Source organism: Exiguobacterium sp. s145 (assembly GCF_018618835.1).
GTDB classification, from domain to species: domain Bacteria; phylum Bacillota; class Bacilli; order Exiguobacteriales; family Exiguobacteriaceae; genus Exiguobacterium_A; species Exiguobacterium_A artemiae.
The window spans coordinates 1-57,671 of sequence record NZ_JACSMV010000005.1 but is presented as its reverse complement, the minus strand read 5'-3'; the positions used below and the strand labels follow the sequence as shown (position 1 = coordinate 57,671).

Annotated in this window: 52 protein-coding genes (1 of these 52 running past the window's edge); 37 read left to right on the top strand and 15 right to left on the bottom strand. The window is 46.5% G+C overall.

Translation table 11 applies throughout. The features are described 5' to 3' along the window. From KNQ07_RS06715 to KNQ07_RS06705, 3 genes are all read left to right on the top strand, one after another. Window positions 1–1,363: the 3' portion of a sensor histidine kinase gene (locus KNQ07_RS06715; RefSeq protein WP_214765633.1), read on the top strand. Its footprint begins 11 nt before the window's first position; the window shows 1,363 of its 1,374 coding nt (coding positions 12–1,374); the start codon falls outside the window, past its left edge; the stop codon is at window positions 1,361–1,363. Window positions 1,364–1,482: 119 nt separating this feature from the next. Next, window positions 1,483–1,968 carry a competence protein ComK gene (locus tag KNQ07_RS06710; RefSeq protein WP_012369630.1) on the top strand — a complete coding sequence of 162 codons (486 nt, stop codon included), beginning with the start codon at window positions 1,483–1,485 and terminating at the stop codon, window positions 1,966–1,968. A 103-nt stretch (window positions 1,969–2,071) separates the two neighbouring features. After that, window positions 2,072–2,482, top strand: coding sequence for a hypothetical protein (locus KNQ07_RS06705; protein WP_214765630.1), 411 nt, complete (start codon window positions 2,072–2,074; stop codon window positions 2,480–2,482). Between the two features lie 100 nt (window positions 2,483–2,582). On the opposite strand, the gene KNQ07_RS06700 is transcribed toward KNQ07_RS06705, so the two are convergent. Both KNQ07_RS06700 and KNQ07_RS06695 read right to left on the bottom strand, forming a co-directional pair. Further along, window positions 2,583–2,924: a hypothetical protein gene (locus tag KNQ07_RS06700; RefSeq protein WP_012369632.1), complete on the bottom strand. Its 342-nt coding sequence runs from the start codon at window positions 2,922–2,924 to the stop codon at window positions 2,583–2,585. Window positions 2,925–2,983: 59 nt separating this feature from the next. After that, window positions 2,984–3,364 (bottom strand): truncated hemoglobin, encoded by a 381-nt coding sequence (locus KNQ07_RS06695; RefSeq protein WP_214765627.1) that lies wholly within the window; start codon window positions 3,362–3,364, stop codon window positions 2,984–2,986. A gap of 339 nt (window positions 3,365–3,703) precedes the next feature. On the opposite strand from KNQ07_RS06695, the gene addB reads away from it, so the two are divergent. From addB to KNQ07_RS06650, 9 genes are all read left to right on the top strand, one after another. Next, complete coding sequence (addB, locus tag KNQ07_RS06690; protein ID WP_214765624.1) at window positions 3,704–7,135, top strand: helicase-exonuclease AddAB subunit AddB; 3,432 nt, start codon at window positions 3,704–3,706, stop codon at window positions 7,133–7,135. Next, window positions 7,132–10,683: a helicase-exonuclease AddAB subunit AddA gene (gene addA, locus KNQ07_RS06685; RefSeq protein WP_214765621.1), complete on the top strand. Its 3,552-nt coding sequence runs from the start codon at window positions 7,132–7,134 to the stop codon at window positions 10,681–10,683. The genes addB and addA overlap by 4 nt, the downstream gene beginning before the upstream one ends. Before the next feature lie 147 nt (window positions 10,684–10,830). Continuing rightward, the gene (locus KNQ07_RS06680; protein WP_012369636.1) at window positions 10,831–11,208 is read left to right on the top strand and encodes a response regulator; all 378 of its coding nucleotides are present in this window, start codon (window positions 10,831–10,833) and stop codon (window positions 11,206–11,208) included. Continuing rightward, the gene (locus KNQ07_RS06675; protein ID WP_214765618.1) at window positions 11,189–13,753 is read left to right on the top strand and encodes an ATP-binding protein; all 2,565 of its coding nucleotides are present in this window, start codon (window positions 11,189–11,191) and stop codon (window positions 13,751–13,753) included. The genes KNQ07_RS06680 and KNQ07_RS06675 overlap by 20 nt, the downstream gene beginning before the upstream one ends. Before the next feature lie 62 nt (window positions 13,754–13,815). After that, the gene (locus KNQ07_RS06670) at window positions 13,816–14,196 is read left to right on the top strand and encodes a DUF1516 family protein (RefSeq protein ID WP_012369638.1); all 381 of its coding nucleotides are present in this window, start codon (window positions 13,816–13,818) and stop codon (window positions 14,194–14,196) included. Between the two features lie 151 nt (window positions 14,197–14,347). Next, window positions 14,348–15,346: a class I SAM-dependent methyltransferase gene (locus KNQ07_RS06665; protein ID WP_012369639.1), complete on the top strand. Its 999-nt coding sequence runs from the start codon at window positions 14,348–14,350 to the stop codon at window positions 15,344–15,346. A 105-nt stretch (window positions 15,347–15,451) separates the two neighbouring features. Then, a complete protein-coding gene (locus KNQ07_RS06660) occupies window positions 15,452–16,942 on the top strand; it encodes a phytoene desaturase family protein (RefSeq protein WP_214765615.1) in 1,491 nt (496 codons plus the stop codon). Beyond that, complete coding sequence (locus KNQ07_RS06655) at window positions 16,939–18,411, top strand: phytoene desaturase family protein (RefSeq protein WP_012369641.1); 1,473 nt, start codon at window positions 16,939–16,941, stop codon at window positions 18,409–18,411. The genes KNQ07_RS06660 and KNQ07_RS06655 overlap by 4 nt, the downstream gene beginning before the upstream one ends. Beyond that, entirely contained in the window at window positions 18,377–19,204 is an 828-nt protein-coding gene (locus tag KNQ07_RS06650; RefSeq protein WP_012369642.1) for a phytoene/squalene synthase family protein, read from the top strand. Before KNQ07_RS06655 ends, KNQ07_RS06650 begins: the two co-directional genes overlap by 35 nt. Window positions 19,205–19,637: 433 nt before the next feature. Here the strand turns inward: KNQ07_RS06650 and KNQ07_RS06645 are convergent, their stop codons facing one another. The 9 genes from KNQ07_RS06645 to KNQ07_RS06605 form a co-directional block, all read right to left on the bottom strand. Further along, window positions 19,638–21,110 (bottom strand): phytoene desaturase family protein, encoded by a 1,473-nt coding sequence (locus KNQ07_RS06645; RefSeq protein ID WP_214765612.1) that lies wholly within the window; start codon window positions 21,108–21,110, stop codon window positions 19,638–19,640. A 15-nt stretch (window positions 21,111–21,125) separates the two neighbouring features. Next, the gene (locus tag KNQ07_RS06640) at window positions 21,126–22,202 is read right to left on the bottom strand and encodes a glycosyltransferase family 2 protein (RefSeq protein WP_214765609.1); all 1,077 of its coding nucleotides are present in this window, start codon (window positions 22,200–22,202) and stop codon (window positions 21,126–21,128) included. After that, window positions 22,199–22,906 (bottom strand): lysophospholipid acyltransferase family protein, encoded by a 708-nt coding sequence (locus KNQ07_RS06635; protein ID WP_261966307.1) that lies wholly within the window; start codon window positions 22,904–22,906, stop codon window positions 22,199–22,201. The genes KNQ07_RS06640 and KNQ07_RS06635 overlap by 4 nt, the downstream gene beginning before the upstream one ends. Beyond that, window positions 22,866–23,624 carry a carotenoid biosynthesis protein gene (locus KNQ07_RS06630; protein ID WP_251139494.1) on the bottom strand — a complete coding sequence of 253 codons (759 nt, stop codon included), beginning with the start codon at window positions 23,622–23,624 and terminating at the stop codon, window positions 22,866–22,868. The genes KNQ07_RS06635 and KNQ07_RS06630 overlap by 41 nt, the downstream gene beginning before the upstream one ends. A 208-nt stretch (window positions 23,625–23,832) precedes the next feature. After that, window positions 23,833–24,924: an IS200/IS605 family element RNA-guided endonuclease TnpB gene (tnpB, locus tag KNQ07_RS06625; protein WP_214765603.1), complete on the bottom strand. Its 1,092-nt coding sequence runs from the start codon at window positions 24,922–24,924 to the stop codon at window positions 23,833–23,835. Window positions 24,925–24,929: 5 nt separating this feature from the next. Beyond that, the gene (tnpA, locus tag KNQ07_RS06620) at window positions 24,930–25,328 is read right to left on the bottom strand and encodes an IS200/IS605 family transposase (RefSeq protein ID WP_012369648.1); all 399 of its coding nucleotides are present in this window, start codon (window positions 25,326–25,328) and stop codon (window positions 24,930–24,932) included. Window positions 25,329–25,498: 170 nt separating this feature from the next. Next, window positions 25,499–26,245 (bottom strand): CDP-diacylglycerol--serine O-phosphatidyltransferase, encoded by a 747-nt coding sequence (pssA, locus tag KNQ07_RS06615; protein ID WP_012369649.1) that lies wholly within the window; start codon window positions 26,243–26,245, stop codon window positions 25,499–25,501. 21 nt (window positions 26,246–26,266) lie between these two features. Beyond that, complete coding sequence (gene ybaK / locus KNQ07_RS06610; protein ID WP_214765600.1) at window positions 26,267–26,734, bottom strand: Cys-tRNA(Pro) deacylase; 468 nt, start codon at window positions 26,732–26,734, stop codon at window positions 26,267–26,269. Continuing rightward, the gene (locus tag KNQ07_RS06605) at window positions 26,694–28,076 is read right to left on the bottom strand and encodes an MATE family efflux transporter (protein ID WP_214765597.1); all 1,383 of its coding nucleotides are present in this window, start codon (window positions 28,074–28,076) and stop codon (window positions 26,694–26,696) included. Before KNQ07_RS06605 ends, ybaK begins: the two co-directional genes overlap by 41 nt. Before the next feature lie 197 nt (window positions 28,077–28,273). On the opposite strand from KNQ07_RS06605, the gene KNQ07_RS06600 reads away from it, so the two are divergent. Next, window positions 28,274–29,047: an enoyl-CoA hydratase/isomerase family protein gene (locus KNQ07_RS06600; RefSeq protein ID WP_214765594.1), complete on the top strand. Its 774-nt coding sequence runs from the start codon at window positions 28,274–28,276 to the stop codon at window positions 29,045–29,047. Window positions 29,048–29,106: 59 nt separating this feature from the next. Here the strand turns inward: KNQ07_RS06600 and KNQ07_RS06595 are convergent, their stop codons facing one another. Both KNQ07_RS06595 and KNQ07_RS06590 read right to left on the bottom strand, forming a co-directional pair. Then, complete coding sequence (locus KNQ07_RS06595) at window positions 29,107–30,258, bottom strand: cation:proton antiporter (protein WP_214765591.1); 1,152 nt, start codon at window positions 30,256–30,258, stop codon at window positions 29,107–29,109. A gap of 116 nt (window positions 30,259–30,374) precedes the next feature. Next, window positions 30,375–32,162, bottom strand: a complete 1,788-nt coding sequence (locus KNQ07_RS06590; RefSeq protein WP_214765589.1) for a glycoside hydrolase family 13 protein — start codon at window positions 32,160–32,162, stop codon at window positions 30,375–30,377. Window positions 32,163–32,620: 458 nt separating this feature from the next. Here KNQ07_RS06590 and KNQ07_RS06585 point away from each other — a divergent pair, with 458 nt between their 5' ends. The 7 genes from KNQ07_RS06585 (at window position 32,621) to KNQ07_RS06555 (ending at window position 42,418) form a co-directional block, all read left to right on the top strand. Further along, window positions 32,621–33,880, top strand: coding sequence for an extracellular solute-binding protein (locus KNQ07_RS06585; protein WP_261966309.1), 1,260 nt, complete (start codon window positions 32,621–32,623; stop codon window positions 33,878–33,880). Window positions 33,881–33,995: 115 nt separating this feature from the next. Next, window positions 33,996–35,348: a carbohydrate ABC transporter permease gene (locus KNQ07_RS06580; RefSeq protein ID WP_214765583.1), complete on the top strand. Its 1,353-nt coding sequence runs from the start codon at window positions 33,996–33,998 to the stop codon at window positions 35,346–35,348. Further along, window positions 35,348–36,181 carry a sugar ABC transporter permease gene (locus tag KNQ07_RS06575; RefSeq protein ID WP_012369657.1) on the top strand — a complete coding sequence of 278 codons (834 nt, stop codon included), beginning with the start codon at window positions 35,348–35,350 and terminating at the stop codon, window positions 36,179–36,181. Before KNQ07_RS06580 ends, KNQ07_RS06575 begins: the two co-directional genes overlap by 1 nt. Window positions 36,182–36,204: 23 nt before the next feature. Beyond that, on the top strand, window positions 36,205–37,734 hold the full coding sequence (locus KNQ07_RS06570) for an alpha-amylase family glycosyl hydrolase (RefSeq protein WP_214765581.1): 1,530 nt from the start codon (window positions 36,205–36,207) through the stop codon (window positions 37,732–37,734). A 34-nt stretch (window positions 37,735–37,768) separates the two neighbouring features. Further along, on the top strand, window positions 37,769–38,797 hold the full coding sequence (locus KNQ07_RS06565; protein ID WP_214765579.1) for a LacI family DNA-binding transcriptional regulator: 1,029 nt from the start codon (window positions 37,769–37,771) through the stop codon (window positions 38,795–38,797). 246 nt (window positions 38,798–39,043) lie between these two features. Next, entirely contained in the window at window positions 39,044–41,344 is a 2,301-nt protein-coding gene (locus tag KNQ07_RS06560) for a glycoside hydrolase family 65 protein (protein WP_214765576.1), read from the top strand. A 222-nt stretch (window positions 41,345–41,566) separates the two neighbouring features. Continuing rightward, window positions 41,567–42,418, top strand: a complete 852-nt coding sequence (locus KNQ07_RS06555; protein ID WP_012369661.1) for a YitT family protein — start codon at window positions 41,567–41,569, stop codon at window positions 42,416–42,418. Between the two features lie 62 nt (window positions 42,419–42,480). Here the strand turns inward: KNQ07_RS06555 and KNQ07_RS06550 are convergent, their stop codons facing one another. After that, window positions 42,481–43,290 carry a Cof-type HAD-IIB family hydrolase gene (locus tag KNQ07_RS06550; RefSeq protein WP_214765573.1) on the bottom strand — a complete coding sequence of 270 codons (810 nt, stop codon included), beginning with the start codon at window positions 43,288–43,290 and terminating at the stop codon, window positions 42,481–42,483. 193 nt (window positions 43,291–43,483) lie between these two features. Here KNQ07_RS06550 and KNQ07_RS06545 point away from each other — a divergent pair, with 193 nt between their 5' ends. The 15 genes from KNQ07_RS06545 to KNQ07_RS06475 all read left to right on the top strand — a co-directional run bounded on the left by KNQ07_RS06545 (window position 43,484) and on the right by KNQ07_RS06475 (window position 55,790). Beyond that, complete coding sequence (locus tag KNQ07_RS06545) at window positions 43,484–43,678, top strand: YjzD family protein (protein WP_012369663.1); 195 nt, start codon at window positions 43,484–43,486, stop codon at window positions 43,676–43,678. 63 nt (window positions 43,679–43,741) lie between these two features. After that, window positions 43,742–44,875, top strand: coding sequence for a beta-aspartyl-peptidase (gene iadA, locus KNQ07_RS06540; RefSeq protein WP_214765570.1), 1,134 nt, complete (start codon window positions 43,742–43,744; stop codon window positions 44,873–44,875). Between the two features lie 12 nt (window positions 44,876–44,887). Then, window positions 44,888–45,379 (top strand): thioredoxin family protein, encoded by a 492-nt coding sequence (locus KNQ07_RS06535; protein ID WP_012369665.1) that lies wholly within the window; start codon window positions 44,888–44,890, stop codon window positions 45,377–45,379. Further along, complete coding sequence (locus KNQ07_RS06530; RefSeq protein WP_214765567.1) at window positions 45,372–46,151, top strand: phosphatidylserine decarboxylase; 780 nt, start codon at window positions 45,372–45,374, stop codon at window positions 46,149–46,151. The genes KNQ07_RS06535 and KNQ07_RS06530 overlap by 8 nt, the downstream gene beginning before the upstream one ends. A 56-nt stretch (window positions 46,152–46,207) precedes the next feature. Then, window positions 46,208–47,557 (top strand): ArsB/NhaD family transporter, encoded by a 1,350-nt coding sequence (locus tag KNQ07_RS06525; protein ID WP_214765564.1) that lies wholly within the window; start codon window positions 46,208–46,210, stop codon window positions 47,555–47,557. A 151-nt stretch (window positions 47,558–47,708) separates the two neighbouring features. Then, window positions 47,709–48,293, top strand: coding sequence for a YqeG family HAD IIIA-type phosphatase (locus KNQ07_RS06520; RefSeq protein WP_026829034.1), 585 nt, complete (start codon window positions 47,709–47,711; stop codon window positions 48,291–48,293). Between the two features lie 140 nt (window positions 48,294–48,433). Beyond that, window positions 48,434–49,540 (top strand): ribosome biogenesis GTPase YqeH, encoded by a 1,107-nt coding sequence (gene yqeH / locus KNQ07_RS06515; RefSeq protein ID WP_026829033.1) that lies wholly within the window; start codon window positions 48,434–48,436, stop codon window positions 49,538–49,540. Beyond that, on the top strand, window positions 49,540–50,325 hold the full coding sequence (aroE, locus tag KNQ07_RS06510; RefSeq protein ID WP_214765561.1) for a shikimate dehydrogenase: 786 nt from the start codon (window positions 49,540–49,542) through the stop codon (window positions 50,323–50,325). The genes yqeH and aroE overlap by 1 nt, the downstream gene beginning before the upstream one ends. A 1-nt stretch (window position 50,326) precedes the next feature. Then, the gene (gene yhbY, locus KNQ07_RS06505) at window positions 50,327–50,620 is read left to right on the top strand and encodes a ribosome assembly RNA-binding protein YhbY (protein WP_012369671.1); all 294 of its coding nucleotides are present in this window, start codon (window positions 50,327–50,329) and stop codon (window positions 50,618–50,620) included. Then, on the top strand, window positions 50,617–51,186 hold the full coding sequence (nadD, locus tag KNQ07_RS06500) for a nicotinate-nucleotide adenylyltransferase (protein ID WP_114596449.1): 570 nt from the start codon (window positions 50,617–50,619) through the stop codon (window positions 51,184–51,186). The genes yhbY and nadD overlap by 4 nt, the downstream gene beginning before the upstream one ends. Beyond that, window positions 51,176–51,751 carry a bis(5'-nucleosyl)-tetraphosphatase (symmetrical) YqeK gene (yqeK, locus tag KNQ07_RS06495; RefSeq protein ID WP_214765558.1) on the top strand — a complete coding sequence of 192 codons (576 nt, stop codon included), beginning with the start codon at window positions 51,176–51,178 and terminating at the stop codon, window positions 51,749–51,751. The genes nadD and yqeK overlap by 11 nt, the downstream gene beginning before the upstream one ends. After that, window positions 51,748–52,095 carry a ribosome silencing factor gene (rsfS, locus tag KNQ07_RS06490; protein WP_012369674.1) on the top strand — a complete coding sequence of 116 codons (348 nt, stop codon included), beginning with the start codon at window positions 51,748–51,750 and terminating at the stop codon, window positions 52,093–52,095. Before yqeK ends, rsfS begins: the two co-directional genes overlap by 4 nt. Beyond that, on the top strand, window positions 52,095–52,823 hold the full coding sequence (locus tag KNQ07_RS06485) for a class I SAM-dependent DNA methyltransferase (protein ID WP_214765555.1): 729 nt from the start codon (window positions 52,095–52,097) through the stop codon (window positions 52,821–52,823). The genes rsfS and KNQ07_RS06485 overlap by 1 nt, the downstream gene beginning before the upstream one ends. 190 nt (window positions 52,824–53,013) lie before the next feature. Beyond that, on the top strand, window positions 53,014–53,631 hold the full coding sequence (locus KNQ07_RS06480; RefSeq protein WP_214765552.1) for a helix-hairpin-helix domain-containing protein: 618 nt from the start codon (window positions 53,014–53,016) through the stop codon (window positions 53,629–53,631). After that, complete coding sequence (locus KNQ07_RS06475) at window positions 53,631–55,790, top strand: DNA internalization-related competence protein ComEC/Rec2 (protein WP_012369677.1); 2,160 nt, start codon at window positions 53,631–53,633, stop codon at window positions 55,788–55,790. Before KNQ07_RS06480 ends, KNQ07_RS06475 begins: the two co-directional genes overlap by 1 nt. Before the next feature lie 35 nt (window positions 55,791–55,825). Here KNQ07_RS06475 and KNQ07_RS06470 read toward each other — a convergent pair whose 3' ends face one another. After that, complete coding sequence (locus KNQ07_RS06470) at window positions 55,826–55,987, bottom strand: YqzM family protein (protein ID WP_012369678.1); 162 nt, start codon at window positions 55,985–55,987, stop codon at window positions 55,826–55,828. Window positions 55,988–56,089: 102 nt separating this feature from the next. Between KNQ07_RS06470 and holA the strand changes: the two genes are divergently transcribed. Both holA and KNQ07_RS06460 read left to right on the top strand, forming a co-directional pair. Beyond that, window positions 56,090–57,091: a DNA polymerase III subunit delta gene (gene holA, locus KNQ07_RS06465; protein WP_214765549.1), complete on the top strand. Its 1,002-nt coding sequence runs from the start codon at window positions 56,090–56,092 to the stop codon at window positions 57,089–57,091. A 12-nt stretch (window positions 57,092–57,103) separates the two neighbouring features. Beyond that, window positions 57,104–57,535 (top strand): GNAT family N-acetyltransferase, encoded by a 432-nt coding sequence (locus KNQ07_RS06460; RefSeq protein ID WP_214765546.1) that lies wholly within the window; start codon window positions 57,104–57,106, stop codon window positions 57,533–57,535. The last annotated feature ends 136 nt before the right edge of the window (window positions 57,536–57,671 follow it).

Sequence of the window (57,671 nt, the reverse complement as noted above, 5' to 3'; positions counted from 1 at the left end):
GAGTCTGGGTTTTCAAATCTGGGCGATGTTCCTGCTCGTCATTGCAACACTCTCCATTGTCATATTAATCGTCATGCGCTCATCGATTGGTAATTTCATTGATGAGCAAGTTTATGCGACGTTAGAAAACAGTGAAGTCTTTTTCTCGGAAGATGCCTCTGTCATCGAGATGTTACAAGACAATCCGATCGAATTCGATCGACGGAAACAGGAATCACGCTCTGTCAATGTCTTATTGTTATCGAAAAATGGAAAGTTGTATTATGGCGGGGCACCGCAACAGCTGGTCAATCAAATGTATCGTGATGCGATTGACCAGGAAAAAGAAATGCAAAAATATACGACCCGTCTGGATAAAGAGGATGTCTACTACAGCATCTTAAAGATGGAGATTAAAGGTGAGACCTATTACCGTGTTTCGTACGTCTGGGATGCGTATCGCCAGGAACTGATCACCCAGTTATTTTCGAAAATCGGTTGGGTGGTCGCGATTGTCAGCATCCTGACCTTGTTCATCGCCTTTTGGCTTGCCAGACGGTTGACCCATCCTTTAATCGAGATTGAGCGGGCAGTCGGCAAGATAGCGGCACAGAAGTGGGATACGCCTCTTCCTCTTGATCGCGGGGATGAAATTGGACGATTGGCCCGTTCAGTCGACGCGATGCGAATGGATTTGGAAAAACAGGATAAAGCGCAAAAATCCCTGCTCCAAAATATCTCACATGATTTGAAAACACCAATCATGGTCATTCGCAGTTACGCCCAGTCGATTTCGGACGGAATTTATCCGGACGGTGATTTGACAGGTTCTGTTTCCGTCATCGAAGAGGAAGCGGAACGCTTGGAGAAAAAAGTCGCGGCCTTGTTGTATGTAACGAAACTGGATTACTTTGAACTGGATCGTTCAACATGGGACCATGTCGACCTGGACCGGATGGTTCACTTGCTTCAAAAGCGGTTTGTCGGGACAAAAGCGTTAACGTGGAAGATCACCGGGGAAGCGGGCATCGTGTTAGGGGAAGGGGAACAATTGCGTGTAGCACTGGAAAATGTGCTGGATAATGCGATTCGTTATGCGGAGTCCACCATTGAAATTCGCCTTTCCGGCACCCGGCAGACGGCTACTGTCGAAATTCTGAATGACGGTCCGCCGTTAGAGGCGTCTTCTCCGCTGTTCCATCAATTTTCACGTGGAAAAGAAGGCAAGTTTGGCCTTGGATTATATATCGTCAAACGGATTGTCGAACGGCATGAAGGAGAAGTGACGATTGAAAATCTCATTACGGGAAATGAACAAAATAAAGTTTGTGTGAAATTTAATTTTCCACGACATTTTCAGGAAGAATCATCCGGAAAAAAATAAGATCTTAAAAAACGAGATAGTCATATCTCGTTTTTTATTTTGGGAAATAATGAGAATGTCCAAACGAAGTCATGTGGAATTTGATATAACGATACTAATACAAGAAGGGAGAAATCAGGATGCGACATAAAATTACAGAAGAAACATTGGCCCTCGTACCGAAATATGGCCCATACGGGGAACCGCAAACCTTACTTATTCAAGAACAGTCGGAAGTCGTATTAGAAGGCCATCCGATTAAGTTGATTGAAGAATCCTGTTTATATTTTGGTTCATCGATGCGTGGAAGAATCGAAGCGGCTCGACATATCCTGGGACCGAATCGAAAGACACCGGTTTTGATTGATTGGAAGGCGCAAACGATTTTCTTCCCGACGACCGCAAAAGAGAAGGCGGAATGTATTTGGATCAATTTTAAACAGATGAAGACTGTTCAAAAAAAGGGGAATACTGTTCAAGTGGAGTTTCAAACAGGACAACGAATCGATACCGATGCCTCAGCCTACAGTATCGAACGACAACGGATCAAAACGTTGGAACTAGCGTATGAAATGCAACGGAGATTTCAGGAAGAACGACCGATGACGTTTAATAAAGCACGATAAGTGGAACATTCTAACAGGAATCACTACTTAACACAGCGAATAAACAGTAAGGTGCGAGAGAGAGAATTAAAGGGAGGTGAAGCGGTCGAAAGACCGCTGCACAATGAATGAATCATATGAATGGTTAAACCGACGAAAATTACAACCCGGATTTGGTGTAAACGGTGGACGTCGCTTCATCAGTTCACGTATTGTCCGACCGGAAAATACACCGGGGAAACGGATCAAAGGCATTAAACGTGCCCGTCAGCTTGTCGTCGACGAGTCAGGAAATCGACGCTGGGTGACGAAACGAATCGTCGTAACAGATGCTGCAAAACACATGACAATCAATCGTCGTGCTTCGGTTGCCCAAAAAGAAGTGACGGAATCTCGTTTGGAGCAAGTAAAACAAAAATTAACGTCGAAAAAAGTTCTTTTACCTGTTTTAGCAGCAACAGGACTGGCCGTTGCCGGCGGAGTGCTCGCTTATGTCATGCGCCGTAAAAAACGAAATACAAAAGAACAACTATAATCTCAAGCAGACGACGTATTGTCTGCCTACAGCAAAAGCCGTGCTCTCCCCATGAATACATGAGGGTGGCACGGCTTTTATATGAAGAAGACTGCAGGTCTTACAAGAAACGTTTGCGAATCGATGTCGCAAGCGCCTTCTCAGAGATTTCTTCCAGTTCTGTTTGGTTTGTCGGATCGAAACTGTCATTGTAGAATCGGCCGACAAACTCAACCCGGTCATAATCCAGTTCTTTGAAAATCAAATGTTTATGATCGTCGTAGAAGACAACCCGGTAATAATCAGAGCCACGTTCGAGCGTCACGAGTGCCCGGATGTGTTCTAAGCGTTTTTGTTCGTCTGACTTTTCTTCTTCGACAGGCTCTTCTGTCGCTTTGGCTGCTTCAGCCTGTTCGAGTGCGCTTTTTACTAATTCACTCTTTTTATCTTGTTCTTCAGTCATGGTTATCGCCTCCAATTTTTATTTTACCTTGAAATGTACCGATGAGAAAGAAAAATCCCTTATCCGTTCTGATGAGCATCACAAATCCGCAGAACATTGAAGGCACCGATTCGTAAGCGTTCGATTAAACGTGTCGCGGCTTCTGAATCAGAAATGGTCTCTTCGATGGTCATCGTCATCAGTTCAATCCACCGGATGGCATGCACTTCTTTGATGGGCAAAAGACGATGAATCATGGCAAGATTCATTCGTTCATCATACGCATCATATTGTTTCGGACCACCTGTCAGTTGAATCAAGAATCGTGTTTGAGCCTGTTCAACGTGCCGGCGGTCGGAGGGGAATAAAGGACGAAGAAGATGATCTGTATAGACACGCTCATAAAAACGTGCGACGAGTTGTTCGATTGCTTGTTTTTGACCAAGGTCTTCATAAAGCATGTCTGTCCCTCTTTCTTTTCAGTCTGATGAAGACAACCATTATCTCAGTCTTTACCCGCTTTTTGCAACTCCACACGAACCACTTGATAAATGATTTAAACTGAATAGAAAGAGCACAAAAAGAAAAAATGTAATCTTGATTTAAAACGGACGTTTGTTCGTATTTATGAGATAATGATACATATGATAACGTCTAGGAGGAGAGGTCCGGTCTGTTATTTTCAGCACTCATTTCATATGAGAGGACAAAAGCGGCATAAAGCTCCCCGATATTATTTAAAGGAGGTGAAGGTCGGCCCACCTGATGTTACAACCACAGGTGTCCGCTGATCTGACACAATGAATTACATGCATTTAGGTCGTGCCGGTACAGGCAAGACCACAACATTAATTGAACAGGTAATTGACCAGTTAGCTGAGCAACCGCTTGGTCCATCCATCTATTTCATCGTACCGGATCAGATGTCCTTTGAGATGGAACGGCGTATTGCGACGGATCCTCGGCTGTCCGGTCTTGTCCGGATGGAAGTCATGAGTTTACGCCGGTTTGCCTTCCACATGATCCGGGATTACGGAAACCAGGTGATTCCGTTTTTAGATGAAACGGGGACACAACTACTATTACGCCAAGTTGTTGAAGAGGCGGAAGAAGAGTTGAAAATCTTTAAACGGACGAAAAATATGCCCGGCTTTTACAAAGGATTAGACGAATTGATTACCTCGTTTAAACGTTCTTTAGTAAATCCGGATATGCTACGTCAAATCAGTGGAGCGTCACCGGAACGCTCACCGAAATTAAATGATTTAGCCCTGATTTATGAACGTTTTACTGAACGAATCTCAGATAAGGCCCTTCATGCTGACGATTATTTTACGACCTTGATCGAGCTGTTACCAAAAGCTGATTTAAGCGATGTTTCTGTATTCGTGGACGGTTTTTATGAATTTTCGTTACAGGAACAGCAAGTTTTGCTCCGATTGATGGAATTGACGAAAGATATGCACCTGAGTTTTACACTCGATGTCGAAGACGTTTATACGAAACAGTCTGAGTTTGGAGTTTCACAACGCTGTTACATGCAGTTGATTGAACAGATGAAAGAGCGGCAGATTGCGCATGAAGACATTTATTATGGACAGACCGTTAAATTTCAGAGCACAGGCTTGCGGATGCTCGAACAAGCACTTCTGTCGCCCGGCTACCCGCCAACGGATGAAGAGGTGACGGGAGTGACGGTTTCTGCTGCCGTCAATCGTCAAGTCGAGACGGAAGCCGCCGTCAGAAAAGCCATTCAACTCGTGCGTCATGACGGATATCGTTTCAAGGATATCGCTTTTCTTGTCCGTCACCTGGAGCCATACGCCGATCACTTGGAACGCGCTTTTCAACTGTATGATATTCCGTACTTTTTGGATCAACGGGAATCGATGGTGCATCACCCGATCGTCGAATTAGTCCATGCCGTCCTCGAAATCGTGATGACGGGTTACCGGGAAGAATCTGTTTTTCGTCTGCTGAAAACAGAACTGATTCCACTTCCGGCAGAAGATCCGCGGTTAGCACTTGATCGCCTGGAAACATTTGTGTTGGAGCGCGGAATCAAGGGTTCGATGTGGAAAAAACCATGGCAACTGAAGCGCCGTTTAGCCGATGAAATCAGTTTGACGGATGCTGAATTACAAGAGGAACTCGAGCTGAACGAATGGCGTCAATTTCTGGTCGAGGCGATCGAACCGCTTGAAAAGCGATTCAAGGCCTCTAAGACCATGAGTGAATATACACGCGCTTTGTACCGTTTCCTGGAAGAACATCATATGACCGACCGGTTGACGGTGTGGAAGCAACAAGCGCTTGAAGTCAACGAACTCAGTCAGGCACGTGAACATGATCAAGTGTATGAAGCGGTACTGCATCTCTTTGAACAGCTGGAAGCTGCGGCACCTGAAGCTACGTTGACAACGGAACTGTTTGTCCAAATGGTCGAGACCGGGCTTGAAAGTCTCCGCTTCTCACTAGTTCCCCCTTCGCTCGATCAAGTGATTGCAACGGATTACGTCCGGGGGCGTTTACAACAGGTCAAAGTGGTCTTTTTACTCGGTGCCAATGACGGATTGATTCCACTTGTGGAAGACCAGTCTAAACTATTGTCAGAAGGCGATCATGACTTCCTGCATGATCAGGGCATTCCGGTAGGCAAAGCATCCTTGGATGTATTTGACGACGAATTGTATTACCTCTATCAAGGGGTGACGGCACCAAGTGAATCTTTGCATATCAGTTATGCACTTGTGGATGAGGACGGAAAGGCGCTTCAGCCGGCATCAATCGTTAAGCAGATCAAACATCAACTGCTGCAGGATCGTCCGGTAAAAACATACTTTGCAGAAGCAGGGGATCATGCGCCGGATGATCAGCTTCAGTTCGTGACGAGTCCGGAACGGGCGGCAGCAGCAGCGGCAATCGAATTGAGACGGCTTCAACGTCGTTATCCGATTCAACCGTCCTGGTTTGATGTGTATAATCGGTTGCTTGAGAACGGACGGGGCCGCGAACGGATGGCCCTGTTCTCCAATGCCTTGTTTTATCAAAACCAGGCAGAACCGTTGCCGGAGGATCTGGCACGTAATCTGTACGGTGACACGATCAAAGCCAGTGTCTCCCGCTTTGAGACCTACAATGCCTGTTCCTATAAACATTTTGCCCGGTATGGACTACGGTTAAAAGAACGGAAATTATATAAATTCGAAGCACCGGACATCGGCAACCTGTTCCACGGAGCCCTCAATGATTTATCGATGAACATCAAAGCCTCGGGGAAACGTTGGCGTGAACTGGATGACCAATCGTGCAGCAATCTCGCGAAAGAAGCTGTCGAGAAAGTGACGCCGGAAATTCAAAATGCGATTTTGATGAGTTCGAACCGTTTTGGTTACATCAAGAAAAAATTAACGGATGTCGTCGAGCAGACAGCCAAAATGCTTGTTAAACAGGCGGAACGTTCCGAGTTCGAACCTGATTTGTTTGAAATCAGTTTTGGGAACGCCATGTTCCCGCCGCTTCGATTTACCTTACCGGACGGCACCGAAATTGAATTTACAGGCCGAATTGACCGCGTGGATCAGGCGACGATCGGCGATCAATTATACGTTCGGGTCGTCGATTATAAATCGAGTGCCAAAGAGCTGGATTTTGCCGAAATCTATTATGGACTGGCGATTCAAATGCTGTTGTATCTAAAAACGGTTGTCGAACAGTCGGAAGTTCTATTTAATCAGCAGGCCAAACCAGCCGGAGCTCTCTACTTCCACGTCAAAAATCCAATGATGCGCGGAGATTTATCGGCGGACGAAATCGAACGGAACCGATTATTGCTCGAGTCGTACCAAATGCAAGGGGTTATCGTTGAAAATGATGAAGTATTACGAGCGATGGATCAGATTGCGTATGATGAACGTAAAAAATCGCCGCTCGTCAAAGTAACATTCACCAAAACCGGTCTTCATAAGTCACATACGAAAGGTGTCGTCAAAGAGGAAGAATTGACGGCGTTAATGGATCATGCCTGGGATGAGTTGAAGACGAGCAGTCAATCGATGTATGCAGGAGACATTGCGATTGATCCGTTTGATTACCAGGAGCGGACGCCTTGTACATTCTGCGAGTATCGTTCCGTCTGCCAGTTTGATCAGTCTCTCGGAAACGACTACCGGCAATTAAATCCGTTGTCGGAAAAAGAAGTCTTGGAACGGTTGAAGGAGGAGACGGAATGAGTGTGCAGTGGACGGATGAACAGCAACGGGCAATCGATGCGAGAGGCGGGCATATTTTAGTATCCGCCGCCGCCGGTTCCGGAAAAACAGCAGTATTAGTAGAACGGTTGACGCAACGTGTCATCAATCAGGAGGATCCATTGACAGCGGACCGAATTCTGGTCGCGACGTTTACGAACGCGGCAGCAAAAGAGATGAAGACGCGTGTCATCGAAGCCATCGAAGCGAAAATCAAAGTGGCCCCGGATGATCTTTATTTAAAGAAACAACGGCAAATGATGAATCGTGCTCAAATTACGACCATTCATTCTTTTTGTTTATCGATTTTACGTGAAAACTATTACAGGATTGGTCTTGATCCGGCGTTTCGAATTGCCGAGGAAGCAGAGTTGTTGTTGTTGCAGGATGACGTGTTGGAGGAAGTGTTTGAGAGCTTCTATGCTTCGGCAGATCCGGCATTTTATGAACTGATCGATAGCTATACGTCGGATCGGGACGATCAGGCGATGTTGACACTTATTTCGAATTTATACCGCTTTTCTCGATCACTTCCAGACCCGGAAGCGTTTTATGACCATTTGATCGCTCAGTACGATCAACCGATCGATCCGGATGAATCCAGTCTGTTGACACGGTTATTTGAACTGGAATGGGAACGGGTCGCCCCGGTCATCAATCGGTATATGGAATTATCATATCGCCTGCGACAGTCCGGATACGATGAGATGGCAGATCTGTTAGTGCAGGATGTCGCCCCGGTCCGGCGGATTAATCCGGAACAGGATCGTTGGACTACCGTCGCCCTGGCTTTTCAAGCTGTCGAGTTCGGCCGTTGGAAAGGAGTCCGTGGAGACGAAGAAATGAAAAAATTCCAGACCGAGCGGACGCGTCTCGTCAGTGACCTCAAAAAAATGCGGGATCTGTTTGTTGAGAAAGACGGGGTCGATTATCTGGAAGATTTACGTTCGCAATTGGGACATGTCGAGATGATTGTTACGCTTGTCCGCAGTTTCTCGGCAGCTTATCTCGAAGCGAAGCAACAGCGGGGAATCGTAGATTTTTCTGATCTTGAACATTTTGCATTAGCCATCTTGGAAGAAAACGGCGAGCCGACGGATGTCGCCCGTCTTCTTCAAGAACGTTTCATCGAAGTGTTAGTCGATGAGTATCAGGATACAAACGAAGTACAGGAACGAATCCTGCGACTTGTCTCCAAATCAGATGAAGCCACCGGGAATCTGTTTATGGTTGGCGACGTCAAACAATCGATTTATAAATTCCGTCATGCCGAACCGGGATTATTTTTGAATAAGTTTAAACGATTCCAACAAACCGAAGTCGGGACACGCATTGATTTGACGAAAAATTTCCGGAGCCGTTTGGAAGTCTTGGATGGAACCAATCATATTTTCCGTCAAGTCATGGACGAAGCCGTCGGAGAAATTGATTATGATGAAGCGGCTTACTTGCGGTTAGGGAATCTTGGGTATGTTGATTCGACTCAAGTTGATCCCGAACTACTGTTAGTCGATCAGACCGATACAAACAAAGAGGAACTCGAAGCGCAAGTCATAGCGACACGGATCATCGAGATGGTAAACGATGAGAATCCGTATCTCGTCTTTGATGCGAAACAAAAACGATTCCGGAAGTGCGAATACCGTGATATCGTCGTCCTCGTCCGATCGAGGGGAAAACGGGTTCAGGCACTCGTCGACGTTTTTGAACAATACGAACTGCCGGTTTATGCGGATACAACGGGCGGCTATTTCCAAGCAACTGAGATTCAAATCATGATGTCGCTGCTCAAGACAATCGATAATCCGTTGCAAGACATCCCGTTCGCGAGTGTCTTGCGGTCACCGATTTTCGGTTTGACGGATCGGGATCTAGGTCGAATTCGTGCTAAATCAAAAGACGGGTCGTTTTACGAAGCCGCTATACTTGTGGCGAAAGAACAGACACCGCTCGGTTTGCGTGTCGATGAAGCGCTTAATCAACTGCACCACTGGCGGACGGAAGCACGCGGAAAGTCGCTCGCAAGTCTGATCCGTTCCTTGTTTGATCAGACTGGCTACTTCGAATACGTCGGTTGTCTGAACGGCGGACGGAGCCGACAGGCGAATTTAAATGCTTTGTATGAACGCGCCCATCAGTACGAAGCGTCCGGTTATCGGGGATTATACCGTTTCTTGCGTCTGATTCATCGTTTAGTCGAACGCGGGGAAGATTTTTCGGAAGCCCGGTCGTTAGGTGAGGACGAAGATGTCGTCCGGATCATGACGATCCATCAATCGAAAGGACTGGAGTTCCCGGTAACGATTGTCAGCCAGTTAGGCAAGCAGTTTAATAAACAAGATCAAATTCAGGCAATCCAGCTCCACAAGACGTATGGTATTGCCCTTGATGCCATTGATCCTGTCAAACGACTGCGTTCCGGTACGCTTCTCAAAGAAGTCATCCGCCGGGAAATGGACCGGGAAATGAAGGCGGAAGAGATGCGTGTTCTCTACGTCGCAATGACACGGGCGAAGGAAAAGCTGATTCTTGTCGGAGCGATTAAAGGTCTGGAAGATCAATTGATCAAATGGCAGGATCAGCCGCTCGATGAACTGTTGTTGCCGGAAATGGATCGGCGGAATGCCAAGGCATATGCGGACTGGGTGGCACCAGCCGTCCTGCGCAATTTCCTGTTGAGCGAAGAGGAACCGCGCTGGTCATTTCGGGTCATCGCGCTCGATGAGATTGCCCCGTATCAAGAACTGACGAAGATGGTCGAACAACTGGAACACGTCCGTGTTCTTGAAAAAATTGATCATGCCGGTGACGAGACGCTGAATACTCAAATTGAAGCGGCTTTTGCGTATCAGTATCCGTATCAGGTCGCAACGGACACTGCGGCGAAACAAACTGTGACAGAGTTGAAGCGGACAGAACAATTAGAACGGGCGGCCTTCGAATCGACGCATCGCCAGTCGACGTATTACCGGACTCCGCAATTTTTAGGTCCCGTATTGACCGGGGCAGAACGTGGAACGGTTCTGCATTTAGCCATGCAGCTTTACGAATCCGGTCGTCCATTTGAGGAACAGATTCTCGACTGGGAACAGGCGGAACGTATTTCGGGTTTAGAGGCACAGACAATGCGGGAAGCTATTCCTGAACTAACGACGTTCCTTGCCTCTGATACCGGACAGTTATTTGAGCAACGTCTTCTGGCAGGGGAAGTTTACCGGGAACTCCCCTTCACCTATAAGATTGATTCCGCCAGATTCCGGTCCGATTGGCACGGTCCGAGTGACCAAGCCGTCATGCAAGGGATTGTCGACTGCCTGATTCGAGACGGAGACACATATATTCTGCTGGATTATAAATCGGACCAGGTCTTTGAAACGACCGACAATCAAAATCAAGCTGAAGTGTTGCGGACACGTTATGCGACCCAGTTAAATTTATATCAAGAGGCACTGGAAGCCATCCTGCACATCCGGATCAGCCGGAAACTGATTTATGCGTTTGCTCTTCATGAAGTGATTGAAATTTACTGATGATCTTTCGTCTGAAGAATCGATTCTGTCACATATTCAGTGAGCAGAACCGATTCGTCAGACGATTTTCATTTCTAAATATGAAAGAACTGTGTAAAATGAAAAGGTATGTAAAAGAATAACCGGATACCATAGGAGGTTTTATAGATGGCACGGATTTTATTAGCGGAAGATGAAGATGTATTACGTATGCTGGTGCTCGATACGTTAGAAGACGAAGGGTATACGATTGACGAAGCGACAGATGGTGATGAAGCGTATCAGAAAATCATGAGTCAGCATTACGATCTTGTCTTACTGGATTATATGATGCCTGGAATGACCGGAATCGAAGTCATCGAAAAAGTACGACGTCATCCAGATAAACAAAATTTAAAAATCATGATGTTGACAGCAAAAAGTCAACAATCTGACCGGGAACGGGCGGAAGAAATCGGAGCCAATTATTTCTTCTCGAAACCATTCAGTCCACTCGAATTGATTGATGTCGTAGGAGGAATATTGAGTGATCATCCAGTGGATTAATCGAAAAATCGGACGCCAGTTAATGGCTTCCTTTTATATCGTGTTAACGACACTTATGATTTCTTCGCTGATTGTCTATACTTATACGGATACAAAATTGCAGGAAACCCGATTGAAACTGGAAGACATCAGAGAGCGCAGCGCCCGTGCGGGTGCACTATGGGAAGAATGGCAGGATTTGCAGTTCAACATGCGGGGTTATGCGCTGATTGGTGATCAGGATATTTACCAGAAGATGATCAACCAACGCAAAACGATCGATGAGCAGACACGTTGGTTTGAAGAAAATGCGATTTATCAGCAAGGAAAAGATTATGCGCGTTCTTCACGTGAACTCTATGCTTATTACTTCGAAGCGATTTTGCCGTTGATTCAATCGTATGTGGAAGCGAAGTCATCCGGAACAGTCACGGAATCCTTTTTGGAAGGGAAGACATTAACATCGTTGCCGCTCGGTAAAGAATTGCTGGCAAATGGACAAATCAAATTAGACGCTTCCGGAAACATTGATGTGTTATCGGAAATCAACAAAAGCGAGTTGGCGCTTGGCGGGTATCGCGACTTCCTCGAAGACTGGTCGGAAAAAACGAGCCGTCAGTTGGAACAGGAAATTCAGACGACCCAACTAATTTGGCTGTCGAACATCATCGTATTAGTCGGGGTCTTGATTTTCTTCGTCTATCCGTTCATCCGGAAAATTACGGCAGAACTGTTGTCACTCGTTAAAAACAGCCAGCGTCTAGCCGGCGGCGAAGATATCAAACATGTCAAAGTATCCGGACGGAAAGATGAAATCGGAATTCTAGCTTTGTCATTTAATCAAATGGCAAGTTCCATCTCAGATAATAAACAGCATCTCTTGGCTAAAAATGAAGAACTGCAGGCGCAACAGGAAGAATTGCAGGCACAGCAGGAAGAACTGCAGGCGCAACAACAGGAACTTGAGGAAGCGCTTGAGTTAACGATGCGGAATGAACAACATCTGCAATATCGCAATGATTTGACGGAAACGTTGGCAGCTCGGGAAGCCTTGACAGCATATCCGGAAATTATTGAAAAGCTGATTGCCATTACGGATTCCGAAATCGGAGCCCTTGTGTTTGTCGATGAAGGATCTGCGTATTCGATCGTAACGCACGGGATGACGGAAGAACTGTCAGAACGATTGCTCGGAAGTGATCTGTCTTTGTTGAAACGTGCGGAGTCATTAAAAAAAGCCGTTCATTCCTCGAAGCAAGTCGCGAGCGATCATCCGTTGCCGTATCCGTACTATATGTATGAGACGGCAGTTCCGATTTTTGATCCGGCATCGGAAGAAGCCATTGCATTCATTTATCTTGTCCGTTACCGGGATCAGTTTACGAATGAACAGATGCGCGATATCATGTCGTTTTCACGCCAGTTGTCTCTTTCCTTGTTGCGAATGCGATTATTTGATGAGATGAACCGTGAAAAAACAAAAACCGAACGCATTTTGGATTCAATCCGCGAAGCGGTCATCTATATTGAACCGGGAAAAGACGAAGTGTTCGTCAATCGTCCGCTGTACGATCTATTTCCGGAGCTTCAATATGGCGCGGCCAAAAACGAAACGCTGCAAGGATGCCTTAATACGATTCGTGCGGTTGTCGATGAACCTGAAATCTTTGCCCGGTACATGGAAGGTATTTTACGAGGGGAAGTTCCGAAGGACAGTCTGCAATTTTCGATCCATCAGCAAGTCGTATTCATTCAATTTTATGTGGAAACGATTGAAGTGGAAGGGATCCGGAAAGGGACGATGCTTGTCTTGCGTGATGTGACGAAGGAAACCGAGATGGACCGTCTGAAATCGGAATTGGTTTCGACCGTTTCGCATGAACTGCGGACACCGTTATCCTCGATCTACGGTTTTACGGAACTGATGTTGAATCGGAAGATGGATCTTTCGAAACAAGATAAGTATTTAAAAACCATTCACTCGGAAACGGAACGTTTATCGAATCTCGTCAATGATTTTTTGGATGTCCAACGGATGGAAGCGAGAATTCAATCCTATCAAAAAGGACTACTGAATCTACAACCGCTTTTAGAAGAAACGACGCAATTCTACGCGGCATCGACAACGAATCATACGATCACGTTCCGTTCCCTGACCGATGCTTGTCCTCTGATTGAAGCGGATGAGGAAAAAATGAAGCAACTGATGAATAATCTGTTGAACAATGCTGTCAAGTACTCTCCGTTCGGGGGTAACATCGAAGTCGTGTTGGAAGCGGACCATCATCATGTCCAGTTTGCAGTACGGGATGAAGGAATCGGGATTCCGAAGTCTGCCTTGGCGAAGCTATTCGATAAATTTTACCGGGTCGATAATTCGGACAGCCGGAAAATTGGCGGAACCGGTCTTGGTCTTGCTATCTGTAAAGAAATCGTCGAAGGACATGATGGAGAGATTACAGTCGAGTCGGTCGAAAAGCAGGGAAGCACGTTTACTGTCAAGCTGCCGCAGAGTGTCCAGGAATACATGGTGGTTCCTGACGGACTTGATATGTCGGAAAAATAATACTATGTCTGAAGTGAAAAATCAGATACGATGAATGAAGAATGAACAAAGGGGGAAATCAAATGCCGATTACTGCATTTGTACACACACACGTTTTATTATGGATTTTACTGCTTGTTACATTTTTTGTTGCGTTCTCGATGTATAAGAACGGAAAAAGTGCTGCGAAAGGCGTTCACATGGCATTCCGTCTCTTATTGCTCTTGACGTTTGGGACGGGTCTTTATCTCTACATCACGATCATGGGACAGTCTGCTAATCCGGATGGCTTGTACCATGCGAAAATCACAGCCGGTCTGCTTGTCCTGATTTTTGGAGAACTGACACTTGTTCGTCTTAAAAAAGGGAAATCCTATTCCGGTTTCCTGCTTGGATTTGCGGTACTCGTCCTCGTAACGATTTTCCTTGGATATTCGTTACCGTACGGTATGCAATTTTTTTAATCCGACCCAGGTCAATCATCAATCAGACAATCCGTTTGGTCGGATTACACACACGTTACTCGTCATAAAGAGGAACGTGTGTTTTTTTGTGTTTACAAACTGTTGTTATTTGGGAAAAGGGATATATTACGCAGTCGAGAGGGGAACGCTTGTGGCACAGTTGAAAGAATGGACGAAAGTTTTCCGGGCAAGAAAGTGGATGAAACGAGCTGAACCTGTTTTACCTTTATGGCATGGTTACATCGGGTATAAATACGGTCTCTTTGATGTATTAGGATCAGGGGCGACGCAAGCTGAGGCTCAGGTTCGTCTCAAGCAACCATTGACGACAGAAGCCTTATCCCGTTGGTTTGAAGTCGGATTGGCGGTAGGACATCTGAAAAAGAAAGACTTACGATATACAGCGACCCGTCACGTATTGCCGGAATTATCTAAAACAGATGAAAGAAGTATCGGTTTTATGTTATCCGAATTGATGGAACTGCATCTGCCTGCGTTGTTCTCTTATCCACAATTTTTGGAACATGGCCAGCAGAAAAAGTTCGATGGGGAAGAACACGGCGATATTGTGGCAGAAACATCCGCATTAGTGGAGACCGTTGCGTTTCCTGCCGTCCGTCATATCATCCGCAGTCAAAACGTGACATCATTGCTAGACATCGGCTGTGCTTACGGCGGTTACTTACGTAAAATTCACGAAGCTTTGCCTGAACTGCGACTGGCAGGAATTGATATTGAGGAATCGGTCATCGCGGAAGCGAAACGGCGGGATACGACCGGTGAAATCGACTTTACTGTCGGTGACATTAAAACTTTTGATGTCAAAGAAACATATGACGGCGTCATGATGAATAACATCTTGTATTATTTCCCGAAGGAAGAACGTCTTCGTCTTCTCGAGGGGGTCCGGCGTTTCGTTAAGGATGACGGGACGGTCATTTTAGTCACGCCATTACGTGGCAGTGAACACGGTGCGCCATTCTCTGCCGCATTCAATGCGTTCATGACGTTACATGAAAATCTTTATCCGTTGCCGGGTAAAGAAGAACTAACAGAACAACTTCATGCTGCAGGTTTTAAAAATGTGTCGATTTCACCATTTTTAAAAGAAGGAGCCTGGTATATTGTGACTGCAAACGCCACTTCCTAAGGGAAGCTTGGCGTTTTTACAGTTTTAGGGCAGTTCAAATTTGTGAGGAGTAGTATGTGATTAGTATAATAGTTAAAACGAGTAGAGAAAAAGGGAGAGATTCGTGTGAAGCAGCGTGTAGCCGTTATTGGAGCAGGACCTGGAGGGCTCGCTTGTGCGATGTTGCTTGCAGGCAGAGGAATAGATGTCACCGTATATGAAAAACAACCGATTGTCGGGGGGCGAACTTCTCGCGTGCAGGTCGGGGATTACCAGTTTGACCGGGGTCCTACCTTTTTAAATATGCCGCATATCCTAGAAAACTTATTTACAAGTATCGATTTGGATATGAAGGATTATTTGGACTTAAAAGCACTTGATCCCATGTACACACTGTATTTCAACGGCGGGAAAGATCATTTTACGATGACAACGGATCGTGATCGGATGAAACAGACGATTGAGCAACATTTCCCAGGAAACGGGGAAGGATATGATCGTTTCATGGCAGAACAAGCCTTGAAGCTGGCAAAACTGATGCCGATTTTGCAGACGAAACACGATAAATTAACGGACTATCTGTCTCCACGCGTCATCACGGCGCTCCCGCGTCTATCTCTCGGGCGTTCGTTATACGATGTCCTGTCCGATTATTTTACGAGTGAAGAATTAAAGTACGCTTTTACTTTCCAAGCGAAGTATTTAGGGATGTCAGCATGGGAATGTCCGGGCGGTTTTTCTATCCTGTCCTATATGGAACATGCATATGGTGTCCATCATCCGATCGGCGGAATGAATCAAATTCCGGAAGCGATGAAACGGGCAGTGGAAGAGCTCGGGGGGACGGTCCATCTCAATACAGGAATCAGTCAATTGATTTTAGATGGAACAACTGCGACCGGCGTCATTCTCGAGTCTGGTGAACATGTTTTATACGATGATGTTGTCGTCGGAGCAGATTTTGCCCATGCGATGAATCATCTTGTTCCCGAAGGTGTCCTGAAAAAATGGTCGCGTCCGAAAATTGAGCGGAAGAAGTTTTCTTGTTCGACCTTTATGCTGTACTTAGGTGTCAATAAATCATTTGATGCTCCGCACCATACGATTTATTTTGCCGATGATTATGAAAAAAATGTCCGTGAGATGACCCAGACATTGGAATTATCCGATGATTTTTCATTTTATGTCCAAAATCCATCAATCATCGACAGTACATTGGCACCTGAAGGGAAATCATCGTTGTACGTGTTAGTACCGGTTCCGAATAATTACTCTGAACTCGACTGGGCGATTGAAGGACCGAAATTACGCCGTCGTGTCCTCGATGCCTTGGAACATCGTTCGCCTTATACAGGTGTCGAAGCAGCGATTGAAGTGGAAGAGATGTTCACACCGGATGATTGGGAAGCGATGGGAGTACACCAGGGAGCAACTTTTAATTTGGGACATCAGTTAACACAAATGATGTATTTTAGACCGCATAACCGGTTTGAAGAATTGGAGCATGTCTATCTGGTTGGAGGCGGAACGCATCCTGGAAGCGGCCTTCCGACCATCTTTGAATCAGCTCGGATCACGGCGGACTTATTGACAAGTGAAGTGGGTGTCGGAAAATGAAAATTGGATTTGTCGGAGCAGGTGTCGGAACACTCCACGCCGCTTTATTACTAACGAAACGATATCCGGAAGTCGAAATCACGATTTTTGAAAAAGAGTCACGTGCAGGCGGTCGACTCGCCTCCGTTGATTTCGAGACAGGCGGAAGAATTGATCAGGGGCCGACGATTGTCTTGATGCCCGGAAAACTGCAGGAACAATTAAGAGAAGCGGGGCTTGAAGGTGTTGAGTTGGAACGGATTGATCCTTTATACGACCTTCATTTCGACGACGGAACGATTGTGACAAAACAGGCGGATGTAGTTGATCAAACGATTGCGATTGAACGTCAATTCGGAGAAGGTCGCGGGTTCCAAGAATTTATGCAACAAAAAGCAAAGGATTATGACGTCAGCGTATCGAAATTTTTAGAGCGGACATATTCACGTAAACGGGATTTGTTGCACCCGGATATGTTAGCGCCCTTAGTGAAGATGCATGCGATGGAAACGGCACATGATCACTTAAAACGTTTCTTTAAAAGTAAACACCTGCGAATGGCTTACAGTTTTCCGACCTTTTACATCGGGGGTAACCCTTACACGACGCCTTCCATCTATGGATTGATTCCTTACCGGGAACAGGAAGAGGGTGTCTGGTACGTTAAAGGCGGATACTTCTCTTTAGCCGAGCGGATGTATGAAGCGTTAGTTGAGCGGGGCGTTACGTTTAAGTTCAATCAACCGGTCGACCGCGTCTTGATCCAGCAAGGTCAGACGAAGGGACTTGTCGCTGCAGGACAGGAGTACGTATATGATACGGTTGTCCTGAACGGAGAGTTTCCATTGATGGAATATTTGGTTGAAGGCAAGCAACCGAAAAAGTATGTGCCGTCCGGCGGAACATTACTACTGTACTTTAAGATTGACGGAAAAGTTGATTTACCTGTCCATCGTTTTTTAATGCCAAGTGATTTAAAACCGTTGATGACGTCCATCTTCAAGAAAAATGAGTTGCCGGAAAATCCTGCCGTATATTTATTTAATCCGAGTAAGATTGATGACGCATTGACGGCATCCGGTACTAGTGTCGTCTATGCGTTGGTTCCGTCACCACGTGGATTTGATCAGGCTAACTATGAAGCGCACGGATTTATTGATCAGATTTTAGACAAAATTGAGCAACATCTTCCTGGATTCCAAAGTCAAGTTACCGAAATGAAAATACGTACACCTCAAGATGCTCAAGATTTTGGATTGTATGAAGGCGGAAGTTTTGGCATCGCACCGACGATTCGCCAATCGGCTGCTTTAAAAACACAAGCTAAACCTTATGCTGATATTGAACGGTTGTATGCAGTAGGCGCATCTGTCCATCCGTGTGGAGGCGTTCCGATCGTTATGATGGGAGCGACATTACTTGTCAATCGAATGGAACAAGAGATGAGGTGGAAAAATGGATACAGTGACGAACGCATATCTAGTATGTGAACAAACGATTCAAGGTGGATCAAAAACCTTTTATAAAGCCTTCTCTTTACTGCCGAAGCAAGATCGGATGGCAGTCTACGCCATCTATACGTTTTGTCGTCATCTCGATGATACGGTGGATGAATCAGCGACACCAAAAGAAAGCTTAGCGGAATTCCTGGAAGAGTTTCGTTTATTCCGGTCGGGTAACTCGATCAATAAACCCTTATGGATTGCACTCGCAGATGTCTTTAAACGGTATGAGATGGATGAGACGCCGTTTTTAGAACTGGCAGAAGGTATGCGGTGGGACATCGAAAAAAATCGGTACCACTCGCTGGAAGAGACGGAGAAATATAGTTATTATGTCGCGAGTACGGTTGGCTTGATGCTGTTGCCGATTCTTGCACCGAAACAAAATGATTTACGGGAGTCCGCCATTCAACTCGGAATCGCGATGCAATTAACCAACATTCTTCGGGATGTCGGAGAAGATGCAAAGCGGGGACGTATCTATTTACCGAAAGATTGGATGGACCAGTATGGTGTGACAACGGAATCGTTGTTGGCGGGAACTCCTTCCGGCGACTTTGCCGGATTGTGGGAAGCATTGGCATTAAGAGCCGAGCATTTATACGATGCAGCAACGCCTTCGTTTGACCGCTATCCGAAAGAAAGCCGTCGTGCACTGAAAGTGGCGGCTTTACTGTACCGGGGAATCCTCGACGCAGCACGTGACAATCAATACGATGTGTTCACGAAACGTGCTTATGTCAGCCGATGGCAAAAGATGAAGTTGCTCGCTACGATTTGACGAAAAACTCCATAAAAAAAAGACCTCGGCGGGGACCAAGGTCTTTTTTTTATGGAGTTTAGACCGGGGAGTCTAAACTAAAATCTGTTTGTACAAAATCAGATACAGAGTTCCAACAAGACAGGTCGCGATCCACGGGGATGGATCTGATGATGATTGAGCTGTCCGTAAACGAATCGGGATGAGACGATCTAAGGGGGAACGTCGTAAGTCATGCCGAACCGTTTACAGTGGTGTATCGATTGAACAAGTGGGTCTTGAACAAATGATTCAGACGAAACAGATATGTTAAGTTCCTAAACGCGTTTGACTCGGGGAAGTCACCATGCGCTTGATTGAGGATGTGGGGTCAATCACTACCTCTTGAACTCGAAGTAATCGTATCAAATCTAAGTTGTCCGTACAAGTAATTGATATGCAATTCACATAACGTTCACAGGGTGGCAGCGACTGCAGACACGATTCGTTCGCTTGCCAGTTTTCCTGAAAGCGTCACCATTGGACTACCGCCACCGGGATGCGTCGATCCGCCGGCAAAAAACAAATTGTGAACATTCTTTGAACGGTTACTTGGACGCATGAAAGCTCCCCGTGTACCATTCGAAGAAAGACCATACAGCGAACCATGATACGCTGAAAATTTCTGTTCAATATCCTGTGGTGTGATCCGTTGTTCGAATAAAACGTCAGACGTAATATCGATTCCGAACTGTTGAAGGCGTTGATCGATGATTTTATCGTACGTGTCAAAATCAACGGCAGATCCTTTGTGGGTAGCCGGAGCATTGACAAGGACAAACAGGTTGTCACCGGCTTCTCCCATTTCCGGTGCCGTGACCGAGGAATTCGAGATGTAGATGGTCGGCTCTTCTGCATAGCGATGTTGATTAAATAACGCTTCGAATTCGGCTTCATAGTCGGAAGAGAAAAAGACGTTATGATGGGCAAGTCCGGCAATACGGCGTCCGAGTCCGATGCACCGGACATAAGCAGAAATCGACGGCTCCATTTGCGCAGGAGTCGGATTTTTGAAGTCAGGCCGGACCGTTTCTGAAATCAACCGTGGATATTGGGTAAGCAGGTCACCATTTAACACGATGAAATCAACAGACAGGTAATCGACATGATTGAGTTCGATCTCCGTTGCCAACTGATTGGTCACTTCAATCTGTGTCACTTCGTCACCTAGCCGAAACGTCACACCGAGTTCACGGGCGCGACGGGCAAATCCTTCGGCAATGGCGGTATTTCCGCCACGTGTGAAATAAACACCGTCATTCAGCTCGAGATGGGCAATTAAACCGAATGTTGCCGGCGCTTGAAACGGGCTGCTTCCGATGTAAGTCGCATACCGATCGAGTGCTTGGATCAGCTGGGGATCTTTAAAATATTTTTTGTGTAGCCCGTGAAGTGTCTTAAAGGGATGGATCTTCGTCATGTCACGCAATAAGGAAAAATTAAAATAAGAGTCGATATTGATGAAAAATTGTTGTTTGGCGATATTGTACAGTTCCCGGACTTCATCTTGATAACCCGTAATATCATTTTTGGCAAGTTGTCCCTTCGTGAAACGGTCAACTTCAGTCCGCATCGCTTCACGGCCGCTGGCAAATGTCAATGAACGACCGTCCGGAAAATGATTGACCGTATGACGCGTCAATTTTTCAAAAGTAAAATAGTCATCAGGATCTGCTCCCGATTCCAAAATGACGGATTGAAAGATTTCAGGCATTGTGATCGTATTGGGACCGAAATCAAAACGGTGTCCCTCTGATGTGATAGGCATCATCTTTCCACCAATGTGTTCATTACGTTCAATGACGGTGACTTTAAATCCTTTTGAAGCAAGTGAGATGGCGGCACTCAAACCGCCGAGTCCCGCTCCGATGACTGCGATATGTTTCATAACAATGAAACCTCCTTAAGAATATGTCCGACCCTTCCAACTGATTTCCCTTTTCTTCAGTCTTCGAATCATCGCTGTCGCGAGTAATACGACATAAAGAATGGACGCAACAGGATGCCAAAACCAAGCACGAGAAATCATGGCCTTCCGATCGATGCGGTAACGGGCAATCATCATCAAAAGAAAGGCTCCGAGCGTCCAAAAGGACGGGAAAAAGAAGACAAGCGGTAAAGCGGCCGCTTGGATCAAGTAAAACAGCAGGAAATAGCTGCCGGCGATATAGGAATCATTCATACCGCGAAAGACGTTTTTCAGGAAACCTTGCCAGACGTCACGGTTGGTCGCATACATGTCACAGCTGACATAAGGAGCCACGTCGACGAGCGTTGTCGTAAAGCCGTTTTGTTTGAACGTCCGGCAGAGTTCCAAATCGTCGACGAGCGCCATTTGAATCGCCTGATGTCCGCCGACTTGTTCATAAGCATGCCGTTCAACAAGGACGACCATCCCGTTTGCTGCTGCAAAGGCGGGATGCTTGACCTTCCGGAAAGCAATCGGAAGGTGTTGGGCGATCAAGACATGTTGCATCGGAATGAGACACTTTCCGAGAAAAGTCGGAACAGGGAACGACGGAAAGCCTGATAAGAAGACCGCCTGTTCTTTTTGAAGCGTTGCGTAGAGCCGGGGAACCGTGTCTGCTGCCAGTGTGATGTCAGCGTCTAAGAACAATAGGTATTCTTCATGAGTCGCCTGTGCCAATTGATGACAGGCATGGACTTTCCCGGCCCATCCGGATGGTAGGTCGAGACCGTCGATGATCGTGAACTGATTTTCATCACTGACCAGCCGGACTAACAGATCGCGGGTCCGGTCAGTCGAGCGGTCTTCGTATAAATAGACGTGCATATTCGGATGAAGCGCTTGTCGGAGGGAATGAATCAGTTTCTCGACATTCCGTTCTTCGTTCCGTAGCGGAATACAGATTGCAAGACTCGGCGGAAGAACAGGTTCGCTTAGTTTCGGTAAAAACGACAGATTAATGAACGTGTAGAGACAAACAAGTGCTGCAACGGCAAACAGTACGATGATCATGAACGGATCGCCCGTAACCACTGTTCCGTCTTCACAGGAAGCGGCTCCTTTCTTGTAGTCAATACACGGTACGATTCAACGCGTTCTTCAACGGCATCCGTCCGGACATCGTCGTACAGCCGGGTCATCGCATCCGTCAGATAACGCAACTGTTCCGAAGCACGCGCAGCAGGCAGTTCAATGGTCCGGGTGCGGATGTAGACGTCCGGCTGTTGTTCGTGACCAAATGAATAATAAAACGAAAACAGGGAAATCGACCGGGCTGTTTTGGCAAGATGTGTCGCCCCGCTGCTGAGTTGGAGCGGACGCTCTTCTTGATGCCGTTCCTCCCCTTGAGGGAACATCCAGACACTGCTTCCGTCTGCCAACCGCTCTTTTGCATACTGCAGACTTTGCTTGATTTCTCCAAATGAACTCCGATCGATCGAGAATCCTCCAAGACGGGTGAAAAAAGGAAACCGTTCCAGTCCATGCTGATCAATCATGACGTAAGGGTCGTGACGCAGGACTGTTTGATCCAAATGAAATAAAATCATGCCATCCCACCATGAGCCGTGCGTCGCGAGCATCAAGCCGGGTGTCGGTAAATCATCTGCCCGGTACAGGACACGGTGAAACTGCTTTCGGATTAAGCGTTCTTTTACGTAGAAATGAAAAGTGTGTTCAGCCCATTTGCTTTTGTTTGCTTTTTGCAAAACGCACACCTCCTTGTGTGAGCCAATAGGTAATACCAGCGAGAAGACTGATCAGTGTCACACCGTAAAGTCCTGCGACACCTGCTGTCAGACCGAACAGCGCATGAAGCATCAGAAAAAGATACTGGTTGTTCCGTTCAAGAGCTGTGATGGTAGACTGTTGTTCAAACCGGGCGATCAGGAGCGAGAAAAAGAGTGCCGTTCCATACCAGCCAAAAAAGTTTTGTGTCGGAATGTCATAATAGAAACCGCCGTCCTGCCAGAGCCAATAGGATTTGACGTTGGCAGCCACCGGGTCGATGGCCATATCCAGCCAGACTGCAAACAACGGGACTAAAATGACCGTGTTGAAACGAATCGGGAATCGTCGTGAGAAAGCAAGGCTGGCTCCCATGACAGACAACCAGGCAGCACCGATCGTGATCGGTACACCAAACAGCAGGACGCCAAAATCGGCCTCATAGGCATATGTACCGAACGGCCAGCCGGTATGGACACCGATCGATTCGATGATGATGGACCCGAAGAAAATGACGGGAATAATGTAACGTCCTTTCGGTACGACATCCCACAGGTAAAGCGCGGCATATAAACCCGATGCAAATAAAAAAACAGCGTTTGCCCATTCCAGCCAAGGCGGAAGTAAGGAAAAACCGACTAAAATCAGTCCGATAAAAAACCAGACGGTAAAGAATAACCAGAGTTTCTTTTGAAACCGATCCATCATGAGTACGTCCTCCATCTCTTTTTATTCTGATATTAGTATACCCGTAGCAAAGGGCGTCGAGCCAGAATGGAGGTGGAATTTACGGTAGTGAACTACTCACCACTTATTTGCTTCGCAAATTGAAGGGGGAGCTTCTTGGGAAGACCGTACTTTTAAGAGCTACGATTATTTGCCAAGCTCATCGGGTGGTTCCCACCCTGAAGGGTTTTCAGTCTGCTAACCGCAACAAGTTGATACTTGTATTGATATCTCGATCATGATGCGCACCGCAAGTACATGTCCACTCGCGTACATCGATTGTTTTCTTCTCACCTTTTACTCCACAAGAAGAACAGATTTGGGTCGAGGCGTACCATTGATCCGCCTTGATAAGTGTTCGTCCGTAGAATGCGCATTTGTATTCTAACTGTCGGACGAACCCATACCAACTGACATCTCCAATCGATTTGGCGATCTTATGGTTCTTCATCATGTTCTTCGATTTAAGTGTCTCGACGACGATGACTTGGTTATCGTCAACCATCCGTTTCGAAAGCTTATGAAGAAAATCTTGACGTTGATGTGCAATCTTTTCATGTTTCTTGGCGAGGATGATCCTCGCCTTCTCTCGGTTCTTACTCCCGATCTTCTTGCGGGCCAAAGCGCGTTGCGCCTTCTTTATCTGCTCTTCGGACTTTCGAAGAAAACGAGGATTGTCAACTTTCTCAGAAACACGTTCATCATTTGTCAGGATGGCGAAGTGCTCCAAACCAAGGTCGATTCCTACTTTATTTTGGGCTGGAACCAATTGCGCTTCGGCTTGATCGACAAGGATGGAGATGAAGAATTTCCGCGTCTTCGTCATCGAGACCGTCGCGGACTTGATCACACCATCAAACGGACGATGTTGTTTCAACTTCACAAAACCGATTTTAGGAAGTTTCACCTTACGATCTTCGATGCGGATGCTTCCCTTCAGATTGTTTGTTGTGTAAGAGGCTCGGTCGTTGTGCTTCGATTTGAATTTCGGAAACCCGACAGACTGATCTCGAAAAAAGTTTTGATACGCCTGGTTTAAGTCCATCTGAGCGTTCGCAAGAGAAAGACTGTCGACTTCTTTGAGGAAGGGGAATTCGGGCTTGTACTTCGCCGGGGTTGGGAGCTTCTGCTTCGCGTCAGGATTGAGCTTCGAATCTTCATACAATCGGATCCGCTCTTCGAGCATCTTATTGTAGACGAAACGGACACAACCGAACGTCTTCACGAAATATTCTTGTTGGGATTTCGTCGGATAGAGTCGAAACTTGTACGCCTTCAGCAAAGCAATCACTCCTTTCCTTGTTTTTCGATATAGTGTCTGATGACGTCGCTTGTCGCACCTCCGGTCGTCACTAGACAGTAACTTCGAGACCAAAACATTTCTTTCCATAGTTGTTTCTTGATATGCGGAAAGTCTCGTTTGATCAGTCGGCTGCTTGCACTCTTGTAAGCGTTCAGAAACTTTGACATCTCCGTGTTTGGGTGTGCTTTGAAGAGCACATGGATATGATCGCCGTCATGATTCCACTCGTTCAGCGTGATGTGATACGATGCACCGATTCGTTCGAACGTCTGTCTCGCGAAGTCCGAGATGGCGTCATCGATCACTTTGCGTCTGTATTTCACTACTAGGACAAGGTGATAATTCAGAAGAAAGACTGAATGTTTATTTGTGTCCATTTTCATTGATATATCAGTCCTTTTGGTTAGTCACACTGATTGTATCAAACGATTCTAGTCTTGCCAAGACGGGCGATTCATCTCCCACCTACGCTTGGCTTCGTCCCGGTACGCTTAGAGGTGGGAGAATTCTCGCTAAATTTAGTTAAAAAAAACAGACCGGATGAACCGGTCTGCTAATCGATCTGGTGATTTTTCTGTTTTTTCTTTTTGATGAAGGAAAATAACAAAAAGGCGATGTAGAGAGGAACGGCGACGAACCAGAAAGTCGACCACTCGTTGCTGCGGGCAATCATGACGTAGGTTACGTACAGCAATGTAAAAGTGATGACAAATGTATGTCGCGGTACCGGAATATCCTTGAAACTCGGAATTTTGACTCGGCTTACCATTAAGAAGGCGAGAGCCGTAAAGACGAGCGGCACCATTAAATCATTCATACGGCCGCTGAACAGGGTGACGACGGCTAAGATACCTCCGGCTGCTGTAATCGGCACGCCGGAAAAATAGGCGGAAGCTACATTAGTGGCCGACAGATTGAAACGGGCCAGGCGGAATGCACCAAACAGAGGGAACAACGCCGCAATCAGCAAACCAATTTCTCCAAAATCATAAAAATAAGTGTAATAGGCCATCATGGCTGGAGCGACACCGAAGGTCACGACATCAGCGAGTGAGTCCAGTTCTTTTCCGAAATCACCAGCGACACCAAGCATACGGGCGATCCGACCATCCAGACTGTCGAGCATCATCGCGATGACGATCAGTAAGGTCGCATTTTGAAAATCTCCCCGCGCCGCCATGACGATGGCAAGAAAACCACAGTATAAATTTCCGAACGTAAAGAGGTTCGGAATAGAGTTACGCACACGTTCTTTCCACAAAATGATTCCTCCTGCCACTTCTTCGATACTATCCATCATATCATAAACAACTGATAGATATCAGCGGTTCATGAAGACAATCCCGTTCGTGAAGCGGAGAAAATCATCAGGAGCGAGTTTGACCTGCAGACCGCGTTTGCCAGCCGAAATGATGATGAATTCTTGATTCAGAGCCGAATCCGATAAAAGGACCGGGAAAGGTTTTTTCGCACCAATCGGGGCGACACCTCCTCGGATGTACCCCGTCAGTTGCTTTAAATCTTTCATTGGCACCAAATGTGTTTTCTTGGCAGACACCGCCCGGGCGACTGCTTTTAAACTGACTTCCTCTTCGCCGGAAATGACAGCAAACACATATTGATGGGCGTCTGTTTCTAAAACTAATGTTTTAAAAATAGACGAAAGCGGGTAATTAATCTTTCTAGCGACATTTTGAGCGGATAAATCCTGTTCATCAACAGGATAGGAAAGCAAGTCGAACGGGATGTCAGACTGCTTTAGAAGTCTCGCGACGTTCGTTGTGGTCATGTTGTTCTCCTTTGACGACAGCATATTGAGCCCACTTCCGACTGTTCCAACGTTTTAAGGCAAAGATACCGCGGAACCACTCGTCGGCAGAGAAGGCAATCCAGATACCGAGTAAACCGAGTCCATATTGCAAGCCGAGTGTATAACTGAGCACAACAGCGATTCCCCACATCGAGAGAATACCGATTGCGACAGGGAAACGGACGTCCCCGGCTGATTTTAGTGTTCCCATCAGAACGATATTCATGGCACGGCCCGGTTCAAGAATGACACTCGCCCATAACAACGGAATACCGATGGCGATGATTTCCGGACTTGATGTGAACATAGACAGAATGGATGTTCCGACAGATGCCAGTGCAACAGCAGAGGCAAAACTGGCAAAAACAGCGATTTTCAGCGTTTTTACAGCACGTGCATGTGCTGCTTCGAATTGCTGAGCCCCGACTTGGCGGGCGACTAATAATTGTGTCCCTTGTGCGATGGCTAATGTGAATAAGAAACAAAGCATTGTGATGTTTGAGACATAAACGCGTGCAGAGAGAGCAGACTCTCCGATGGTTGCGATGAAACCGGTAATGATCAGTTGAGAAAACTGATACGATACACCTTCTCCGGCAGAAGGGATTCCGATGTTCATGATACTTTTAATATCGCGTCGATTGATTTGTACCAAATCTTTTAACTTAAATCGTAAAGAAAGTTTCCGGTAAACAACGAAAAAGAGTAAAGCGACGGCGACAGACCGGGCAATGACGATCGACCAAGCGACTCCGGCGACTCCAAGGACAGGAATACCGAATAATCCGAGGACGGCAATGACATTACCAAAGGCACTGACGAAGTTCATCAGTAACGTGACGTACATAGCATTTTTTGTAAAACCGTGACTGCGTAAGATGGCACCGAGTGTAAGAGAGATGGCTTCCAAGAATAAGAAGAGACCAACAATCTTTAAGAACGTTTCGCCATATACGAGTGTTTCTCCTTCTAAAGAGAAGAATCCGAGTAATTGTTTTCCGAACAAGGCAACAAGAACGGAAATGATTAAACCGATATATAAATTGATGGAAAAAGCAGATCGTGCGGTCTGGCGGGCATCCTGAACTCGTTTCGCCCCTAAATATTGACCAATGATGATGGTTGCTCCAACGGATGTGATGTTAAACAGGATGATGAAAATGTTCAGCACCTGATTGGAAACACCGACAGCGGCAGCTGCACTGTCAGAATAATAACTGAGAATCAATGTAGCGATGATCCCGAGGCTCATATGAAGCGCGATTTCAATGAATAGCGGCCATGTAATTTGGAATAATGATTGTTGTTTAACTGTTTTCATAAATTTAATTCCCCTTTAAGTCCTTAAAACGTATTGTCTTTCTGTATCTTTTGGAAACTATACGCCTTCGATTTTCATAATGAAAGAGCAAAAGGTGAGCTTTCATAAAAAAAGAGAGTATTTAAAAGGATTTTCATAAAACATCACGAATACATCATAATGAATGGATGTTCATTTTTGAAAGGGAGGGGAATGGAATGAAAACTGAAATCACTTATGCTGTTGAAGAGCAGGTTGCGACCATCACGTTATCACGTCCGGAACGGCTGAATGCGCTCACATCAACACTTTTAACCGAACTAGCGGAGTCGATCGAAGAGGCGAATCAAGATGATACTATTCGGGTCATCGTTTTGACGGGGGCCGGGCGCGGATTTTGTGCGGGCCAGGATTTAAAAACCGTACGACCCGGTATGGACCACGGGGACTACTTAAAACAATATTACCATCCTGTCATTCGGGCATTGGCAACGACGAAAAAGCCGACCATCGCTGCCATTAATGGAGTGGCTGCAGGGGCGGGACTCTCTCTTACATTAGCCTGTGATTTCCGGATCGTACGCGATGATGCGAAATTATCACTTGGCTTCATCAATATCGGACTGGTTCCGGATGCCGGTGCTCCGTACTTCTTACCCCGGTTGATCGGGTCAGCTAAAGCACTCGAGCTTGCCTTATTAGGTGAAACAATTACCGCGCAACAAGCCTACGACTATCATTTAGTGACAAAAAGTGTGGACGCCGGACAGTACGAACAGGAAGTAGCTTCTTTTGCTAAACTTCTTGCCAGCCGACCGACGAAAGTCATCGGATATATCAAACAGTTGCAATCAGCAAGTTCCGAATCGACACTCGAGGATATGCTGGCTCAGGAAATTATTTATCAATCCCGTGCCGGAAAGACAGAAGATCACCAGCAAGCGGTTCAAGCATTTCTAGAAAAAAAAGCGCCCGTTTTCAGCGGTCGCTGATGACAGAGTGAACGACTAATAGGACTTTCCGGAAATCTGCCGGAAGGTCCTATTATGATTCACTTGATTTTTTGTTTGATCTTTTGAGCAGTCGCATGAGTACGATCCGTCAGGCCGGTTGAGATTCGAAATAGCATGATTCCAAGAAAAGCGGAAACAAAAATATACAATCCGGTCAATGTGACAAAAGCTCCGCTCGCAAGCGTGATGAATAAAATAGAGAATTCTCCGCGTGGTCCTAAACAGAATCCGGACTCAATCGCATGGTAGTTGGAAAGACCAAACGCTCGTCCCCCTAAAAAACCGACCAGGAATTTAGAAAGAAGTCCCCAAACGACGAGGGCAACGAAAAACCAATCCAAGGGGAGCCCTTCCGTCAATTCAAACGACATGCCGAACGAGATGAAAAACAAGGGTAAAAGTAAATCTTGGAAAGGCGTTACCAGTCTTTTTAAATAACGTGTCTCTTTAATTTCCGTTAATAAAATCCCGACGATAAACGCACCCAGGACTTCGGATAAACCAAACATGATCCCGATTCCTGAAAAAGTCAAAATTAAGCCGATGATTCCGATGCCGGCATCCGGGTGACGGTAAAGAGAATCGACGACTCTCGATTTTTGACGGATGAAGACCGTTAAAAAAATCAGAGCACTGAATAAGAAAATAAATCCAAGAAAAATCGTTCCGACTTTTACGAAGGTGAACTCTTGTGTTCCGAGAACAAAGGGGGCACTTGTTAATAAGAGAGGCGCCGCTAAATCTTCGAAGATAAGTAACGAGAGAACAAACCGATTCACGTCTTTGTGTTTATCCGGTTCGCGGTCGAGCAGGCGGGCCGAAATCGACGAACTTGTTGCATACAGAACACAGCCAATTAAAAATGCCTCGGGTACCGAAAATCCGAAGGTCAAAGTCAAGAGGAAGGTGCCGCCAAACGATAACAGAAGATCAATCAGTCCCGCTTTCCAGATGTTGCGAAACTGGATTAATAAATCAGCGACCGAAAACTTCAGACCGAGCAGGAAAAACAAGACGATGATGCCTGCTTCTCCGCCGAGTTTTAATTCTTCCGGCAAATCATAATAAAGACCAAGTATGATTCCGATCAGGATAAAGGCAAGAATGCTCGGGAGGTGAAACCGTTCGCTGAAATAACTGACGACGAACAAGCCGATCAGAATCAATCCCGCATAAAGAAATATTTCCATGAGAGAGTTTTCCCTCCTTTCTTTTTCCTTTACCCTAAATCAAACACCTTAACGGGTTTGTCACAGAAATGAAAAAAGACAGACTTTTGCTGAGGGGCAAAAAGTCTGTCTGAAAATCAAATCACTTGAATGATAGTTCCTGTATACGGAGCGAGCGTCACTTCTAATGAAGGAAGTGGTGTGTTCGAAAAGAGATCCATTCCTTGGCCGGACTGAGGAGCAGGGATTGTCGCCTGATGATTCGAGTTATTGAAATAGACGTAATACGTCCCATCCTGACTCATACGACGCATGACGATGGTATTGGTTTCATCGTCGGCATGGACGAATGAAATCTGTCCGTGATTGGCAAGTGTCCTGTGCTGCTTTCGTAACTGAAGCAGATGTTTCGTGTACATCAACAGATTCAAATCCTGCTCTTCCGGATTCCACGGCATACATTTCCGGCAACCCGGATCCTGATCACCGTCGAGTCCGATTTCATCTCCGTAATAGATAACCGGACTTCCGGAGAAGGTCAGCATGGATAACAGCAGCAGACGCATCTTGTTTTTGTCGTTTCCGGCACGGGTCAAGGCACGCGGCGTATCGTGTGAACCGATTAAGTTAAACGATACTTCGTTGACGTTGACCGTGTTTGAGAATAAGACATGCGACATGTCATTGGCATAGGTGGAAGCAGATGTCTTATCGAGTGCAAAGAAATTAAGTGCAGCATTCGTGAACGGATAGTTCATAACGGCATCAAATTGGTCACCGAGCAACCATTCCTGTGAATCGTGCCAAATTTCACCGAGAATATACGTCTCCGGATCCGCTTCCTTGACGACAGAACGGAAGTCACGCCAGAAGGCATGATCGACTTCGTTGGCAACATCAAGCCGCCAGCCGTCGATCCCGAATTCTTCGACCCAGTAACGGGCGACATGAAGTAAGTATGCTTTTACTTCCGGATTTTCCGTATTGAACTTCGGCATTTCCGGAACAAACGCAAACGTGTCATAGTTCGGCATCGGCTCGGTTACGAGAGGGAAGTTCCGGAGGTGGAACCAATCCCGGTAAGAAGAATTGCTGCCGTGTTCCCGAATGTCGGCGAATGCTTTATGGTGGAAACCGGCATGATTAAAGACGGCATCCAGCATGATGCGAATTCCATTTGCATGCAGTAAATCAACCATTTCCTTAAACTTTTCTTTAGTTCCGAACTGCGGATCAATTTCCAAATAATCAATCGTGTCGTATTTATGATTGGACTTGGCTTCGAAAATTGGACAGAAGTAAATGCCTGTGATGCCGAGATCCACTAAGTAATCGATTTTATCAATGACGCCTTGAAAATCACCGCCGAACAGATTTGTCGTTGTAGGTGCCGTACTATTCCATGGAAGGGTACCGGCCGGATCATTCGTCGAATCTCCGTTGGCAAAGCGGTCGGGGAAGATTTGATACCATACTGTATCCTTCACCCAGTCCGGAGCATGGAACACATCCACTTTGTTTAAAAAAGGAACACAGAAGTAGTATCCGGTATCATCTAGCGGCTTTTCATCAAACCAGCCACGTTCGGTAAAGACTTGACTCGAATGTCCGTCGTGAAGCCGGAATCCGTAACGAAGTCGGCGGAAAGGAGGAACGACATCGATGAACCAATAATCGAATAACTCATCTGACCCGCTCCGTTTCATAGGGGTTTCGAAAGTATTCCAATAGTTTGATTTGGACGGATCAAAGTTCCAATCGGCATCATCCGGGTTTTCGGTATGCCAGTCGTACGGATCTCCCCAAATAAGATCAACATGATCGACGTCATTTTTTTTCGTCTGCAGTCGAACATGAATGGTTTTGTCATCATACTTATAGACGAACGGTGACATCGCGCGGTGGAAAACAGCTTCTTTCAGCATTTTGGTCACTCCCTATGTGCAATCGCTTGCATTCTAATATAATTGTCCTCGACCTAAGAATAGTGAAGCGCTTTCTTAAAGTCAATTGGAATTCCAGAAAAAAACAAGAGGAGACAGGGAATCCTCCTATATTAGCGCAATCGATTGCACTTAGTTGTGCAAATCAGATAAATGTAAACGTTTTCTTTTTAAAATCATTTAACTAATGCGCCCGAACGATTTTTAAGAATACTTTTCGAAAATCTTTTTTGAATGTAAGGAAATATTTAAAGAAAAGGACTTGTCAAAAGGATTTTAGATTGTATAATAAAAATGTAAAGGTGATGCAAACGTTTTCATAAAACGCTTACAACCGCTCGGTTGTTATCATGAGAAAATGGTTGTGCCTTTATGCAAACGTTGTGCATCAGAACTTATCATTCGTACGTTAACTTGGGGAGGAATTTTCGAACATGGAAATCAAAAAATTAGTAGCAGGTCTTTCAGTATCTGTCATGGCAATCGGTGCTCTTGCAGCATGTGGCGGCGGAACAGATTCAGGTTCTTCTGATACAAGTTCAGAAGGCGGTAAAAAACCAACGAAAATCGTTATCTGGGAAGATACAGAAAAAGCGGAAACAACTAAAGCCGCTGCTAAAGCATTTGAGGAAAAAGAAGGCGTCAAAGTTGAAGTCAAAGAAGTTAAAATGACAGATCAACAAAAGAAAGTCGCTCTTGACGGTCCTGCAGGAAAAGGTCCGGATATCATTCTTCTTCCACATGACCAAATCGGAACAGTTGTTGACCAAGGGTTGATTGCTGAACTCAAAGACGGTGAAAAAGCACTCGAACCTTTCATCGATACAGCTAAATCAGCTGTTACGTTCGACGGTAAAGTTTACGGTTATCCTAAAGCAGTTGAAACACCAATCCTTCTTTTCAACAAAGATGAGTTAAAAGAAGCACCGGCTTCAATGGATGATCTGTACAAAATCTCAACAGAGCAGAAAAAAGACGGTAAATACGGTTTCCTCGCACTATGGGATAACTTCTACTTCGCACACGGTCCAATCGGTGGATACGGTGGATACGTCTTTAAAGATAACGGTGGAAAACTTGATCCTGCTGACATCGGTCTCAACAACAAAGGTGCAGTTGAAGGAATGGATTACATCGGTAAATGGTATAAAGAGGGGCTCTTCCCGAAAGGTTTGATCGGCGGTGGCGGTGGTCAAGCAATGGACCAATTGTTCGGCGACAAGAAAGCAGTCGCAGTCATGAACGGACCATGGGCAGTCGCAAGCTATAAAGAAAAAGGGATTAACTTAGGTGCTTCAGCACTTCCGAAGCTTCCAAACGGTGAAGCAATCAAAACATTCGTAGGCGTGAAGACGTATGCTGTTTCAGCTTACTCGGAAAACCAAGAATGGGCAGAAAAATTCCTCAAATCGTTAACGGGTGAAGAAAACGCGAAAGCGATGTTTGAGAAATACAACGAGATCCCACCGGTCACTTCGCTTCAAGAAGATGCAACGATCAAAGACAACGAAGTGGCAGCAGCCGTCTTCGCACAGTCTAAAGACGGTGTACCAATGCCGAACATCGCTGAAATGGGTCAAGTTTGGGACCCAATGGCAGCAGCACTTCAACTTGTTGCAACAAACAAACAAGATGCACAAAAATCAGCTGATGACGCTGTGAAACAAATCAAGCAACAAATCGAAGCAAACAATCAATAATCAACTGAATGACTGACACAGAATTAAAGAAAGGGGGATCTTGGATTCCCCCTTATCTTTATGGTTGGAAGAGAAGCCTGAGGTCAGACATGACCTTTGGAAAGGAGAACAGACGATGGCGGCCATTGCGACACCACAACCCACGAAAACACCAAAGCCAAAAACGAATCACCGGACGATTGCAGCAGCGATATCGATCGTTCCAGGGATGGGACAACTGTACAACAAACAATTTTTAAAGGGTGCGACATTTTTTATCGTCGTCCTATCGTATTTTTTAGTTAACTTCGAACTGTTTTTTAAAGGTGCTGGGAACGGTCCCGGAGATCGCGGAGCGATCTGGGGATTGATTACACTCGGTGAGGTAGCAGGCGTAAGGGGGGATCACTCGATCTTCTTGATGGTCGAGGGAATCATTGCATTGATTCTGCTTGTGTTTGGTATCTCCATTTACGTTTGGAACTTTATCGATGCGTATCGAATCGGTAAGCTCCGTGACTTGGAATTAGAAGTTCCTTCTTTGAAAATGCAGTTGCGGAACTTCCGAGATAACGGATTCCCGTACGCGATGCTGATTCCATCGTTGGTTCTCCTTGTCTTTACGGTCGTCTTACCTTTGATTTTCACGTTTTTGATTGCCTTTACGAACTATAAGTTCAATAATTCGCCACCGGCGAAACTCGTCGACTGGATCGGGATTCAAAACTTCCTGAACATCTTTACGGTCGACATCTTCCGCGACACGTTCGTCAGCGTACTCGGATGGACACTCGTTTGGACGGTCGCTTCGACAACAGGTGTCATCGCAATCGGGATCGGTCTTGCGGTCTTGTTGAATCAAAAAGGGTTAAAAGGAAAACGGTTCTTCCGTTCAATTTTGATTTTATCTTGGGCTGTACCGGCATTTATCACAATCCTCATCTTCCGCTCCATGTTCAATGAGACGTTTGGTGTCTTTAATACGACACTGCTACCGGCGATCGGACTTGACAGCGGGCTCGAGTGGATGACAGATCCGACTTATACGAAGCTTGCTTTAATCGGTATTCAGTGGTGGCTCGGTTTCCCGTATATCATGACATTGACGACAGGGATTCTGCAGTCGATTCCAGAAGATTTGTATGAAGCGGCAACGATTGACGGTGCGACGTCAGGTGAAAAATTCCGCCTGATTACATTACCGATGATCTTGTTTGCAACAGCACCGATCTTGATTACGCAATATACGTTCAACTTCAATAACTTCAACATCATCTATCTCTTTAACAACGGGGGACCGGCTGTTCCGGGTCAATCGGCCGGTGGAACAGACATCCTGATCTCCTGGATTTACAAACTGTCACTTGGTTCGAATCCGCAGTACGGATTTGCTGCCGCGATTACGCTGGTGCTGTCGTTCTTCATCATGACGATTGCCGTCATTCAGTTTAAACGTTCAAAATCATTCAAAGATGAGGATATGATCTAATGAGAAAACAAAACCGAATCAATATGGCGTTGTCATACCTCATTTTGACGATCGCCTCGATAATTATCGTGTATCCGCTCCTTTGGGTTGTCGGCACATCGCTCAACCCGGGGAAAAGCATCACTTCGGACATCTTCCCGAGTAATCCGACATTGATCCATTACTTTGATTTATTTGATGCGACACAAACGGATTATGGCATGTGGTATCTGAATACGATCAAAATCGCTGTCATTACGATGGTCGTTTCCGTCGCACTGATTACGTTGACGGGTTACATCTTTTCACGTTACCGGTTCGTCGGACGTAAGAATTCACTGATCTTGTTCCTCGTCTTGCAGATGGTTCCGCAATTTGTTGCCATTATCGCAATTTACGTTCTGTTGAACATGTTGCAATTGTTTGATACGCATTTGGCATTGATTCTTCTGTATGCAGGGGGAGCGATTCCAATGAACACGTATCTTGCAAAAGGATATTTTGATACAATACCAAAAGAACTGGATGAAGCGGCGCGGATGGATGGGGCAGGACATCTTCGGATTTTCTGGCAGATCATTCTTCCACTTGCAAAACCAATGGTAGCGGTTATCGCTTTGTTCAACTTCATGGCACCGTTCAACGATTTCATCCTGGCGTCACTTGTTCTCCGCTCACCGGAGAAACAGACACTCGCTGTTGGACTGTACAACATGGTTTCAGAGCAATTCGATAATAACTTCACATTGTTTGCGGCAGGTGCCGTATTATCAGCAGTACCAATCGTTCTTCTGTTCTTCGCATTCCAGCGTTTCTTCGTATCTGGACTGACGGCAGGCGGAACGAAAGGTTAATCAATCAAGGGGGAATCAGCGGCATGAGACGAGGCGTGATGCTTCTCCTCTTGCCGCTTCTCTTGTCTATCGGAATATTTCCACAGACAAGCGAAGCTGCAGGATGGGAAAAGGAACGAATGTACTTCATCATGGTCGACCGGTTTGAAAACGGTGACAAAAGTAATGACTTAGAGGCAAATCCCGATGATCCAAAAGCGTTTCAAGGCGGGGACTTAGCAGGTGTCACAAAGCGTCTGGATTATATCAAGGATCAAGGATTTACATCAATCTGGCTGACACCGATTTTTAAGAACCGGCCAAACGGCTATCACGGATATTGGACGGATGATTATTATGAAATCGATCCGCATTTCGGAACAAAAGAAGAATTTAAAACGTTAGTCAAAGAGGCACACAAACGTGATATGAAAGTGGTGCTCGATTTAGTCGTCAATCACCTCGGACCGAACCATCCACTCGTAAAAGAAAAACCGGACTGGTTCCATAAAGAACAGACCATCATGAACTGGAACAATCAGGCGGAAGTCGAGAACAATTGGCTGTTTGATTTACCGGATTTCAATACGGAAAATAAAGAGGTCGTCAAGTATTTAGTTGACGTTGCGAACTACTGGGTGGATGAGACCGGAATCGACGGCTACCGACTCGATACGGTCCGTCATGTTCCGCCGGCTTTTTGGAAAACATTCATCCCGGCCGTCAAAAAAGAGCATCCGGATCTCTTTTTATTAGGCGAAGTATTTGACGGTGATCCGCGTAAGATTGCGATCTATTCGAAACTGGGATTTGACTCTGTGACGAACTTCCCGTTTTACTACGGAATCAAGGATCAGTTTGCCCGGAAAAATGGTTCGGCGGAAGAATTAGATTCGGTTTATAATCGAGATACTACGTTTAATCCGAAAGCGATGTCCTTAGCGAACTTTATTGATAATCATGATTTAAAACGCTTTATTACGGAAGCGAAAATCGGTGGAGCCGCGGATGAGGAACGACAATTGCGTTTAGCGTTATTCGCTTTATATGCAGCACCCGGCATGCCGATTGTCTACCAGGGAACAGAAGTCGCGATGCCCGGTGGAGAAGATCCGGGAAACCGAATGATGATGGAATTCGATAAAAACGATAAGATGCAGGAATATGTGCAGACATTAAACAAGATGCGCAAGAACTATCCTGCTTTTGAGACTGGGAAACAGCGGTTGGTGGCTAAAACGGACCATATGGCGGTCTTCGAACGAAAAGTCAAAGATCAGTCTGTCCTATATGCCATCAATTTAGGGGAAAAGAAAACGACATTGCGCGTGAAAGCATCAGAAATCGGTGACGATCAACGTCTGCGGGGGCTATTGTTCTCTGACGTCGTACGTCAAGACGGAGATGCCTATGAAGTAACGCTTGATGCGGGCAGTGCCAATGGATATGTCGTGGAACATTCGCAGGTCAACTGGATGTCGCTCGTTGCGATCGGCTCAATCGCTCCGATCCTTGCCTTAATCATTTTATTCGTCCATCGACGACGGATCAATCGGACAAAGGAAACACACTAAAATACATTTGTAGGGAAATGATGAGGTGAAAGGGATGCAAGTAACAATCAAGGATGTCGCAAGAGAAGCGAACGTTGCACCGTCTACGGTCTCACGTGTAATTGCCAACAGTCCGCGCATCAGTCAAAAAACAAAAGAACGTGTCCGTCAGGCGATGGAGGAACTCGGCTACTATCCGAACGTCCATGCCCGGAGTCTTGCCAATCGAACGACTCAGGCCATCGGTCTTGTCATGCCCAGTGCAGCAACAAAAACACTGCAAAATCCATTTTTCTCGGAAGTAATTCGCGGAATCAGCACAAAAGCACATCAAAACGGTTATTCGTTGTATATGACGACAGGGGTTTCGGAAGAAGAAGTCTACGAAGGTGTCGTCTCGATGGTTCAGGGTCGTCGGGTCGACGGTGTCGTGGTCTTGTATTCCCGGACAGATGATAAGGTCGTTCAGTTTTTACAGGATTCAAAGTTTCCGTTCGTCGTTGTCGGGAAACCATTCAGTGACTCCTCACATGTCACTTATGTCGATACCGACAACTATCTTGCGGGGCGCGAAGTCACGAAATATTTACATCAACTTGGACATGAGTGCATCGCGTTTGTCGGGGGATCCCAGGATTTAGCCGTCACTCAGGAACGGGTCGGTGGATACAAGACAGCTTTGATGGAGGAAGGTCTTCCGATCAACGAATCATATATCGTCAGTGCACCGTTCATGACGACCGGAGGAGCAGACGCCGTCAAACGATTGATGTCGCTTGAGCACCCGCCGACGGCTGTCGTCGTCAGTGATGATATGATGGCGCTTGGTGTCATGAGTACGTTAAATGAGATGGAAATTAGCGTACCCGATCAGATGGCTGTCGTCAGTTTCAACAATCTGTTCATCGCAGAATTTTCCAGTCCGCCGTTGACCTCCGTTGAAATTAACATCTTCGGTTTAGGATTTGAAGCAACAAACTGTCTAATCGAACAAATGAACGAAGAGGCGACACCTTATGGAAAACGTGTCATCGTTCCTCATTTTCTAGTTGTTCGTCAATCTTGCGGCGGCACGGCAAAATAAAATGAATGTTATTCAAGAAAACACCACTTGTCCGTTCGCGGCAAGTGGTATTTTCTTGTGCGGAAAAAGACAAGAAAGCTCTCCGTGATCCAAAAAGACAGGACGGATGGAAAAAGATTTTTATTTTCGTGCAAACGATTGCATTAACGATGATTATGTGTAGAATAAAGAATGTAGAGAAAATTAAAACGCTTACAAAAAGATGCCTAAGCATCGATGTGATTAAGAATAAGGGAGCGACTAATCATGAAACGATTGTTTGATATCAATGAATGGAAAATTACGGAGCAGGGTTTTCATCCGGAAGACAACCGGCTTGCTGAATCGATGACAGCGATCGGAAACGGTCATATGGGAATGCGCGGAAATTTTGAAGAAGACTACTCGGGAGACACGCATCAAGGGATGTACGTCGCGGGCGTCTACTACCCGGATAAAACACGGGTCGGCTGGTGGAAAAACGGCTATCCGGAATATTTCGCCAAAGTCTTGAATGCCGTCAACATCATGGGACTTCGTGTTTCGATCAATGGCAAGAATGTCGATTTAAACGAGTGGGAAGTCGTCGATTTTAAACGGGAACTCGACATGCAACACGGTGTTCTGACACGGACGATGCTGATCCGAAACGGAATCGAGGAAACGAAAATTGAGTCGAAACGCTTCTTCTCGATCGTTGATAAGGAATTAGCTGCACTTCGTTACACGGTCACACCGGTCAACTTTGATGCGGAAGTCGTCATAGAATCCTATCTCGACGCCGACGTCGAAAACGAAGATTCTAACTATGACGAGAAATTCTGGCTTCCGGTCGAGCACGGCGTGGAAGAACGGTTTGCTTACGTCACGTCAAAAACGAAGAAGTTGGACTGGCATGTCACGGCGGCGATGATTACCGATGTCGAAGGTGCGAGATGCGAAGTGCTTGAAAGTACATTACAATATGTCGCCAATCGTTTCACGAAACAGGTACCGGCCGGCGAAGCAGTGACGGCTGAAAAGTTAGTGGCCCTCGTCACGAATCGTGATTATGAGATTGAAGACTTGCTGGCACAGGCGATGAAACGCGTGAATGACGCTTTTGAGAGCGGATTTGACAATGTGCTTGCAGCACATGAAGCGGCCTGGTTGAAGCATTGGGAAGAAGCGGACGTGAAGATTGAAGGGGATATCGAAGCCCAACAGGGAATTCGTTTTAACATTTTCCATATGTTCCAGACGTACACAGGCGAAGATTCCCGCCTGAACATTGGGCCAAAAGGATTTACGGGAGAAAAATACGGTGGGGCGACTTACTGGGATACAGAAGCATATTGCCTGAACTTCTATCTTGCGACATCGAAGCCGGAGGTTGCCTGGAATTTGTTGAAGTACCGTCATAACCAACTCCCACAAGCAAAAGAAAATGCGGATAAAAATGTCGGAATGAAGGGTGCTTTATATCCGATGGTGACGATGAACGGGGAAGAGTGCCACAATGAGTGGGAAATTACGCATGAAGAAATTCACCGGAACGGTGCGATTGCCCATGCGATTTATAACTATACGAACTACACAGGAGATACCTCTTACCTCGGACAATACGGCTTTGAAGTGCTCGTTGAAATCGCACGTTACTGGGCGAGTCGCGTCAACTATGTCCCGCATAAAGATGTTTATATGATTCTTGGTGTCACTGGACCAAATGAATACGAAAATAACGTCAATAACAACTGGTATACGAACTTAATGGCTGCCTGGTGTCTCGAGTATGCGCAGACCGTCTATCGTCACCTGGAGCAGGAAGAACCGGCACGCCTCGAAGAATTGATGCATCAATTGGCTCTCACGGAAGAAGAATTAGCTCACTGGGCCGAGATTGATCAGAAAATGTATTATCCGAAAGACGATTCTGTTCCGGATGTATTCATGCAGCAAGACGGTTTCATGGATAAGGAACAGATTATGGTCGCGGATCTTGATCCAAAACACCTACCATTAAACCAAAATTGGTCGTGGGACCGTGTTCTGCGTTCTGTCTTCATCAAACAGGCTGATGTTCTGCAAGGACTCTATTTCCTGACGGATCGTTTCTCGATCGAAGAGAAGAAGAAAAACTTTGATTTTTATGAGCCGCGGACGGTCCATGAATCATCACTTTCACCTTGTATCTATTCGATCATTGCGGCTGAAGTCGGTTATGAAGAAAAAGCGATGGAACTCTATCAACGTTCGGCACGGCTCGATCTTGATAACTATAACAACGATACGGAAGATGGTCTCCACATCACGTCGATGGTCGGATCCTGGATGTCAATCGTTCACGGATTTGCCGGACTGCGTGTCGAGCAGGGGACATTGTCCTTCAAGCCGATGTTGCCAAAGGGCTGGACGAGTTATTCGTTCCGGATGCAATGGCGTGGACATCACATTCTCGTTCAGGTCAAGCAGAACGAAGTGTGCATTGAACAAAACGTAGGTGAAGCCTTTACGTTACAGCTTCACGGTGAACCGGTTGAAGTCCCGGCAGAAGGTACGGTTACCATTCCAGCTTCGATGACTGTTTAAGAAAACCCGAAAAAAGACGGATTTTTACCGGATATAAAACAAAAGGGGGCGGATGTCAAATCTGCCCCTTTTTTTCATCTGAGGAAGAATGTGTTCAACTTCTGAAAATGAGAGCGTTACCAAAAAAAGAAATGTAATTCTTTCATCATCTTGACTATCCGGACACATTTGTTATGTGCTAAAGTGTTCCAAGATAGTTTACGAATGAGAGGAGAACAAGGTGTGACAGCGGTTGTAAAGGAAAGTATGCTAAAAGTGATTGTCGCCTCGATTGGCGGGTTCGTCATCGCAGTAGCGATGAACTGGTTCTTGATTCCAAGTGGTGTTTACTCGACAGGATTTACGGGACTTGCCCAGATTTTAACGCAGGTGTTACAAGGGACGGCGTTTGCTTTCGGGGAAAACGTCTGGTTTTTAGTCTTGAATCTGCCATTGATTGTTTTAGCATGGATCATGCTCGGACGCAGTTTTACCATCATTACACTGATATCGGTTTTGGCGACAACGATTTTTATCGGACTTATTCCTCAGTATGCTGTTATTCCGGGTGATCAAACGCTCAATGCCGTATTTGGTGGGGTCTTACTGGCAATCGGAACCGGAATTACGATTAAATTCGGGGCATCTACGGGTGGTTTTGATATCGTGGCATTGATTTTTGCCCGTTTCTCCGACCGGAGCGTGGGATTATACCTGTTTGTATTGAACTTTTTGATTGCAATCCTTGCAGGAGCATTGTTTGGTTGGTCGACGGCACTGTATACGATTGTCTTCATTTATGTCACGTCGAAAGTCGTCGATGAAATTCATACAAGCAATCAACGGTTGACGATTTTCATCATTACGAATCATGCCGACGATATCACGACGGCACTTCATCAACACATCATTCGCGGAATTACTCAGATGCCGGCCATCGGGACGTACTCACGGGCTGAGAAGTCGACGCTGATGATGGTCATCGAACGGCATGAGTTGCGCGATATTGAACGGATTTGCCGCGATGCGGACGAAACGGTGTTCATCAACGTCGTCGCGACAGACTCTGTCGTCGGTTACTTCCGTAAAGGGTAAGGTGAAACAACAAAGCCGGCTTTTCTGTCTGATGGACAGAGAAGCCGGCTTTGTTCATGAGATTAAATCAGGCCGAGCACATGTTTCAGGTAATAAGCGATTCCGTCTTCCTGGTTCGATTTCGTCGTACCGTTGGCAACCAGTTTCAGTGCTCCGATGGCGTTGCTCATCGCGACACCATGCCCGACGTACTCGAGCATTTCCAAGTCGTTTTCTTCATCTCCGAAAGCAATGATCTGTTTTTGTTCGATTCCGAGATGACGTGAAATTTGGTGTAAGCCGATTGCTTTACTCGTCCCTTTTCGCATGACCTCGACCATATATTCCGGTTTGACCCATTGACGGTTCAAGACCGTTTCCGCATGAATGCTTGAAAGTTCGGACCGAATGTCCTGGACATGTTCACCTTTCGCATGAATTAGGAGCGATGTCGGTTCGTGTTGCAGAACCTTTCGTAAATCGCCGGTCGTTACGGATAAAGCATGATCTGTATAGAATTCATAAATTCCGACCGGATCATTTTGGAAGTAAACATGATCGGTCACCTCACACACGATATTTTGTGTTTTCGAGTCCGATACCGACTCCAGGATGTGCTGGACGGTTTTCAGCGGAATCGGATGATGGCTGACTTCAAAATGTGGATCATGCGGATGGTGAACCAGTCCGCCGTTAAAATTGACGATCGGTGTCGTCAATCCGAGTTCATCGTAATAGCGTTTCGCGTGCCGGAAAGGACGTCCGGTGGCGATGACGACTTCGTGGCCGTTCTCGCGTGCCGTTCTCAATGCGTGTAAGTTGGCCTGACTGATGGTTTTGTCGTCGCGTAATAATGTGCCGTCCAAATCGATGGCGATCAGATGACGTTGCATGGGATACTCACTCCACTCTGGATTCATTACGCTTACTGTAGCATAATCCATCGAAAAATATCTAAAATTGTCTGCTTTTTGAATTCGGGAAAGCGTTTAAAAAAATCGGAGAAAAGCTGTCCGTTCCCTTAAAAAATGATATACTACGAAACGTAGGACATTAAAAAGTAAGTTAAGAAATGGAGGGGGAAGAATGCGTTTTCTCGTTACATTCTTCTGGTCGTTCTTACTCGTGAACACAGCCGTGTTCATCGTATCAGCGGTCGATGCAGTCACGTATAACTTCGGATTCGCGACAGCTATGTCAGTCGTGACTTCACTTGTCGTCTTCGCACTTGATGCAGTCAATGAAGATCTTGGTCTTGGTCAAGGGACAAAGGCAGAATAAGGTAAAAGCGAGATATCGTCATTTGGACGATAGGCTCGCTTTTTATGATTTGGGAGGCAAGTGATGATAATACTTAAAAATGTGACAGTAGCCGGTGAAGCGACGGATGTACTGATTGGTGCGGGGAAGATTCTTGCCATCGGTTCCTATACGGTGGATGAACGGCTGATTACTCAGACGATTGACGGGACGGGGAAACAACTGATCCCGGGTCTGCTCGATGGACACGTCCATCCAATCGGCGGGGGCGGGGAAGGTGGTTTTGCAACACGGACACCTCCGCTTTCGGCCGCTGATTTTCTCGAAGCAGGTGTCACGACCGTCGTCGGATTGCTTGGAACAGATGGCTGGACACGAACAGGAATCGATTTGCTCGCACACTTGCGGGGCTATACGAGCCAAGGAATCCGTTCTTTTCTCTTGTCAGGCAGTTACGCCGTCCCGCCGGTTTCGATTACGCCGTCGATTGCTGAAGATATTCTGTTGATTAACGAAGTCATCGGAATTGGTGAGATTGCGATCAATGATCATCGTTCCACCCAACCGACGGTCCATGAGTTGTCACGTCTTGCTTCGCAAGCACGGATTGCCGGTCTCTTAAAAGGAGTGCGGGGAACGATGAATGTCCATATCGGCGACGGGAAACGCGCCCTTGCTCTGCTCGAAGAAGTAGTCGAAATGACGGATATTCCGATTACCCAATTTTTGCCAACGCACATCAACCGTAGTGAACGGGTTTTTGAAGCCGGCTTACGTTGGGCGAAACAAGGCGGGCGTATTGATTTTACGACCTGTACGACGGAAGCATTCATTAAAGAAGGGGAAATTCCAGCAGGACAGGCGCTTCACCGTGCTCTTGCTGCCGGTATTCCTTTGACCCGGATTACGATGTCCAGTGACGCCGGTGCAAGCCTGCCTGCCTTTGACGAGAGCGGGAAACTGCTTCGTCTTGAAACCGGAAAACCGACCTCGATGTTGGATGCGGTCCGTGAAGCAGTGAAGCATGGCGTGCATTTCAAGGACGCGATTCAGACGGTCACGTCAAACGTCGCCGAGGCCTATGGTATTTCCGGAGGGAACATCCAACCAGGTGAACGTGCCGATCTGTTACTGATTGATGACGCTTTGCAAATCGATACGATTCTTGCAGAGGGGCATGCTATAATGATTCAGAAAAAATGGCTGTTGCCAAAATGACGGAGGGATACTGTGTCAAAGAAATCTAACCGTGTGAAATCAACCAAAAAACCGCAATCGAAAGCTAATTGGATTACGGCTGGTGTGATTGCGCTGATCGTCTTAATCGGGGCGACGATGTTACTGTTTACGGATCGAGAGGATACCGCCTCTAAAAACGGAAACCTAACTGCGAGTCAAGTGTCGGATAAGCTGAAGTCCGGTGATGAATTTTATACGTATTTTTATCAGACAGGATGCGTACACTGTGAAAAAGTAAAACCGTACTTAGTACCACTCGGTGAAAAACAGGATATTCCATTTGAACAGATTGACTTAGCTGTCGAACAGTCGGCTTGGGACACGTTTGGAATCGAAGGCACACCGACTGTCGTTCATTTCAAAGATGGAAAAGAAGTCAGCCGCGTATCCGGAGAGCAGACAGAAGACGCGTATAAAGAATTTTTCGCAGGGAAAGCCGTGAAAAATTCCGAGGAAGAGTCGTCAGGTGATTTAAATGATTAAAAAATGGTTCTTTACACAACTGTTTGAACTGAACGGTCATCCGGCCGTCGCAAAACAATTGCGGCGTTTTGCGATGAGTCCGGTCAGCCGTCCGCTGATTCGACCGTTTGTTAAAATGTATGACTTACAGATGCAGGAGGCGGATCAGCCGCTTGAGTCGTATAAGACGCTGCATGATTTGTTTGTCCGGAATTTAAAGGAAACCGTTCGTCCGATTGACCAGTCGGAGCAAGCTGTCGTCAGTCCGTGTGACGGCGTCTTATCGGTTGTCGAGGATTTGACGGAAGACAGTCATTTTACCGTCAAAGGGCAGACGTATTCGGTATCTGAGTTGCTCGGTTCGCACCATGAAGCCGATCACTACATCGGAGGAAAGGTATTGATTTTTTACCTCAGTCCACAGAACTATCACCGGGTGCATGTACCAATCGACGGAACCGTTCGGACGAGCTATACACTCGGCCGTGATTCGGCACCGGTCAATGATCTCGGACTTGAATACGGAAAACGGCCGCTGACGCGAAACTATCGCCGGGTCACCCGCATCACACACGGGAAACACGCACTGGAGCATGTCATGGTCGGTGCTTTGAACGTCAACACCATCGTTCAGACGAATCCAGACCGGGAAGTCAGACGCGGTGACGAGTTCGGCTATTTCTCATTTGGTTCAACAGTCGTTTTGATTTGCCCGAAAGATGCGATGACGTTAGAACCGAACATAAAAGGTCCTGTTTTAATGGGACAACGCATCGGTTATTGGAATTCATGAATGAAGACGCTCCCGTCACGAAGGGAGCGTTTCGTCATGCTTAGGAGGAAACTGTCATGCAGGTTTTATTATTTACGGGAGCGTCGGGTTCGTCGCTTCAAATTTACGGGGCCTTATTCATTTTTTTAGTGACCTATGCTTTGATCATCAGTGAAAAAATCAGCCGAGCGATCGTCGCCCTGTTAGGTGCACTGGCAATGGTGATATTCGGAATCGTCCGTTTGGAATCTGCCTTGTTTGAATACGTCGAATGGGGAACGATCGTCTTATTGATCGGGATGATGATTTTAGTGACGATTGCCAACCAATCGGGCCTGTTTGAATACATCGCGATTCGGGCGGCGAAGAAAACAAAGGGAGATCCCGTGAAAATCCTGATTTTACTGTCCGGATTGACGGCACTCGGATCTGCCTTTTTAGACAATGTCACGACAGTTCTGTTGATTGTTCCCATCACGTTTTCGATTACGAAAGTCTTAAAAATCAAACCGTTCCCGTTTTTACTCGCGGAAGTTTTATTTGCCAACATCGGCGGAACAGCAACATTAATTGGTGATCCCCCGAACATCATGATCGGAGCAGCCAATCCGCATTTGACGTTCAATGCTTTTTTGTTGAATCTTGCACCAGTGATCGTGCTGATCACCGTCGTGACGATCGGTATTTTGTACCTGGTCTTTCGAAAACATTTGCACGTGGAACCGGAGGATCAGCAAAAATTAATGGAAATTGACGAAAACAGCTACATCATCAGCCGGAAGCTGGTCATGCGCAGCAGTATTGTCTTAGTCAGTACGATCGTCTTATTCGTCATCCATCCGTTGCTCAGTCGAATCGGTCTTCATCTCGAAGCACCGGCGATTGCGATTCTCGGCGCAACCGTCTTGATGCTGCTGACGATTGAAAACAACCATCAATTGGAAGAAGTATTTGCCCGGGTCGAATGGACGACAATCTTTTTCTTCGCCGGACTGTTTATTCTCGTAGGCGGAATTCAGGAAGTCGGAATCATCCGTTTCCTGGCGGAGAAAACGATTACGTTGACAGGCGGAGACATCCAGACGACGGCAACAGCTGTTCTTTGGTTATCGGGTGTTGCCAGTGCAACGATTGATAATATTCCGTTCGTGGCGACGATGATTCCTTTAATCAACGATGTTGCGGCAGGAATCGGATTGTCGCCGGACAGCCAGCAAGTCGACGTCCTCTGGTGGTCGTTGTCGCTCGGAGCATGTCTTGGCGGAAACGGGACGTTGATCGGGGCGTCAGCCAATGTCATTGTCGCGGGACTTGCGACGCGGCAGGGGGAGAAGTTTACGTATGGACGATTCCTGCTTTACGGAGCGCCGATCACCATCGTGACGCTGATTATCTCGCAACTTTATTTATGGATCCGCTATTATTAAACAGAAATGACGAAACGGAAGAGACACGTGCTCTTTCGTTTTCTTTTGGTCGTCGCTCTATCAAATGGATTGTGCTATAATCGAACGATAAGAACATAACTGTTTCTTAAACTTAACTATAGAGCTAGACCATTATCTGGAGGTTTTATTCTTGTTTAAACGACTTTATCCAAAACATTTTGTGGCGTCGATCTATGATATCGACTTAGAGATGTTAAAACGAAACGGTGTCAAAGCAATTTTGACGGATCTTGATAATACACTTGTTGCTTGGAATATTGCCGATGCTCCAGACGAATTGGTGTCATGGCTCGATATGGTGAATAACCAATACGGATTTGACGTCATCATCGTCTCGAATAACAACGGCGATCGAGTCAAGAAATTCGCGGATCCACTTGGCTTACATTATATTGCACCGGCACGTAAACCGTTACCGATCGGCTTTAAACGCGCGTTGACGGAATTTGGTTATCACGCGAAGGAAGTTGTCTTCCTTGGAGATCAACTGTTTACAGATGTGTTAGGCGCAAATTCAGTAGGTATCGAAGTCATCCACGTGCAACCCGTCGTCAAGACAGACGGTGTCGTCACAAAATTTAATCGCTTGATGGAACGGTTGATTTTCCGTCGGATGAAACGCAAAGGCATCTACAAATTGACGCAACGTGTCAAAGAAGATCCGGCAGCGTTAAAACACCCGATTGAAACGCTTCGTCAAGATAAGCAGCAATGACCCTGTCATACCGGTAGATGAAAGGATAGGCAGCAGTCGCAACATGTACGGCGAAAGGTCGGAAGTTACGCTCTTGGAGTGGCGTGCAGGGCGCTACGTTGAATAGAGAAGGGAAAGTCCCGATGCGGCTCAACACACACATGGAAGAAATCAATTGCGCAGGCTGTGGTGTCGCGATCCAAACAGAGGATCCAAAAGCACCTGGTTATGCGCCTAAATCTGCACTTGACCGTGAAATGGTCATTTGCCAACGTTGTTTTAAACTAAAACATTACAACCAAATTCAAGACGTCGCATTAACGGACGATGATTTTGTCAAAATCTTAGATGGAATCGGTCAAAAAGATGCATTAGTCGTTAAAATTGTCGATATTTTTGATTTTAACGGAAGTTGGTTACCTGGATTACACCGGTTTGTCGGAAAAAATGATGTGTTGCTCGTCGGAAATAAAGCCGACCTGCTCCCGAAATCACTTAATCCGAATCGTCTGATGAACTGGATGCGCCAAACATCAAAAGAACTTGGTCTGCGTCCGGTCGATGTCCATCTGATCAGTGCGAAAAAAGGACACGGTGTGGATGAGTTGGCGGAAAAAATCGATTATTACCGTAAAGGACGCGACGTTTACGTCGTCGGCTGTACGAACGTCGGTAAATCGACATTGATTAACCAAGTCATCAAACGTTTCGGTGAAGAAGAAGAAGCTGTCATCACAGTCAGCCACTTCCCGGGAACGACACTTGATTTGATTGATATCCCGCTCGATGATAACTGTAATCTGTACGACACACCGGGAATCATCAATCATCACCAAATGGCACATTATGTGGATGCAAGAGACTTGAAATTGATTACGCCGAAAAAAGAAATCAAGCCGCAAGTCTTCCAAATTCATCCGCAACAAACGTTGTTCTTCGGTGGTCTGGCACGTCTTGACTACATGGAAGGCAACAAACGGTCATTCGTCATCTATATGTCAAATGACTTAAAAGTACACCGGACGAAGCTCGACAAAGCAGACGATCTGTATGCGAATCATAACGGAGAATTGTTATCACCGCCGAATGAGAAGACGCTTGAGATGCTTCCGCCGCTCGTTCGACACGAGTTCAGTCTACGCGACAACATGAAAACGGATATCGTTTTCAGTGGACTCGGTTGGGTGGCAGTTCACGGAAAAGGCGGACGAGTTGCTGCCTATGCACCAAAAGGTGTTGCTGTCTCATTACGTGAGGCGCTTGTCTGATGCAATTTGCTGTCATCGGTCATCCGATTGCCCATTCACTTTCACCCATGTTGCACGAAACATGGCTGAAGGCGGCTGGGCTTTTCGGTTGTTATACCATGGTAGAAGTTGAAGCGGATCAATTGGAAACATTCGTTCAGCAGGTAAGAGCACGCCAGTTTGACGGAATCAATGTGACGATTCCGCATAAGTCGGCCATCATTCCTTTTCTCGACCGTCTGGAACCGGCAGCAGTACGCGCCGGTGCCGTCAATACCGTGTATTGGGACGGAGATGAACTGGTCGGTGCGAATACAGACGGCACCGGGTTTGCCCGTGCTCTGGCTACGCGAACGCATGCGAAAAACAGTTTAGTGATTGGTGCCGGGGGAGCGGCCCGCGGAATCATTCCGATGCTTCCCGGTCACGTCACGGTCATGAACCGAACGAATCAGACGGCTGAACAGGTGGCTGCTGAATTCGGACAATCTGCTGTTCCGTGGTCAAGGACGCTTGATTTGACGCCATATGATGTCATCATCAATACGACTTCTGTCGGAATGGCTCCTGCCATCGATCAGACACCAATTGAATTGACAGCGACGACAGCCTTGATTTGTGATATTATTTATCGACCGACCCCGACCCGTCTTTTGCGGGAAGCGACCGCAAACAGGCTTGATACACTTGATGGTGTTTTAATGTTTGTACTACAAGCGGCTGAAGCATTTGAACGCTTCACCGGTCATAAACCTGACATCGCTCTCGGCGAGCAGGTGATTAGAAAGCAATTGGAGGAATCATAATATGTTAACAGGTAAACAAAAACGGTATTTACGCGCAACGGCTCACGACTTAAGCCCGATTTTCCAAGTCGGAAAAAACGGTGTTGGTGAAGCGATGTGTGCAGACTTGATGGATGCACTCGAAAAACGTGAACTTTTGAAAGTACAAGTGCTTCAAAACTGTGCCGACGCTCCGAAAGATGTCGCGGCTGAGCTCGTTGACGGAACGAATGCAGAACTCGTTCAAGTCATCGGAAAAGTCATCGTTCTCTACAAGGAATCGAAAGAGAATAAGACACTTCAATTACCGCGATGAAGATCGGTTTGATGGGCGGAACGTTTGATCCACCCCATATCGGTCATCTGCTGATTGCCGAACAAGCGAAAGAGCAACTTCAACTGGATGCGGTCTGGTTTTTGCCGGCAAAACTGCCTCCGCACAAACAATCGACCGTGACGAGTGCGGCGAAACGTCTGGAACTTGTCCGAGCAGCCGTCCGGGACAATCAGGATTTTTCAGTATCGGAGATTGAGTTCGAACGGGAAACGAAATCGTACACGTTTGATACAATCCGGGAACTGAAGAGACGTTATCCCGAGCATGCATTCTTTTTCCTGATTGGTGCGGATTCATTAGTCAGTTTAGGGACATGGCACCGGTCGGAAGAGTTGTACAAGGAAATCGAGTTCGGGGCAGTCGCACGTCCGGGCAGTCGTTATCTGATTCCGGAAGGTGCGCGTGTCACAGCAGTCGATATGCCGTTGCTTGAAGTCTCTTCGACCGATATCCGGCAACGGGTGGCGAGAGGACGCAGTATTCGTTATCTCGTTCCGGAACCGGTCCGACAATTAATCGAGGAGTGGAACCTCTATGCGACTTGAAGAAGCGAAACGAATCATTAAGGAAACATTGCCTGAAAAACGTTTCATCCATACACTCGGTGTCGTCGAGACCGCCATTCAAATGGCACGACAATACGGAGTTCAAGAAGACAAGGCTGCTTTGGCAGCCATGCTGCACGATTATGCGAAATATCGGAATGTGTCCGAGATGCAACGTGTAGCAGTGGAACTTGGACTGGATGAATTACTCAATTATGATGAAGAATTATTGCATGCACCGGTCGGGGCAGAACTCGTCAAGCGGGAACTCGGGGTGGAAGACGCTGATATTTATCAAGCCATCGCCAACCATACGACGGGTGCTCCGAACATGCCGCTGCTCGATCAAGTCATTTTTGTCGCAGATGCGATTGAACCGAATCGTCATTATCCGGGTGTCGAACAGCTTCGGCAAATCGCGCAGGAAGATTTGACGCAAGCTGTCATCGCGACACTTGTTCAGACGATTTCATTTTTATGCAAAAAACAAACAGTGATTTTTCCGTTGACGATTAAGACGTATAATGCGTTCGTGCCGGAAAAACGAAAGGGGACCGTCCTATGACAGTCGAACAAGAATTAAAATTAATCGTAAATGCAATTGATGATAAGCGTGCCGAGGACATCGTCGTACTCGACATGTCGAGCATTTCACCGATCGCGGATTACTTCGTAATTTGTGAAGGGAACTCGGAAAAACAAGTGCAAGCCATCGCGCGTGAAGTGAAAGAAGTCGCGCACAAAAATGAATTACCGATCAAACGACTAGAAGGAATGGACGCGGCACGCTGGGTCCTCGCAGATCTTGAGAACGTTGTCGTTCATGTCTTCCACCGTGATGACCGTGATTACTACAACCTTGAGAAGCTCTGGGCAGATGCTCCTAAAGTCGAAGTCGAGATTGACTAATGGCGTACGAACAGTTTGCGTATGTCTATGACGAACTGATGCAAGACGTCCCGTATCCCGAATGGGTCGCGTGGGTACTTGAACAGGTCGAGCCCGGCAAGCGAATTGCGGATATCGGTTGCGGAACCGGAACGGCAACCTTGTTACTGGCTGACCATTATGAAGTCACCGGTGTCGACTTATCGGAAGAGATGCTTGAAATTGCCCAAGAAAAAGCAATGGAGACCAATCGGCACGTTGATTTTTGGGTACAGGACATGCGGGAACTGGAATTGCCGGAACCGGTGGATGCGATAACGATTTTATGTGATTCCTTGAATTACTTGCAGACGGAAGCAGATGTCAAAGAGACGTTCGACAGTGCAGCACGTTTGTTGACGGACGGTGGAAAGTTGTTGTTTGATGTTCATTCCCCGTATAAAATGGAGACGTTATTTAACGGGAAAACATACGCCACCCATGCCGAGCAAAGTTCGTATATCTGGTTCGCAGATCCCGGTGAAGAACCGTTATCGGTTGTTCATGAACTGACCTTCTTTATTGAAGGCGAGGACGGCCGGTACGATCGTGTCGACGAGACACATCATCAACGGACATATCCGCCGGAACAATATATCACTTGGTTGCGCGAAGCAGGTTTTCGTGTATGTGCCGTAACCGGTGATTTTAAATCCGATGCACCAACTGAAACAGCCGAACGTATTTTTTTCGTTGCTGAAAAAATATAAAGGTCTCTAACCATCAACGAATCTCATGTTGATGGTTTTTTTGACGTTGTTTTCGGGTGAACCGATGGATGATTGAATCAAAGGGAAGAATAAAGGCGGTCAGGAGAGGCACGTCACCGGATAATGAAGATTAGTCCTGTTCAGAAGCGACGGAAAGATTGATACAGTCGAAGGGACAGGAGGGATATGGATGACGATTCCACGTTTACAGCAAGTAGCAACGATCACGGTTGTTCTCTTACTGCTCGTTGTCTTATTTGTTCCGCTGCCTTCATGTTCGAACGAAGCATTGGTTGAAAAACCGGCAGTCGTTGAACGAGAACAGGAAGCACAGGCAGAAGACCGTTCGGCGGATCAGACGCTCGTCCAGAAAAAAATCATGGTTGATATCAAAGGGGCGGTCAAGCGGCCCGGTCCATACAGTTTTCGACTCGGTGATCGCGTTCAAGATGCCATTAAACGAGCGGAAGTGACGGCGGAAGCGGACATCAAACAACTTAATCTAGCAGCACGTTTAATTGACGGTCAGGAAGTGATTGTTCCGACTAGAAAAAAGGCCAAGTCATCCAAGAAGGCGGCACCGGAAACTTCTGAACAGGCAGAAATTCCGAAAGGACTGCTCGATTTAAACGCAGCGACAGAAGAACAGCTGCTGGAAGTGCCGGGAATCGGTCCTGCTAAAGCCGGTGCGATTCTACAATACCGGGAAGAAAAAGGCGGTTTTGCAACGTATGAAAATCTTGGAGATGTAGAAGGTTTCGGACCAAAGACACTTGAAAATCTGAAAGCATATCTCATTGTCTACTGATGCCGCTGTTTCCGTTGTTTTTTATGATCGGACTTATTGCCTTAAAGGAATCTCTGTGGCTGGTTGCAATCTGTTCAATGATTCTTATACTAAAGTCCTGGTCGATGTCGAGGTATTCTGTTTTGTCACTTTTAGGACTGACGGTCGTGTTTTTACTGAGTATGCCGACAGAACAGCCGCTTGCACCGATCACAGTCATCGATATTCTGGACGCGAAACAGAACGGGGACCGAATCCGGTATCTCGCAAAATCCCATAATCAACAAATCGTTGTCGCCGCCACATTGGATGAAAAAACAGAGAGCGACTATGAACGGATCGGACAACGCTGTGAAGTCGAGTTGGAAGAACGGCCGGTGTTGCCGAGAGTGAATCTGGGCGGATTTGATGAAGCCCGTTGGATGCGCACCGAACAGTTACGGGGGAAATATGAGGTCGTGAAATGGGGCAAATGCACCGAAACTCCCGGATTGGGAGCGAACGGGCGGCGGATTCGCCAGCAGTGGATGACACGGATTGAACAACTTCCGGTCAAACAAGCGTTGTATGTGGAAGCTTTAGTGTTAGGCGAAGACCGCTTAATGGATCAGATGACGATGGAACGCTTTAAAAAGTTCGGACTCTTGCATGCAATCGTCATCTCCGGTTCACATATTGCCTTTTTAATTTTGACGGTCTTGTGGTTCTTAAAAAAACTGCGGTTGACGCGGGAGCGGAGATTTGAATTTCTATTGTTGACTTTGCCGTTATATGGATGGTTGACAGAATGGAGTGCCCCGGTCACACGGGCGGTCTGTGTCGCGATGGTGTTGCTGTTTTGTCACCGGATCAACCGGCGGCCGGATCCTTTGTGGGTCGTCAGTTTGATTGGTGCGCTTCAATTGGCGATTTCGTATACATCTTTGTATGATGTCGGATTTCAACTGACTGTCGGACTGACGATTTTTCTGCTCCTGTCCCGTAAGATGTGGGAAAAAATCAAACGTCCTTGGAACTGGCTGCTGATCAGCCTCTGGGCTCAAATCATGACAAGTCTTGTGTTGCAGCTGGCGCAACAGACGGAAGTTTCGTTGTGGTCGCCATTATTGAACATTCTTCTTGGCGGGTGGATAGAATGGGTGATTTTACCGCTGTCTTTCCTGGTCGGTACCGCGGTACTGATTCCATCGTCCGATAATCTGATTCGTCTGCATGGTCAGGCGACGTCTTTTCTCGATCAAGCATTGGCTTGGGCGGAAAAGCTGCCTGTCCCGACGGTTGCTGTTCATCTTTTTTCGTTGCCCGTACTTCTGATCGGGACAGGAACCGTCCTTAGCGGCTGGTGGTTAGCCGAACGAAGATGGTTCGGGCATCTGGTCCCGCTGGTCGGCCTGCTTGCAGCAAGCCTCTATATGGACCATCAGACGCCGGAGCGAATTACCTTTCTTGATGTCGGACAGGGAGACAGTACGGTCATTGAAAAAGCGGGGGAAACGTTTGTCATTGATACAGGAGGAGCGTTTTCCTTATCCATCCGTCCGCCGTTACGACCGTTTGATCCGGGAGGACAAATCGTTGCCCCGTTTTTACATACACGGGGAGAAACACATATTGAAGGATTGGTCGTCACACATGCGGATCATGATCATATCGGCGGATTGGTCGGTCTCTTGCGGAAGATTCAAGTAGACACGGTTTATATGGGACAGTTTGATAATCAAGATCCGAAACGGCGCGCATTGATTGATCAGATTGAAGCGACAGGAACACGGATTCAATTCATTCATTCGAGACAACGGATTCGTCCCTGGCTCGAAGTGGTGGCTCCGGCAACAAACGCAGAAGAAGAAAATGACCGGTCGGTCGTATTGCTTGCCGATGTTGCGGGGAAGCGCGTTTTGCTGACGGGGGATGCCAGTATTGATCAAGAGGAGACGTGGTCCGTCCAGAAGGTCGATATTTTAAAAGCCGGTCATCATGGTTCGAAAACATCGACCGGAGAACAGCTTCTGCAGAAAACGGATCCGGATCTGGTTATCATTTCGGCAGGGCGGAACAACCGGTATGGTCATCCTCATCCGGAAGTACTGGAACGAACAAGAGACCGGACCGTCATGCGGACCGATCAATCGGGAATGATAACTTGTTCTGCAACGGGCTGTGAACCTATGCTAAAATAAAAAACAGCAACCCCCCAAGGTTGCTGTTTTATTGATTATAGGCTTAAGAATTTAATGACAACGCCAATGATGAACAAGACTGCGAAAAAGCCGAACGATGCGCCAAAACCGACCGCTGAGTCAAGCGCGTCATTACGTTTTGACTGAATGTCGTTTTCAAACGCATTCTCACTTGGTGGACGTACTGAATGTGCCATGCTGCATTCCCCCTAAAAATAGATTCCGCTTCTAGTATAGCGGAATAAAAGAGGATTATCTATGATGAAGTTAAGAACAAACTGTGAAATGTGGTGGGGAAGATGAAAACACCTTGGCTTGTCAACGGAAAACTGGCGAACCTTTATTTATTATATGGAACGGAACGACATCTTTTGGAAGAGTGGGAACGTGAAATCGTCAAAGCCGCTTTACCGGACGGTGAACGTTTTGACTACATGAAAATTGATTTAAACGACCAACCGCTCGACGCCGTCCTGGACGAAGCGGAAACCGTCCCTTTTTTAAGTGATTACCGTGTCGTCATTGCCAAACCGGCTACTTTTTTAACGGGTGCAAAGGATAAAAAAACACATAATGTGGAACGGTTAGCCGAATACATCGTTCAACCTGCCGATTATGCAGTGGTCGTGTTGATCGTCGAGTCGGAGAAACTGGATGAGCGGAAAACAATCGTCAAACGGTTAAAGGACCGGGCTGTCATACTCGAGGCGAAGAAACCGACGACGGAAGAACTGTTTCGTTTCGTGATGGATGCTGTTAACGACAAAGGATACCGGATGGAGCGGCCGGCTATCGAACGATTGATTTTTTTGACGGGTGAGATGTGGGCGACACTGACACGTGAACTGGATAAACTCATGCTGTATGCCGGGGATCATCCGACGATTGAACTGGAAGATGTTAATTTACTGGTGCCGCGGACGTTAGAGGATAACGTATTCCAATTGACGGATTATTTGATGAAACGACAACTGGAACCGGCGATTCGTTTGATTCGGGATCTTGAAAAACAGGGACAGGAAGTCTTGGCATTACTCGGGCTGATGGCACGCCAGTATCGGATGATGCTGTTGTCAAAACGTCTGGCGGAACAAGGATACGGGGAGCGGCAAATCGCGTCAAAAGTCGGAGCGCATCCTTATGCCATCAAACTGGCCTTACAGGCGGGGAAACGGTTTACGTTTGCGCAGCTGGAGCAGGCGTTGGTCGCCATTACGACGACGGATGAAGGGATGAAGACGGGCAGAGGAGACAAACGAATTTTGTTTGATGCCTTGATTGTGCGGCTCGCTACATTATAGGAGGAAAAACAGATGGAGATTCGAATCATTCAAGCACCTGAAGTCATTTCACTTCGACATGAAGTATTGCGCCCGAACCAACCAATTGAGATGTGTACGTATCCGGACGATCAACGGGAAGGCACCTTCCACCTTGGAGGAATCAAGGACGGACACATCGTCGCAGTCGGTACTTTCATACAGCGTTCCCATGAGACTTATCCGGAATTGACCTTTCAATTACGGGGGATGGCGACAAGTCCTGCTGTTCGTGGTGAAGGGTATGGAAAAGCATTGTTGGAAGAGGCGCGGAATCGACTGAAAGCACAAGGTGCAGACGGTTGGTGGTGTAACGCCCGACTCGTTGCCGTTCCTTTTTATGAGCGACTAGGTTTGACGGTGGCAAGCGAATCATTTGAGATTGAAGGAATTGGTCCGCATCATATCATGGTGGATCGTTTCTGAGAAAAAGCAAAACCATCCGACAAGACCGTCGGATGGTTTTTAAACATGACGAATTGTAATATTAAGTGCAACACCTAGCTGAAAACACAAAAAAAACCCATAACGGCCTCGTGTAGAATAGAGTTACCACACAAAA

Bases quoted from the DNA above. Each gene is read 5' to 3' on its own strand.
- KNQ07_RS06710 (WP_012369630.1), top strand. From the start codon at position 1,483: ATGCGACATAAAATTACAGAAGAAACATTGGCCCTCGTACCGAAATAT.
- KNQ07_RS06705 (WP_214765630.1), top strand. From the start codon at position 2,072: ATGAATGAATCATATGAATGGTTAAACCGACGAAAATTACAACCCGGA.
- KNQ07_RS06700 (WP_012369632.1), bottom strand. From the start codon at position 2,924: ATGACTGAAGAACAAGATAAAAAGAGTGAATTAGTAAAAAGCGCACTC.
- KNQ07_RS06695 (WP_214765627.1), bottom strand. From the start codon at position 3,364: ATGCTTTATGAAGACCTTGGTCAAAAACAAGCAATCGAACAACTCGTC.
- addB (WP_214765624.1), top strand. From the start codon at position 3,704: ATGAATTACATGCATTTAGGTCGTGCCGGTACAGGCAAGACCACAACA.
- addA (WP_214765621.1), top strand. From the start codon at position 7,132: ATGAGTGTGCAGTGGACGGATGAACAGCAACGGGCAATCGATGCGAGA.
- KNQ07_RS06680 (WP_012369636.1), top strand. From the start codon at position 10,831: ATGGCACGGATTTTATTAGCGGAAGATGAAGATGTATTACGTATGCTG.
- KNQ07_RS06670 (WP_012369638.1), top strand. From the start codon at position 13,816: ATGCCGATTACTGCATTTGTACACACACACGTTTTATTATGGATTTTA.
- KNQ07_RS06655 (WP_012369641.1), top strand. From the start codon at position 16,939: ATGAAAATTGGATTTGTCGGAGCAGGTGTCGGAACACTCCACGCCGCT.
- KNQ07_RS06650 (WP_012369642.1), top strand. From the start codon at position 18,377: ATGGATACAGTGACGAACGCATATCTAGTATGTGAACAAACGATTCAA.
- KNQ07_RS06645 (WP_214765612.1), bottom strand. From the start codon at position 21,110: ATGAAACATATCGCAGTCATCGGAGCGGGACTCGGCGGTTTGAGTGCC.
- KNQ07_RS06640 (WP_214765609.1), bottom strand. From the start codon at position 22,202: ATGATCATCGTACTGTTTGCCGTTGCAGCACTTGTTTGTCTCTACACG.
- KNQ07_RS06630 (WP_251139494.1), bottom strand. From the start codon at position 23,624: ATGATGGATCGGTTTCAAAAGAAACTCTGGTTATTCTTTACCGTCTGG.
- tnpA (WP_012369648.1), bottom strand. From the start codon at position 25,328: ATGAAAATGGACACAAATAAACATTCAGTCTTTCTTCTGAATTATCAC.
- pssA (WP_012369649.1), bottom strand. From the start codon at position 26,245: ATGATGGATAGTATCGAAGAAGTGGCAGGAGGAATCATTTTGTGGAAA.
- ybaK (WP_214765600.1), bottom strand. From the start codon at position 26,734: ATGACCACAACGAACGTCGCGAGACTTCTAAAGCAGTCTGACATCCCG.
- KNQ07_RS06605 (WP_214765597.1), bottom strand. From the start codon at position 28,076: ATGAAAACAGTTAAACAACAATCATTATTCCAAATTACATGGCCGCTA.
- KNQ07_RS06600 (WP_214765594.1), top strand. From the start codon at position 28,274: ATGAAAACTGAAATCACTTATGCTGTTGAAGAGCAGGTTGCGACCATC.
- KNQ07_RS06595 (WP_214765591.1), bottom strand. From the start codon at position 30,258: ATGGAAATATTTCTTTATGCGGGATTGATTCTGATCGGCTTGTTCGTC.
- KNQ07_RS06590 (WP_214765589.1), bottom strand. From the start codon at position 32,162: ATGCTGAAAGAAGCTGTTTTCCACCGCGCGATGTCACCGTTCGTCTAT.
- KNQ07_RS06580 (WP_214765583.1), top strand. From the start codon at position 33,996: ATGGCGGCCATTGCGACACCACAACCCACGAAAACACCAAAGCCAAAA.
- KNQ07_RS06575 (WP_012369657.1), top strand. From the start codon at position 35,348: ATGAGAAAACAAAACCGAATCAATATGGCGTTGTCATACCTCATTTTG.
- KNQ07_RS06570 (WP_214765581.1), top strand. From the start codon at position 36,205: ATGAGACGAGGCGTGATGCTTCTCCTCTTGCCGCTTCTCTTGTCTATC.
- KNQ07_RS06565 (WP_214765579.1), top strand. From the start codon at position 37,769: ATGCAAGTAACAATCAAGGATGTCGCAAGAGAAGCGAACGTTGCACCG.
- KNQ07_RS06560 (WP_214765576.1), top strand. From the start codon at position 39,044: ATGAAACGATTGTTTGATATCAATGAATGGAAAATTACGGAGCAGGGT.
- KNQ07_RS06550 (WP_214765573.1), bottom strand. From the start codon at position 43,290: ATGCAACGTCATCTGATCGCCATCGATTTGGACGGCACATTATTACGC.
- KNQ07_RS06545 (WP_012369663.1), top strand. From the start codon at position 43,484: ATGCGTTTTCTCGTTACATTCTTCTGGTCGTTCTTACTCGTGAACACA.
- iadA (WP_214765570.1), top strand. From the start codon at position 43,742: ATGATAATACTTAAAAATGTGACAGTAGCCGGTGAAGCGACGGATGTA.
- KNQ07_RS06530 (WP_214765567.1), top strand. From the start codon at position 45,372: ATGATTAAAAAATGGTTCTTTACACAACTGTTTGAACTGAACGGTCAT.
- KNQ07_RS06525 (WP_214765564.1), top strand. From the start codon at position 46,208: ATGCAGGTTTTATTATTTACGGGAGCGTCGGGTTCGTCGCTTCAAATT.
- yqeH (WP_026829033.1), top strand. From the start codon at position 48,434: ATGGAAGAAATCAATTGCGCAGGCTGTGGTGTCGCGATCCAAACAGAG.
- aroE (WP_214765561.1), top strand. From the start codon at position 49,540: ATGCAATTTGCTGTCATCGGTCATCCGATTGCCCATTCACTTTCACCC.
- yhbY (WP_012369671.1), top strand. From the start codon at position 50,327: ATGTTAACAGGTAAACAAAAACGGTATTTACGCGCAACGGCTCACGAC.
- nadD (WP_114596449.1), top strand. From the start codon at position 50,617: ATGAAGATCGGTTTGATGGGCGGAACGTTTGATCCACCCCATATCGGT.
- yqeK (WP_214765558.1), top strand. From the start codon at position 51,176: ATGCGACTTGAAGAAGCGAAACGAATCATTAAGGAAACATTGCCTGAA.
- rsfS (WP_012369674.1), top strand. From the start codon at position 51,748: ATGACAGTCGAACAAGAATTAAAATTAATCGTAAATGCAATTGATGAT.
- KNQ07_RS06485 (WP_214765555.1), top strand. From the start codon at position 52,095: ATGGCGTACGAACAGTTTGCGTATGTCTATGACGAACTGATGCAAGAC.
- KNQ07_RS06480 (WP_214765552.1), top strand. From the start codon at position 53,014: ATGACGATTCCACGTTTACAGCAAGTAGCAACGATCACGGTTGTTCTC.
- KNQ07_RS06475 (WP_012369677.1), top strand. From the start codon at position 53,631: ATGCCGCTGTTTCCGTTGTTTTTTATGATCGGACTTATTGCCTTAAAG.
- KNQ07_RS06470 (WP_012369678.1), bottom strand. From the start codon at position 55,987: ATGGCACATTCAGTACGTCCACCAAGTGAGAATGCGTTTGAAAACGAC.
- holA (WP_214765549.1), top strand. From the start codon at position 56,090: ATGAAAACACCTTGGCTTGTCAACGGAAAACTGGCGAACCTTTATTTA.
- KNQ07_RS06460 (WP_214765546.1), top strand. From the start codon at position 57,104: ATGGAGATTCGAATCATTCAAGCACCTGAAGTCATTTCACTTCGACAT.